The sequence below is a fragment of the Alteribacillus bidgolensis genome (assembly GCF_002886255.1).
In the GTDB taxonomy this organism is placed as follows: domain Bacteria; phylum Bacillota; class Bacilli; order Bacillales; family Marinococcaceae; genus Alteribacillus; species Alteribacillus bidgolensis.
Window position 1 is genome coordinate 286,038 of the sequence record NZ_KZ614149.1, and the last position, 57,671, is coordinate 343,708.

Consider the following 57,671-nt stretch of genomic DNA (forward strand, 5'->3'; position numbering starts at 1 on the left):
TTCCTGTTTCCTTATAAGCTCTGTAACCAAGAACAATAAAAAAAGATGTTACACCAAAGCTTATTACAATGGCCGTTAAAATCAATGCTTGAGGTAGCGGGTCCGTATAAGTAGAAGCTTTTAGGCCAAGAAGAGGAGGCGCCCCTGTTTTTAGACCGGCCATTGTTAAAAGGAGAACATGCGCTCCATGACTGATAATGGCTGTTCCGATAATAATGCGAATCATGTTTTTCGATAATACCATATATGTACCGGCCATAAACAAAATGCCGGCTAGAATTGACATTAAGATTTCCATTATTGATCCTCTCCTATTGTTTGAATAATAGTGAGGGTTACGCCAACTACTACAAGGTAGACACCAATATCGAATAATAAAGCGGTAGCAAGTTCAAGCTCCCCCAACACTGGGAAAGTAAAATAGTCAAACGTTTGGGACAAAAAAGGAACACCGAATAGAAACGATCCTAAACCTGTCCCAATAGCTACAAGAAGGCCAGCAGCTGTAACGACTTTGAAGTCAAATGGAAGTATTCTTTTTACCATCTCCAAATCGTAAGCAAGCATTAATAAAACGATGGCCGATGCAGTCATCAACCCGCCTATAAAGCCGCCGCCTGGTTCATGGTGTCCGTTAAAAAATATAAACACTGAAAAAGCGAGGATAATAAATAACACTACTTTTGTTGTTGTTTGTAAGATAACGTCGTTAGATTTCACAACTCATTCCTCCCCGCTAATCGTAATTTAATCATCGTATAAATACCGATAGCTGCTATTCCAAGTACTAAAATTTCAAGCAGCGTATCAAAACCTCGAAAATCCACAAGAATGACATTAACCATATTCTTCCCGCCTGCTTCATCATAACTGGCTTCCGGAAAAAAGCCGGAAATCGATTCAAACAACCGGCTGCTATTGGCCGTTATACCGATTAGTGTGACTGTTACACCCACAGCTATTGAGATGATAAGGTTTCCTAGACGAAAACGAACTTTTTCCAATTCTTTTGAAATATGAGGCAGATGATAAAAACAAAGCAAGAACAATGCTACTGACACTGTTTCAATGATCAGCTGAGTTAAAGCAAGGTCCGGCGCACGGAAAATAACGAAAAACAGTGCAATTGTATACCCTAAAACCCCTAAACCGATAATTGCTTTTAAACGGGATTTCGTAAACATAACAACAAAAGCTGTACTTACAAGCACGATGGCTAATATAACTTCATATACGCTGATTGGAGCTAAATCTGCTTGTATTGAAAATGCGTTTTTGTTAAACAAAACGAAAACGAGCGCAGCAGCAAAAAATGAAAAAATATAGAGTAAGTAGTCTCGTATAAAACCGGTCATATAAGAGCCTGTTAAACGACTGGACATTCTTTCCACACCAACAACCGTTTGGTCGTAAACATGATTTAATGTAAGTGAATCGGGAAAAACTTGGTACATTGCTACCCATTTTCTTAAGCTTAAATAAAGAAGTGTACCAATGCCGATTACTCCCATAGTCATAAACAATTCAATGGTCCAGCCGTGCCAGAAATATATGTCTACATAGAATTGCTCTCCTTCTCCTAATAAGGACGGAAGGATAGACGCCATAGCAGGTTCTATAACGGAATAGGATAAAATATTTGGGAAGAAGCCGAAAACAATCACCAATGAAATTAACACAATAGGGGATAACAACATCCCAAAAGGTGCTTCATGCGGCTTTGTATCAAGCTTTTCTGGCTGCATCTTGCCAGTAAATGTTTTGAAAACAAGCATCATACTATAAATAAATGTGAATATGCTTGCTATCCAGGCAACAACTGGAAATACAATGCCTATATTATCAATGTTGAATAAATGAAAAGACGTAATATCCACCATAGCTGTGAAAAACATTTCTTTACTTAAAAATCCATTAAACGGAGGGAGTCCGGCCATGGAAAAGCTGCCGATTACTGCAATAGTAAATGTAATCGGCATGACTGTCATAAGCCCGCCTAAACGTCGTATGTCTCTTGTCCCGGTTTCATGATCCACAATACCAACCATCATAAAAAGACTGCCTTTAAACGTGGCGTGGTTAATTAAATGAAAAAGAGCTGCAGTAGTTGCTCCGACATATAAATTATCTTCCATACTGTCGAAATGAATAGCGGCTGCACCTACCCCTAACATAGACAGAATCATTCCTAGCTGACTAACAGTAGAAAAAGCGAGAATTCCTTTTAAATCCGTTTGCCTAACAGCAGAAAATGAGCCCCAAAACAGGGTCGTTAACCCAAAACCTGCTACCAGCCACAGCCATTCTCCACTAATTGCAAAAACAGGACTTAGACGTGCAACTAAATAAATTCCTGCTTTTACCATCGTAGCAGAGTGCAAATAAGCACTAACAGGTGTAGGTGCTTCCATTGCATCGGGAAGCCATATATGAAATGGAAACTGGGCCGATTTAGTGAATGCCCCTAACAATATTACAAGCATTGCTGGAATAAATAAGTTATGAGAGGTGATATCGTTAGCAGAAGCGATGATTTCCTGAATGCTGAACGTACCCGTCATGCTGTACAACATAACAAATCCAACAAGCATAGCAAAACCGCCCATTACGGTTATGAGCATAGATTTTAAGGCGCCATAGCGCGATTTTTCTCTTTCATACCAATAAGAGATAAGTAAAAAGGACGATAAGCTTGTAATTTCCCAAAAGGTGTAAAGAACAATCAAATTGTCTGATAATACAACTCCTAACATCGCCCCCATAAACATTAATAAAAAAGTGTAAAAGTTGTACAATGCTTCTTTTTCTTTAGAAAGGTAATAGATGGAATATAAAACAACGAGCATTCCAATTCCCGTAATTAAAAGAGCAAATAATAGTCCCAGGCCGTCTACGTGTGCAGTAAAATGGATACCTAGTGATGGAACCCAATCCGCAACGGCAGTAACTGTTTGTTTGTTTGCTGTAATCGGTAAATATTGCAGAAAATAAAGAAATAACAGTGTAGGTACTGCTAACACAAACCAACCAGTATGTATATAAGAGAATTTTTTATAAAGAAATGGAACGAATACAGCCGCAATGAATGGGGCAATAATTGCAAAATGTAAAGCAGTTAACATATAGAACCTCCTTGTCGTATTCTCGCACAAATTCTTTTCACATTATAACTCATATTAAAATGGTGTGCATCTTTAAAAACCTGATTTTTCAGGCAATACAATGATCTTATATATAGGAAGAAAAACGAATTTAGAAAATTTGTTGAATAAATAATTTGTCGAAAGCCAACACTAAGCAACAAAAACGAAAAAGGAAGAGAAAGGTTATGACAATAAGAAATACATTCATTTTTTTATTTATTTTTATTTTGTTTATAGCAGGGGGGGCTCTTGCTAATGATTATGTTGAACAAAAACGGCTTGAAAAATTCTATTCAAGACCTGATCTTCTGCCATTATCTAATGATGAAGAAATCGAAAGAGACGTGTTTGAACCGAGAGAATACGTAAAAATAAAAAGCCTTTCCGGTTAAAAGTCGGAAAGGCTTGTTTTCATAATACAGGAAAACAAGTAATACTAAAGGTTTGTATCTATAATGATTGGAAACGTCAGTTAACCTAACGGGATGAATGATCTATCGCGAAATAGATATTTGGTGCTTTATTTGTTCTAATAATGAACGTCTTTTCATTTCTTCCTCTATTAGATAAATAAAATCTTTATTTAAATCTAAACCAATGGCTTTTTCATAAGCTTCAATTAACAACTCATCCGATAGTTGCCTCATAAAAAGACTGAGCACCTCCTTAACCAATTTACTATTTTCCGGACAAAACGTTAACTTTCCATTTCGTTTCCAAATCTCTCATTTCATTAAACAAACATTTCCAATTGAATGTAAATTCAGTTTATCATTTCAAAGTAGAGAGAACAACCGTTCGTTTGTCCACAGTCAATGGTGGATAAACTGTTTATAAGGTTCGAGCTTAGATCTATATAGGTAGTCGCTTAGGGGTTTTGAATGTTGAGAAAGTTATCCACAGGTTTTGGGGCGGAAGAAAATGTCGAAAAGTTTTAGTTATATTCCATTCACTTGTATAAAAAAGAAAATCTTCCATCGTTTGAAAAAATATGATTTTAACGATATACTTTCAGTTTAGCAGTATCTGTACGGAATAAAGATATAAAGGGTGTCCATTGTGCTGAAGTATTTTATGCCAAATGAATATATACCTTCTGTTTTTGACTTAAACCTTGAAGATCTCCACGAACGGAAAATAAAAGGAATTATTACTGATTTAGATAATACTTTAGTGGAATGGGATCGTCCAGAAGCGACTCCCGAACTGCTCGACTGGATGTACTTTGTAAAGCAGCAGGGATTTCAAGTTACTATCGTATCTAATAATAATAAAGCAAGAGTGAGTACTTTTTCAGAACCAACTGGTATTAAATTTATCCATTCCGCTAAAAAACCTATGGGCAGGGCATTTAGAAAAGCCTGTAAACAAATGGGATTAAAAAAGAGTGAAGTGGTCGTCATAGGAGATCAAGTGATGACGGACGTGTTTGGAGGCAATCGGGCAGGATTTTATACTATTCTCGTTGTACCTGTAGCTGAATCAGACGGTGCTTTTACTAAAATAAATCGAAAAGTGGAAAGAAGAGTGCTTAAAAGATTAAAAGAAAAAGGGCTTATACAATGGGAGGAATCAAATTGAATGAAGAAGATACGCTAATATGTGCAGGCTGTGGAGCGGATATTCAAACAGCAGACCCAGCAAAAACCGGATACGTACCATCATCTGCACTTAAACGAAACACTATTATATGTCAACGTTGTTTTCGGTTAAAGCATTATAATGAAGTACAAGATATTCCTCTTGAAAGCAAGGACTTTACAAACAAGTTGCATGAGCTTGGGAAAAGAGATGCCCTTATTGTTAAAATAGTGGATGTATTTGATTTTGAAGGCAGTTGGATTCCAGGTTTTCAACGTTATATTGGAAAAAATGATGTATTGCTGCTCGTTAATAAAACGGATTTACTTCCAAAATCGGTAAATAAAAACAAATTAAAAGATTGGATCAAGAGAACGGCGAAAGAACATGGTCTAAGAGCAAAAGAGGTTCTATTTATTAGTGCAGAAAAAAACAGTGGTATAAAAGAAGCAGCTTCGCTGATGGATGACCTGCGTGAGGGCAAAGATGTTTATATTACAGGCTGTACAAATGTTGGAAAATCAACCTTTATAAATAGCTTGATTCAAGAATTCGGAGGAGATGATGAACAATTAATCACCACTTCCTATTTTCCAGGAACTACTTTAGATATGATCGATTTACCTCTAGATGATGGAAGCAGACTATATGATACACCAGGAATCATAAACAATAAACAAATGGCTCATTATGTTACGAATAAAGAATTGAAGCAATTAATGCCTGCAAAAGAAATAAAACCGAGGATTTATCAATTAAATGAAAAACAGACTTTATTAATTGCAGGTTTAGCAAGAATAGATTTTTCACAAGGTAGCCCAAATTCATTTGTAGCTTATTTTGCTAATGATCTGCTTATTCATCGGACAAAACAGGAAAAAGCGGGTCAGATTTATAGAGAGCATGCCGGTGAGTTTTTAAATCCTCCTGGAAAAGAATCATTAAAGGATATGCCGGCGTTTGTAAAACATTCATTTACTGTAAAAAAAGGGAAAACAGATATAGTTATATCTGGATTAGGCTGGATTACTGTCATAGAACCTAAAGCAGAAATAGAAGTATATGCTCCTAAAGGAGTTGGAGTATCGTTAAGAGAGGCGGTTATTTAATGGGGAATAACGTATTAAAAGCAGAAAAACTTTTTGGATTGTTAGGACATCCTGTTGGACATTCTATGTCTCCGGCAATGCATAACGATCAATTTGAAAAACAGGGGCTTCCTTATTTTTATCATGCATTCGATGTTGACCCCAGAGATCTCAAGGAAGCGGTAGAGGGTATGAGAGCTCTTGGTATCTCAGGTTTTAATGTAACAGTGCCCCATAAAGTAGAAATAATGTCATATTTAGATGAAATTGATGAAGAAGCCCAAATCATAGGAGCAGTTAATACCGTTGTCAATAAGAAAGGCAGATGGATTGGGTATAATACTGATGGTAAAGGCTACGTTCAGTCCCTTCTTACCAAAACAGGCAAAGGATTACATGATTATAATATACTCGTTATTGGTGCAGGAGGAGCTAGCCGTGCCGTTGTAACTTCTCTTTACAAATATGGAGTACAGAGTTTAGCTATAACTAATAGGACCATTTCAAAAGCAGAAAATATACGCAAAAATCTAGGCCATGAAATCGAAATTCTAGAAAAAGAAAAAGCAGAAATTAAAACGGGAGAGTATGATCTAATTATAAACACAACTTCAATGGGAATGTCTCCACATGTAAACACCATCCCTTGGAAAACAGATGTATTAAAGCAAGGATGTTTATGCAGTGACTTAATATACAATCCATTAAAAACAACTTGGTTAAAAGAAGCGGAAGGCCAAGGTGCTGATACGTTGAACGGAGTTGGCATGTTTGTTGGTCAAGGAGCTGTTGCTTTTGAATTATGGACTGGTATTTGGCCTGATATAGAACGTATGTCTGAGGTTGTACTTGAACAGCTTAGGAGGAAATAAAATGTTAACTGGAAAACAGAAACGTTATTTACGAAGCAAAGCACACTCATTGAAACCGGTTTTTCAAGTAGGGAAAGCAGGAGTAAATGAAAATTTAATTAAACAAACAGAGGACGTATTAGAGGCTAGAGAGTTAATAAAAATAAATATCCTTCAAAATTGCGCAGAAGATAAAGATTCTATAGCCAATGAACTTTCTGGTGGTGCTGACGCCGAAGTGGTGCAAATTATTGGGAATACGATAGTTTTATATAAAGAATCTGTGGAAAATAAAAAAATAGAATTACCATAATAGAAGGAGTAGTAAAATGAAGACTAAAATAGGCCTCTTAGGCGGCACATTTGACCCTCCTCATACTGCTCATCTCATTATTGCTCAAGAAGCTCTTACCGCATTGCGGCTGGATGAAGTGTGGTTTATTCCAGTTCACACCCCGCCGCATAAAACAAGAGAAAAAATGGCTGATCCTTATGAAAGGTTTGAAATGACGAATAAAGCAATTAAAGGCAATAAATGCTTTCAAGTTTCGGCCATTGAATTAGAAAGAAAAGGACCTTCATATACAGTCGAAACGGTAAAAACTTTAAAAGAAATGACAGAAGATACGGAGTTTTATTTTATTATCGGCGGTGATATGGCAGAACAACTAGAAAATTGGAAGAGTATCGATGAACTAAAGAGGATGGTCACCTTTGTCGTTGCACAACGCCCTGGTTATGAGACTCCGCAAAATAAAAATGCTAGTATAATGCATATAAAAGTACCTCAAATGGAACTTTCTTCAACGTTAATTAGAGAAAGACGTTATCAAGGTAAAAGCATTCGTTATTACGTACCAGAGGAAGTATGGGAATATATTGAGGAGAGAAATCTCTATGGATAAAAATAAAGCATTAGATAAAGTAAAACCACATTTAACTGAACATCGTTATATTCATACATTAGGTGTAACAGAAAAAGCAGTAGAGCTTGCTGATAAAACAGGTATTGATAGAAAGCAAGCGGAGTTGGCTGCGATATTCCACGACTATGCAAAATTTCGTTCTAAAGAGGAAATGAGAGGTATCATACGCAAACAAGAATGGGATAAGAATTTTATTAACTATGGAGACGAATTATTGCATGCTCCAGCAGGTGCTTTCTTAGTAAATAAAGAAATTGGAATCGAGGATGAAGAGATATTATCCGCTATTTTTTGGCATACTACAGGGAAAGCAAAGATGAATACACTCGAAAAAATTCTTTTTTTGGCAGATTATATAGAACCGAATCGAATTTTTCCTGGAGTGGATGAAGTAAGAAAAACTGCTGAAAAAAACATTGATCATGCTATTGTTATGGCTCTTCGCAATACTATTGTATTTCTTATGAAAAAAAATCAGCGTGTATTTCCTCAAACTCTTTATGCTTATAATGACATGATTGAAAAAATAAAAAATCAATCCAATATAGGAGGATGATGAAAATAATGCAAGGAGAAGCTTTATTAGAGCTTGCAGCAAGAGCTGCAGATGAAAAAAAAGCGGAGCACATAGCAGCTCTTGACATGAGGGGTATTTCTCTTATTGCTGATTATTTCTTGATAGCTCATGGGAATTCTTATAAACAGGTACAGGCCATTGCCCGGGAAATAAAAAAGAAAGCTCAAGAAGAGGAGCAGGAGGTAAAACGGCTAGAAGGCTTTGATGAAGCGAAATGGATTTTAATAGACTTAGGAGATGTTATTGTCCATATTTTTCATAAGGATGAACGGCATTACTATAATCTTGAAAAATTATGGGGCGATGCCTCTCATGTCGAACTTGACACAGTTTTGTCTTAATATATGAAAGCTTACAGCAGTTTTGCAAGTGTTTATGATCGTTTAATGGAAGAAACGCCTTATGAAAAATGGGATGATTGGCTGCAGAAAGTATTTGATCAAGAAGCATCAACTTCACCAGCAATATTGGATGTAGGCTGCGGTACCGGCACAATATTGAGCAAATTGTTAAAAAAAGGCTATATAGCATCCGGCACCGACCTTTCTGAAGAAATGCTCGCGGCAGCAAAATATAAATTAAATAGTGAAGGGTTTCATCCAGTGCTGTTTTGTCAAGATATGAGAAATTTAAATATACCAGAGAGCTTTGATGTCATTTTAGTGCTTTGTGATTCGTTAAATTACCTCACAAAAGAAACGGACGTGCAATCAGCTTTTCAATCTTTTTATCGTCATTTAAATAATAATGGCCTGCTTATTTTTGATGTTCACTCTTTACACTATATAGAAAAGGTACTCCACGGCGTATCGTTTGCAGATACAGCTGAAGACGTATCTTTTATATGGAATGCTTTTCCTACTGAAAACATTGGGGAAGTGGAGCATGAACTTACTTTTTTTATCGAGCGGAATGATTCGTTATACGAACGGTATGATGAATATCATAGGCAGCGAACATTTTCTATTAATAAATATGAGTATTTATTAAAAACAGCCCAATTTGAAATAAAAGGAATACATTCAGATTTTTCGTTTGATTTGCCTCAAGAAAATAGCGACAGAGTTTTTTTTATAGCAAAAAAGGTTTTACAATAACGAGATAAAAGAGTAGAATAAATAAAAAAGACGGTAATTCCGTCTTTTTTAACTAAGGTTTATTTAAAATTTTTAAGTGTTTTCTGCATCTCTTGTTTATCTTCTCTAAATTTTTGATGCGTTCGTTGAAATACTTCTTCGAACATTCCTTCACTGTGTTTATCCAAAACTTTTAAGCCTTCCCCTGTAATTCCGCCTGGAACGTTTACTTTTTCTCTTAGGCTTCTGAGATCGTAGTGGCCTTGCTGCAGCAAATATCCATAAGATATCATCATCTTTTCTGCAAGTTTTTCTGCGTCGTCTAATGTAATCTCCGTTTCAGCAACAGCCGAATAAATAAATCGTTCGATTAAAAAGCTGATAAATGCAGGCCCGCAGCTTACAATATCACTTGAAACACGTAAAATGTCATCAGAAATTGAAATTGGCTGAGAAAACGTACTTAACCAATCTTGAAAAGAATTTTTCTCTGCTGTTGTCCAGTTTTCTCCAAAAGTTAACAATAACGGTCCTTTACCCGTTTTATTTACTATGCTTGGTACAGTTCTTACAACTCTTCTAGCCGGAAGATACTCAAGGTCTTCAAGCAGAACGGGGCTGGTAATAGTAGCTAAGATGTGATCATACGTTAAATGTTTTTTTAATTCACTAAGGATGTCTTTGTATTGAGCTGGTCTTACACATACGAAAACAACATCTGTGTGTTGTAATAATTCTGGTAAATTATTTGCTATATTTAGATCAGGAAAGCTTCTTTCAAAATGAAGACTTTTTTCTAACGAGCGGTTAAAAATGAACATATTTTTTTCCGGTATGCCTCCACGCTCTATCATTACCTCTGTCAGCATCCCGCCCATATTTCCGATCCCAACTATTCCTATGTTTTTCAAATTTGACTCCCTCCCTGGGTTCTCCGTTCATAAAATGATCTCCCCATTCACTTTATGCAAAAATCCAATAAATGATGTCAAATAAACAAATCATGAAAGGAGAAAGAATCATGTGTTGGAAAAATCCAGCAGTTATTTTTACAGGTTTTATTGTTTTATCATCCTTAATGTTTATCATTTATATCTCTGTGCCAAAACAAGAAACAGGGATAAAGAACAGCAGTGCAGAGAATGAGGATTTTTTTCAAGAATTTGCAGAAGACGTGGAGACTGATTCTAAAGAAGCCATTCAAAAAAGCACTTTAGATGAAATAATTGTTCTCGTTGATGTAAAAGGGCAGGTTCAACACCCAGGAGTTTATGAATTGAAAGAAAATAGCCGAGTGATTGATGCTATTGATGCTGCCGGAGGATTAACGGAACAAGGCGATTCGACTAATGTTAATTTTGCAGAACGTATATATGACGAAATGGTTATTTACGTACCGGTCCAAGGAGAAACAAGCACAACAAACATACAGTCTGCGGAAAAAAGTGATAAGGTTCGAATAAACTATGCTGATGCCAGTGAATTAGAGTTCCTGACAGGAATTGGCCCGACCAAAGCAGAAGCTATTATTTCTTACCGGGAAGAATATGGAGAGTTTAAGGAGATAGAAGATTTAACGAATGTATCGGGAATAGGAGAAAAGTCAGTGGAACAATTAATGGAAGAAGCAACAATTGAATAGATGAAATTAGCAAATAAAATAGTTTTAAATATATGAATTTTTTGATAATGTAAAGGAGAAAGTGTAAATCAAGGAGGAGAGAAAGATGTCAGAAAAACAATGGAAATTAGAAACATTAGCCGTTCACGGCGGCCAAGAGATAGATCCTGCAACACAAGCCAGAGCTGTCCCGATTTATCAAACAACTTCTTATGGATTTAAAGATACAGACCACGCTGCGAATTTGTTTTCTTTATCAGAATTTGGAAATATTTATACAAGAATTATGAACCCTACTCAAGACGTATTTGAAAAACGAATGGCTGATCTAGATGGAGGTGTTGGTGCTTTAGCAACTGCTAGCGGAAGTTCTGCTATTCATCTTGCCATATTAAACATATGTGAAACAGGAGATGAGATTATAGCTTCAAGTGGTTTATATGGAGGCACCTATAATTTGTTTGTACATACGTTTCCTAAATTAGGAATAAAGGTTCACTTAGTAGATGGGAGAAAACCAGAGGCTTTTAAGGACAAAATAAATAAAAAAACAAAACTTATATTTGGAGAAATGATAGGAAACCCAAATGGCGATGTTTTCGATATTGAAGAAATCGCAAACGTAGCACATACAAATGATCTTCCACTTATGGTCGACGCTACCTTGGTTACACCTGCATTGTGCCGGCCAATTGAATATGGTGCAGATATTGTTGTACACTCAGCTACAAAGTTTATCGGCGGTCATGGTACTTCCATTGGTGGAGTAATTGTAGATGCCGGTAAATTTAATTGGAATAATGGGAAGTTCCCATCGCTTACAGAACCTGATCCAAGTTACCATGGAGTTGTTTATACCGAAGCTGTCGGTGAACTTGCTTATATTATTAAAGCGAGAGTTCAGTTATTAAGAGATCTGGGACCAGCGATCGCTCCAATGAATTCGTTTTTGTTACTTCAAGGATTAGAGACTCTGCATCTGCGTATGGAAAGGCATTGTGAAAATGCTGTAAAGGTAGCTGAGTATTTAGAAAGTCATCCACTTGTAGATTGGGTAAATTATCCGGGACTTCCATCACACCGAACATATAACAAAGCACAAAAGTATCTTCCTCATGGAAAAGGAGCTATATTGACTTTTGGGATCAAAGGCGGTACCAAGGAAGGAAAAGCCTTTATTAATGCATGCCGTTTACATTCTCATGTAGCAAACGTTGGAGACGCGAAGTCTTTAGTGATACATCCTGCAAGCACAACTCATCAGCAGTTGACAGAAGAGGCTCAAGCGTCGGCAGGAGTATATCCTGAATTAATCCGGCTTTCTGTTGGTATTGAACATGCAGAAGATATAATAGCTGACATTGAGCAGGCTCTTCAAAACAGTCAAAAATAATGAGAAACCATAATTTGAACAAATGACGGGATGAACATGTTTCGTCTTCTCCCGTCCTCTTACTTGTAATGAATTTGGTCGGAAGTGATGCCTTGGTAAAAAATAAAATAATGCTTTTAGCAGGTCCAATCGCTGCAGCAAGCCTCTCATTAACCGAATTTTCAGCAGGGGCTCTTGTGTTTGCGGTATTCGTATTGATATTATACGTAAGACTGTTAAACATGAAAGTGATAACAATGTTAGGGATGTTAAGTATATTTATTTTTCTAAGAACGGAAAGCGTTGTTCTTTCAAATGTCTCTACGCTGATAGGTGACGAAATAGTTGTAAATGGAATGGTAACAGATGGGCCGTATCGCAATGGAAATCGAGCTCAACTTCATTTAAAAGTAAATAAAAAAGAGAATCTTCTTGTCCGTGTTGCTCTTCATCAGCATTCAGACATTCGTTTGCTTCGTACAATCTCTCCTGGTATAAACTGCTCAGCAAAAGGAAAACTTGTCTCTCCCATCCCCTCTGTTAATTTTCAAGCTTTTGACTATTCTCAGTATCTAAAAACGAAGCGAATTCACTGGTTATTTGAAACAACTCTATCCGATATAACCTGTGGAAAACCTGTTTTTAATCCTATTTATTTAATGAAAAAGTGGCGTCATTCAGGGCTTCAATGGATAAATGATTATTTTCCTTCGGATTTAAGAGGAATTGCAGGCGCCTTAATTTTTGGGGATCGTCACATGTTAGACCCCAACATAGAACAAGCATATCAGAAACTTGGCCTCATTCATTTGCTTGCAGTTTCAGGTTTGCATGTCGGACTGATTTCAGGTGTTTTGTATTATGGATTTCTTCGGATGGGCGTATCTAAACAAATGACAGAATCCCTTTTACTTTTATTTCTCCCTGTTTATATCATTGCAGCTGGTGCTTCTCCTTCCGTAATAAGAGCAGCTTCTATGGTAATGCTCTTTATTTTATTAAAAAAAGTCAACCAGCGGGGTAAAGCCATCGATCTGCTTGTTTATTTAGTAATCGGTTATATTTTTTTGAATCCATACTATTTATTACATATTGGATTTCAATTATCTTTTATAGTAAGTGGAGCACTGCTTTTATCAGCGTCTATTATTAAAAAAACAAATACGTTCTTTATGAGTTTGATTGTAACTTTTGTGGCACAAACGGCTGCATTACCAGTAATATTATTTCATTTTCATGAATTTTCTTTATTGAGTTTTGTGCTAAACTTCTTTTTTGTTCCCTTTATTTCGTTTATTGTTTTACCTTCTAATTTCCTTATTTTTGCAAGCTCTATTTTTCTCCCGTCTTATACCACTTATATATCCATTCCTTTAGAATTTACAGTCCATTTGGCTCACCAATTTTTACTAGCAGTCAGCTCTTGGAATGGATTACAGATTATTTTTGGAAAACCTTCAATCTTTATATTGAGCTGTCTTTCTCTTTCTTTATTCTGGATGTTTTATGAGCTAGATACATTAGGGTTTCATAAGAAAGTGTTATGGCCGGCTTTGATAGTAATTATCGTATTATGTATGCAATGCTTTTACCCTTACGTTTATAAAAATGGATATGTGACCATTCTGGATGTTGGACAAGGTGATAGTATTTTAATTGAACTGCCTTACAGAAAAGGGGTGTACTTAATTGATGCAGGCGGTACGCTTCAATTTCCTAAAAAAGATTGGGAAAAAAGTGATAAACCATATGATCCTGGAGAAAGTATAGTTGTCCCCTATTTAAAATCGAAAGGTATAAGTACTCTCGATAAGATGATTATAACCCATAGCCACATCGATCATTATGGCGGAGCGTTTGCAGCATCTGAAGAATTAAAAGTACGACAAATTTTGTATGGAAAAGGCAGTGATTTTAACCAAGAGGAATTAGATTTTTTAACATTTGTGCAACATAAGCGTATCCCTATAAAATTTGTAAAAAATGGAAACTATTGGAAAGAGGGAAAGGCTCAGTTTCAAGTGCTGCTGCCCGAAGGAAATGAAGAGACAGGAAATGAACGGTCCATCGTAATAAGGGCTGTTATTGGTGGAGTTACTTGGTTATTTACAGGTGATTTAGAAAAGGAAGGAGAGCAGGCTTTGTTAAAAAAATACCCCAAACTTCAAGCGGATATACTAAAAATTGGACATCACGGCAGTAATACGTCGACAACCGAACCTTTTATTAACCAATTACAAAGTAAAATGGCATTTATTTCTGCTGGCAGGTGTAATCAATTTGGGCATCCTCATAAAGAAACGCTGGAAACATTAGAAGAATTTGGATTAAACGTGTTTCGTACGGATACACAAGGTGCTGTCCGAGTGACTTTACAAAACGACCGCCTTCTTGAGATAGAACAAGCACTCAGCCATCCATTAGAAGTATCGTGTGAATAAATTGAACAAAACCTTGTTTCTTGTAACAAGGTTTTGTTTTACTATAGGAAATGTTTAACTTTGTTAACGGATCAAAGTTATAAGAAAAACTATGACTTCCGCCATTTGGACTTGGCGGTAAGCCAAGTTTTTCTAATGTAATGCTGATTAAAATTTACTAGCAACATCCACTACTGTAGCAACGATGAAAATTAACGAAAAGAATACAAAGGATGCTATAAAGGCAACCACGGAGTCATTAAAATCATTCCGTTTACTTTGTACGTCCTTTTCAAACTGATTCACAATGAATCCCTCCTTGCTAGTGCACTCTTTTCCTAGTATAAGACAAGCTTCTGCAAAAATCCATAATGACTTAAAAAATCTTATATTACTTGATAAAAAGCAGCAGGAGGACATTGGCCTTGCTGTAAAGAGTTGTCACCTATAAGCATGGCTAACATAGGATATCCTAAAAGAGAAAAGATGAACATCGTTGATGAGAAGGGTTCCTAGGCCTTTTTATCAACGTTTATCATAAATGGAAAGTGCTGAAAAAAGCACTTTCCTTTTCTCCATGATTGTACCTCTTTAGAATCATCATTGCGAAATACAACCGTAATGGATACGATAGAGAAAGAAAACAATTAGTATGATAAATGGAGTGCGGATCATATGGATTATATGCAGCTTTCTAAAGATATAGAACAACAAGGAGTTAAACCAGTATACTTATTATATGGTAAGGAAGATTTTTTCATTAAAGATATTACGGAAAAAATTGTTTCTTCTATTTTAACCGAAGAGGAAAGAGATTTTAATTATTCGATTTATGATATGAAAGAAGTACCTGTAGAGGCAGCAGTAGAAGAAGGAGAAACATTGCCGTTTTTTGGAGAAAAAAGAGTGATTCTTTTAAGAAACTGTTATTTTTTAACGGGTGTTAAAGATAAAGAAAAAATAGAGCACCATTTACCCACTTTTGAAAAATACCTGGACAACCCTCCGAATGAAACAATTATGATCGTGTCGGTATCATATGAAAAATTGGATGAACGAAAAAAAATCGTGAAGAAACTTAAAAAGCAAGGAATGGTATTAGATGCTGCTCCGTACGATGAAGCTAAAATGTTTCAATGGATAGATACATATACTAGGGATAATCAACTTTATCTTACACGCGACGCCAAAGAATTATTGGTACAGTTAGCGGGAAAAGAGATGATGATGCTTGCTTCAGAGATGGATAAACTTTCCTTATATGTAACAGAATCAAATGAAATAACTGTCGATATTGTTGAAAAATTAGTCGCAAGAACGCTTGAGGATAATGTATTTGAATTAGTGGACCATGTCGTACAAGGCCGTTCAGAAAAAGCCCTTCGTATATATTTTGATTTATTGAAGCAAAACGAAGAACCGATCAAAATTTTAATGCTGCTTGCTAGACAGTTTCGCATGATTTTGCAAGTCAAACAATTAAAACAGCGAGGTTATTCACGACAAAAAATGGCATCTCAACTAAAGGTTCACCCCTTTGCTGTAAAAGTAGCTGAGGGGCAAATAAAAAATTTTGACGATATTGCGATTAAAAACATTTTAAAAGAGCTGGCTGAAGCAGATTATGAAATGAAAACGGGAAAAATGGATAAATCTCTTCGGGTAGAATTAGGTATAGTAAAAATAGCGGGCTTTCATAATAAATTATAAACAAAAAACGACTCTTTTGGAGTCGTTTTGTTTCTTATTGAGCAAGTTTATTTAATCGTTGCTGCATGTCGGATTTTGTACGCGCTGCTGCGTTTTTGTGAATCATCTTTTTATCAGCTGCTTTATCAACTTTTTTTGTAGCAAGTTGGAAAAGCTCTTTGGCACCTTCCAAATCTTTATTGTCGGCTTTTTTATTAAATTCCTTAACCGCCGAACGCATTGATGTTTTAAACGCTTGATGTTTCACGCGTCGGTTTTCGTTTGTAATTACACGTTTCTTAGCAGATTTAATGTTTGCCATATTTGTCACCTCCTTGTAGTGTTCCATTAATCTTATAGACCAATGTGAACTCAAGAGGATTCTAACAAAAAACACTTAGGGGCGCAAGATAAGAATAAATTGAGAAACCTTTCCCATACTAAGAATTAAACGACAAAGAGTGGTGCAAGAAAGCGGGTGCAATGATGGGAAAACAATTAGATTTGTCAGCTTTTTCTGTCCGTACAGATTTGGCTATTGAAGAAAAAGAATTATTAGAAGAAAAAGAACTGCAGGGGACTCCTAAAAAAACAGATAACGGTATTTGGATTCAAGAGAAAGAGGAAAATGAGGTTAAAATTACGCGAGTGAAAATAAAAGAAGCTGGAGCAAAACAAACTGGTAAAAAGCCAGGAGAATATTTAACTTTTGAAGCGCAAGGTATAAGAAAACAAGATACAGAACTTCAACAAAAAGTAGAAGAAATTTTCGCTCGGGAATTTTCTGCCTTTATGGATCAGTTAAATATTTCAAAAGATGCTTCTTGTCTCGTAACCGGGCTTGGAAATTGGAACGTTACGCCAGACGCTCTTGGACCGATGGTAGTAGATAAACTTGTCATTACTAGACATTTATTTAAAGAAGCACCTGAACACGTTGAAGATGGCTTTCGGCCGGTAAGTGCATTTGCACCTGGAGTGATGGGCATGACAGGTGTAGAAACGAGTGATATTATTTCGGCTGTTATAGACAAAACAAAACCAGATTTTATCATTGCAATAGATGCTTTGGCTTCACGATCAATAGAACGAGTAAACACAACAATCCAAATTTCTGATACAGGAATTCATCCGGGCTCAGGAGTAGGTAATAAAAGAAAAGAATTAAGTAATGAAACTCTCGGGATACCGGTTATTGCCATTGGTATACCAACAGTGGTAGATGCTGTCTCTATCACTAGTGATACTATTGATTTCATATTAAAACACTTAGGAAAAGAGATGAATACAGAAGATACTGCAGGAAGAGCATTAACCCCTGCGGGAATGACATTCGGGGAGAAAAGAGAATTAACGGATGAAGATTTACCCGAAGAAAAAGAGAGAAAAGCTATGCTTGGTATGATCGGAGGATTAGAGGATATAGAAAAACGCCAGTTAATTCAAGAAGTACTTGCTCCATTAGGACATAATTTGATGGTAACACCTAAGGAAGTCGATGTATTTATGCGTGATATGGCAAATGTTATATCAGAAGGGCTTAATGCTGCTCTTCATGGGAGTATTTCACAAAATAGTACAGGTACGTATACAAAATAGAAAGCTGCTTTATTTCGCGCATGTTGGTTCGGCAGATAGAATTCAATAAAATGATGTCATTGCTTAAAAAACTCGCCAATCGGCGAGTTTTTTAATTGTAATACAACAGTTTTCGCCAGAAATACTTGTCAAAAAAAACCGAGTGTTTTGTTCCTTCTTATTTGCACCTTACAGGTTCTAATCTAGCAGGTGGAACTCATAGATTAGAGCAAGGAGGAAGGAATGATGACCCCTAATTTTAAGAAAAAAAATGTAAGCTTAAATAGGACAAGTTTTAAACAAATTATCATTGCATGTTTAACCGGATACTTATTTATTATGTTTTTAGTAGCTGTTTTAACTTCTGTGGAACAAGACAAATATTTTTCTTCCCGTAATCTACATGCTTGGAGTTCTCATGTTCAAAACGAACTTTTAGCTGCTTTTTTTATCTATGAAAATCGTTATTTTTTAAATGCAGATGAAATAACAAATCCGGCAGTATCTAGTATGGTGTTTGAATTTGTTACACGGCTTGATATAAAAGACCCTAGAACTTTACTTGGACAAGAACTGCCGGGGTTTGCTTCGTTTGACGGTAAAATAATAGTCGCAGGGGATGGTACTGATTTTACAAATATGCCGGTCGAATCTGCTCCGCCTATGGAAGTGCTGATGGAAGAAAGAGAAGCAACTTCAAAAAGGCTCGAAATTGCTGAAGAAACAGAAGATAGTCCAAATCAGGAAGCAGCAGGGGAAAATCCTATTGCTCATATTATTCATTCACACAGCAGAGAGTCATATTTACCTGAATTAGAAGAAGGAACAGAAGTAGCTTTTCATCCGGAGGTTAATATTACACTCGTAGGCGAACGCCTTGGAAAAGAACTTGAAAAACGAGGAATCAGTACACAAGTGAATAAAACGGATATTGAACAGAAACTTCATGAGAATGGATGGGATTTTCCACAATCATATGATGTTTCAAGAGAAGTTTTACAAGAAGCTATTTCTCAAAACGAGGAGTTAGAGCTTTTCTTTGATCTTCATCGTGACTCTCAAACACGTGATGTCACAACAGTAACAATTAATGGTGAAACGTTAGCAAGGACAATGTTTGTTATAGGCGAAAATAACCCTGATTATGAGAAAAATTTGGAAATGGCTACGGATCTTCATAATAAATTAGAAGAAAATTATCCAGGTTTAAGCAGAGGGGTTATAACAAAAGGCGGGAGCGGATCCAATGGCCGTTATAATCAGGATCTTTCCGAAAACTCCGTTCTAGTAGAGATGGGCGGAATGGAGAATAATTTAGAAGAGACATATCGAACAACAGAAATATTGGCTGAAGTAATAAGTGAGCAGTATTTTGAAGCAGAATCCGTGGAGGGAGAGGAGTAAAGTGCGGTTCGTAACGATTATGTTAGGTGCAGGTTTACTCTTTATGTCCGGAATCATTACCGGTTATCATTATGCACAAAGTCATTGGCTGGATGCAAAAGGGGTTTCAGATTTAGTTGAAGAAGAACAGCAAGTAATGGGTGTAGAGAAAGAAGGGCAAGAAAATAGTGACGACCTTGCTTCTGATCTATTAAAGAAGCAAGCGGGCATCAAAGAAAAAGGAGCCGAAAATATATTTTCCAATATTGGACAGTCTCTTGACGTTTTCAATCCATCTTCCAATGGTAACTAAAGCCAGTCTTTTGGTATTATGGTAAATATTGAAGAACCCTTGCTCCATTGATATAATAGTCGTTAGTGCTTTAGTGCGGAAATCGCTGTAGTATTCTCTACAGCGATTTATTCATAGTTTTTTACCGCTCAGCCAATAAGGTATCTTTTCCTCATCCATCCAAGGGATGAGCTTTAAAAGTACTTGCGTTTTTCTTAACCTGTAAAAGATAAACTACGTTTTCGTTATTAAGGTTGCCAAAAAGCCATGTTTTTCTAATAGGAGTGAGTATGAATGAACAATCGAGAAAGAAAAGAACGGCAAAGCAGGATTAGGAACTTTTCCATTATTGCCCATATCGACCATGGCAAATCCACCCTGGCTGACCGGTTATTGGAATCTACTAGTGCATTAACGCAAAGAGAAATGAAAGATCAAATGCTTGATGCCATGGATTTAGAAAGAGAAAGAGGTATTACTATAAAATTAAATTCCGTTCAGCTGAAGCATAAACATACGGATGGAGAAGAATATATTTTTCATTTAATTGATACACCTGGACATGTAGATTTTTCATATGAAGTTTCAAGAAGTTTGGCTGCTTGTGAAGGAGCTCTTTTAATTGTAGATGCTGCCCAAGGTATTGAAGCGCAGACGCTGGCAAATGTATATTTAGCTCTAGACAATGATCTTGAAATTATTCCGGTAATAAATAAAATTGATCTTCCAAGTGCTGAACCAGAACGAGTAAAACAAGAAATTGAAGATGTAATTGGGTTAGATGCTTCAGATGCTGTACATGCTTCTGCAAAAAGCGGCATTGGAACAGAAGAAATTTTAAGTCAAATTGTCGAAAACATCCCTGCCCCCGCTGGAGATCCTGAAGCGCCGCTGCAAGCACTCATTTTTGATTCGCTTTATGATACATACCGAGGGGTTATTGCTTATATTAGGGTAAAAGAAGGGACGATTAAAGCCGGTCAAAAAATAAAAATGATGGCAACAGATAAAGTATTTGAGGTTTCAGAAGTAGGGGTATTTACACCTAAGCCTGTTGCTTGTAATGAATTGACCGTAGGGGATGTTGGTTTTTTAACTGCATCGATAAAAAATGTAAGTGATTCACGTGTAGGGGATACCATCACGAGCGCCGATAAACCTGCAGATAATCCCCTGCCTGGCTACAAAAAAATGAATCCGATGGTTTTCTGTGGAATGTATCCCGTTGATGCCAATGACTATAACTCATTGAGAGACGCGTTAGAAAGATTAGAATTAAATGACAGCTCTCTTCAATACGAAGCAGAAACATCCCAAGCTCTGGGTTTTGGCTTTCGCTGCGGGTTTTTAGGGCTCCTTCATATGGAAATATTGCAAGAAAGAATTGAACGAGAATATGGTATTGAATTAATCACGACAGCTCCAAGTGTTATATACAATGTGTATTTGACGGATGGGGAAATACTTGAAATCGATAATCCATCAAACATGCCTGACCCGCAAAAAACAGAATCAGTAGAAGAACCGTTCGTGAAAGCCACCGTGATGGTGCCAAACGACTTCGTAGGAGCTGTAATGGAGCTTTGTCAAAAAAAGCGCGGTGAGTTTGTAGACATGCAGTATATGGATGAAAATCGCGTTAATATCATTTACAATCTTCCTTTAACAGAAATTGTATATGACTTTTTTGATCAGCTGAAATCAAACACAAAAGGCTATGCTTCATTTGATTATGAATTCATAGGCTACAAAGAATCTAATTTGGTCAAAATGGATATTTTATTAAACGGGGAAACAGTAGATGCCTTATCTGTCATTGTCCACAGAGACTCAGCTTATGAACGTGGAAAATCGATAGTTGAAAAACTTAAAGAATTAATTCCACGTCAGCAATTTGAAGTTCCTGTTCAAGCGAGCATCGGACAAAAAATTATTGCGCGTTCTAACATTAAAGCTATCCGTAAAAATGTATTATCCAAGTGTTATGGCGGGGATATTACAAGAAAAAGAAAGCTCCTCGAGAAGCAAAAAGAAGGAAAAAAGCGCATGAAAAGTGTAGGGAAAGTTGACATTCCCCAAGAAGCATTTATGTCTGTTCTTCGAATGGATAATGACGACTAATATGTCCAGTCTTCAAAGAAGAGGTTGTCTCATGCAGCGAGATTACTGTTAAACTGGCAAATATTTTTAGGGCTCCAGTTGTTCTCGCTTAGGAGAGAACCTCTCTTTTCATGAACGGCTGAGACTAGTATATAATTCATTTATGCGATTAATTTGATGTTTTTTACACTTTAGGAATGTGTAACTTGGTTAAAGGATCAAAGGATAAGCAAAACTACGACTTCCGCCATAAGGACTCGGCGGCAAGCCGAGTTTTTCTATAAAGAAGGTGATGAAATGGCACCATCAGCAATTTATGTTCATATTCCGTTTTGCAAGCAAATATGTTTTTATTGCGACTTCAACAAATTTTACTTAGAAAACCAGCCCGTTAACGATTATGTGGACGCATTAGGTAAAGAAATCAGAGATGCTTTCTCTATTAACCAGGCACAATCTATTAGCTCAGTGTATATAGGGGGAGGAACTCCAACGGCTTTAAATAATGATGAATTAGAGAAAGTAATTCTCGATATAAAAAGCAATGCACCATTACTCGACAATGAATTGGAATTTACTGTAGAAGTCAACCCGGGCGAAGCAGGATTAGATAAATTGAAGTTAATGAAGAGCCTTGGAGTTAATAGGTTAAGTATTGGAGTGCAAAGCTTTGATAACTCTTTGTTAAAAAAAATAGGCAGGAGCCATTCTGTCAAAGAAGCTTTGAAAACGATAGAGCTTGCACGTAAAGCAGGATTTGAGAACATTTCTATTGATTTAATGTTTGGATTGCCTGGCCAAACCATACAAATGTGGCAGGAAACGATTACAACAATGTTAGAGCTGAATATACCTCATGTTTCTGCTTATTCGCTAAAAATTGAAGAAAAAACAATGTTTTATAATTGGTATCGTCAAGGAAAACTTCAGGCGATCCCTGAGGATAAAGAAGCCCAAATGTATGAAGAATTGGTTTCAAGGCTGCATGCTTATGGGTATGAAACATATGAAATCAGCAACTTTGCTCAAAAGGGATTTGAAAGCAGGCATAACCAAGTGTACTGGGAAAACAAAGAGTATTTTGGATTTGGAGCAGGTGCCCACGGGTATGTTAATGGGCATCGTTACGCTAACATAGGCCCATTGACACATTACATTAAGGCCCTTCAACAAGGCGAATCTGTTGTTAAAGAAACACATGAAGTTACAACACAAGAAATGATGGAAGAAGAAATGTTTATGGGGCTTCGTATGAAAAAAGGTGTTAAGGAAGAAATTTTTAAAAAGAAGTACGGCAGCTCATACTTAGATGTTTTCCAGGAAGCCATTCAAGATCTGCAGCATAAAGAGTTGTTAAAGGACACAGGCGGTTCTTTGCATTTAACAAAAAAAGGACGCTTGTTAGGTAATGAAGTATTTGAAAGGTTTCTGCTTGAGTAATGTTTAAAAGAAAATAATAGCTCAAAAATCTCAAGCTTGTGGATTGACAAACACCTAACCGTTTGATAACTTTACAATAGATTTAGCACTCGTTTGTTAAGAGTGCTAACAGAGGTGATGTTGGCATGCTTACAGACCGCCAATTGTTTATCTTACAGGCAATTATAGACAACTACATTCAATCAGCTGAGCCAATCGGTTCTAGGAGTATTTCTAAAAGTGACGGGATGAGTTATAGTCCTGCTACGATTAGAAATGAAATGGCAGATTTAGAAGAGCTTGGTTTTCTGGAAAAGCCACACAGCTCCTCTGGAAGGATACCTTCGGAAAAAGGATACCGCCATTATGTAGATCATTTGCTGCTTCCCCATCGTCTTTCAAAAAAAGAGATTCAAAATGTAAGGTCTCTTTTTGCTGAAAAGATTTTGGAAGCAGAACAAGTTGTTAAGCAATCTGCGACTATTTTGTCTGATTTAACAAGTTATGCATCTATTGTGTTAGGTCCTGAAGTATTTGAATCGAAGCTAAAACATGTACAGATTATTCCATTAAATGCTCAAGCTGCAGTAGCTATTCTTGTGACTGATACCGGTTATGTGGAAAACCATACAGTTACACTTCCTGAGTCATTAAATAGCAGTGACCTTGAAAAGATCGCTAATATTTTAAATGACCGTTTAGAAGGTGTACCGCTTTATAAGCTGCAAGAAAAAATATATAAAGAAGTGGCTGGACTTTTAAAGCAGCACATAAACAGTTTCCACGACGCTTTCCGTTTTACGGAAGAGACATTACAAAAAAGCAAACAAGAAAAAGTGTTCTACGGTGGAAAAACGAATTTACTATCTCAGCCGGAATTTAAAGATATAGAAAAAGTAAAAATGATTTTTGAAATACTTGAACAAGACCATGCAGTTCATGAACTATTAAAACCTGAACAAGATGGATTAGTTATTCGGATTGGGCAAGAAAATAATTACGAGGCTTTTGAAGATTGCAGTATTATTTCAGCCACCTATTCTTTTGACGGAAAACCGGTCGGCACAATTGGAATTGTTGGACCAACAAGAATGGAATACCCTAGAGTTATTGGGTTAATTCAACACTTATCCAAAGGACTGTCAGATGCTTTAACAAACTTGTATACCAGCGGCAACTAATGATAATATATATTTTTGGTTACAGGAGAGTTTATTCTCTCCTCTCTCTATGTAAATGATTTGAGGTTTTTATCCTGTTAGTTCGTCAGAAGAATTGGCGGAATCTAGGCTTTTTCGAACCTTAAAAGTTTTGCGCGCTGCTGCTGCCTACCGTCGACGCTAAGCACTCAGGCTAGGCATTATGGATTATTAAGCCTGGAGTACTTAGTAAAACTTAATCTGGCCGGAGCGAACGCGCTTTTCTTAATAATAAAGCAAATACGGGAGGTGAATGAAGTGAAAGAAGAGAGTCAGTCTATGGAACAAGAAGCAACTGCTGAGGAAACCACTTCAATGGAAGATATTCATGAAGATGAATCTCAACAAGAAAAAGAAACACTTTCCCAAGAGGAGAAGTCTTCTGACGAAATATATGAAACAGAAGAACAACAAGAAATAGAAAAATTAAAACAAGAGGCAGAAGAGTGGAAGAACAGTTCCTTGAGAGCCCAGGCCGACCTTGACAATGTAAGACGCAGGGCAAAAGAGGAAAAAGAAAAAGCAGCAAAATATAGAGCTCAAGATCTTATTGAATCGCTTCTTCCCGTGTTAGATAACTTTGAGCGTGCAATCAGTGCTTCCCCGGAAAGCGAAGAAGCATCTTCTTTGCTAGAAGGAGTGAATATGGTTTATTCACAATTCCTAGAAGCTGTTCAAAAAGAAGGGCTTGAAGTTATTGAAACAAAAGGGCAGACATTTGACCCTCATCAGCATCAAGCTGTAATGCAAGTTGAGGAAGATGGATTTGAATCAAATCAGATCGTTGAAGAATTGCAAAAGGGATATAAGCTAAAAGACAAAGTAATTAGACCAGCTATGGTTAAGGTTAACGTATAAACTACATAGTTGATTTTAATAGGAGGCTGACAAGACAATGAGCAGAGTTATTGGTATCGACCTTGGAACAACAAATTCTTGTGTAGCAGTGATGGAAGGCGGAGAAGCACAAGTCATTCCAAATCCGGAAGGAAACCGAACAACCCCTTCAGTAGTGGCTTTTAAAGATGGAGAACGTCAAGTAGGTGAAGTAGCTAAGCGTCAAGCGATTACTAATCCTAATACGATTCAATCCATCAAACGTTATATGGGCACAGATCATAAAGAAGAGGTAGAAGGAAAAGAATACACACCTCAAGAGATATCAGCAATTATTTTGCAGAAATTAAAAAGTGACGCGGAAAGCTATTTAGGCGAAACAGTAACAAAAGCTGTCATTACCGTACCTGCTTACTTTAATGACTCTCAGCGTCAAGCTACAAAAGACGCTGGAAAAATTGCAGGTCTCGAAGTTGAGCGTATTGTGAACGAACCGACAGCTGCATCCTTAGCTTATGGTTTTGAAAAAGAAGAGGATCAAACCATTTTAGTATATGATCTTGGTGGAGGAACATTTGACGTATCTATTCTCGAACTTGGAGATGGATTTTTTGAAGTGAAATCTACTTCAGGTGACAACAAGCTTGGCGGGGATGATTTTGACCAAGTGATTATTGACCACCTTGTATCTGAATTCAAAAAAGAAAATGGTATCGATCTTTCCCAAGATAAAATGGCGGTACAGCGCTTAAAAGACGCTGCAGAAAAAGCGAAAAAAGACCTTTCCGGTGTATCTCAAACTCAAATTTCATTACCGTTTATTACTGCGGACTCAAGCGGACCAAAACATCTAGAAGTTACGATGACACGTGCTAAGTTTGATGAACTATCTTCCCATTTAGTAGAGAAAACAATGAAACCTACACGCCAAGCTCTGCAAGATGCAGGTTTGAGTGCAGGTGAAGTGGACAAAGTCATCCTTGTTGGTGGTTCAACACGTATTCCAGCTGTACAGGAAGCAATTAAGAAATTGACAGGAAAAGATCCTCATAAAGGCGTTAATCCTGACGAAGTAGTAGCACTCGGGGCAGCTGTTCAAGCTGGTGTACTAGCTGGAGACGTAAAAGATGTCGTTCTATTAGATGTAACTCCACTATCATTAGGAATTGAAACAATGGGCGGTGTTTCTACAAAACTGATTGAACGAAATACAACCATACCGACTAGTAAATCACAAGTGTTCTCGACAGCAGCAGACAACCAGCCATCAGTTGATATTCATGTGCTCCAAGGGGAGCGTGAAATGGCAGCTGATAATAAAACATTAGGTCGTTTTCAGCTGACTGATATTCCGCCAGCTCCTCGTGGTGTTCCGCAAATTGAAGTAACTTTTGATATTGATGCAAACGGGATTGTAAATGTGCGTGCCAAAGATCTAGGTACAAATAAAGAACAATCCATTACAATCACTTCATCTTCCGGCCTTTCCGAGGATGAAATTGAACAAATGGTTAAAGATGCAGAAGAAAACGCAGAAGAAGATAAAAAACGTAAAGAAGCAGTAGAAGTTAGAAACGAAGCAGATCAATTAGTATTCACTACAGAAAAAACGCTTGAAGATCTTGGTGATAATGTAGATCAATCTGAAAAAGATAAAGCTAAAGAGGCTAAAAATAAAGTGAAAGAAGCACTTGAAGGCGACGACATTGAAGCAATTAGAACAGCAAAAGATGAACTTCAAGAAATCGTTCAGCAGCTGTCTACGAAATTGTATGAGCAAGCCGCTCAGCAGGCGCAGCAAGCACAAGGTGCTGAAAATGAAAATACAGAAAATAATTCAGCTGACGATGTAGTGGATGCAGATTACGAAGAAGTGGAAGATGACGAGAAAAAAGATTAATAAATATTACTTCTGGGGAGAACCTTCTTCAATATAAAACGACCGTCTCTTCCCCCTGCCGTAGGGAATTGAATGAAATAAAGGTAATAGAATAGATTGATCGGTATTAGGGGCTGTCCCAATGGAAGGTAAAGCTGTGCTAACATTCCGGGCCAGCCCCCTTTTTTTGCATGTTAAGAATGAATGCATAAAATATGCTGATCTACAGGATAAGCAACTTTCGGCAATCCATCTACAGGATATACTAATGCCGCCGTTGCCACAGGACTTGGCGTTTTACACTATCAGATAATATTAATGGCAACTACATCTCTGTTATCGCCTTTCAGGCTCACCAATCGGCGGTTTTCTTTATCCTTTAGGAAAGTTCAAATTTTCTAAAGGATCAAAGTATATTGCCATTTGGACTTGGCGGTAAGCCAGTTTTTCTAAGGTGGTTTTGTTTACAAGCGGCAAAGCCGAGCTTTTCTAATGGAGTTGAATAACTTTTAAAGATAATGATATGATTATGGTTATGGACTAGGGAACGGGAGTGAAGAAACATGAGTAAACGTGACTATTATGAAGTGCTTGGTCTGGACGAAAATGCTTCGGTTGATGAAATAAAAAAAGCATACAGGAAACTTGCTCGAAAATATCATCCTGATGTAAATAAAGAAGAAAATGCAGAAGAAAAATTTAAAGAAGTAAAAGAAGCATATGATACGCTTAGTGACCCTCAAAAGAAAGCTAATTATGACAGATTTGGCCATGCTGATCCAAATCAAGGATTTGGAGGTGCTGGAGGTGCTGGAGACTTTGGTGGCTTTGGTGATATTTTTGATATGTTTTTTGGAGGCGGCCGAAGAGATCCAAATGCACCACGGCAAGGATCTGATTTACAATATACCATGACATTAACTTTTAAAGAAGCTGCCTTTGGGAAAGATACAGAAATTGAAATTCCTAGAGAAGAAACGTGCAGCACATGCAGCGGAAGCGGTGCTAAGCCTGGTACTCAACCTGAGACATGTACTAAATGTGGCGGTGCAGGACAATTGAATATTGAACAAAATACACCGTTTGGCCGCGTAGTGAACAGACGAGTTTGCGACCGCTGCCAAGGAACAGGAAAAATGGTTAAAGAAAAATGTACTACCTGTGGCGGGAATGGAAAAATTCGTAAAAATAAAAAAATCAGCATAAAAGTTCCGGCTGGTGTAGACCATGGTCAGCAGATAAGAGTTGCTGGCCAAGGGGAACCTGGAGCAAACGGTGGACCTCACGGTGATCTATACGTCGTATTTAATGTGCAGCCTCATGAATTTTTTGATCGAGATGGAGACGATGTATATTGTGAGATGCCGCTGACGTTTGCACAAGCAGCTTTAGGTGATGAGATTGAAGTGCCGACCCTCCGCAGTAAAGTAAAATTGAAAATCCCGGCAGGCACTCAAACTGGTACAAGTTTCCGTCTTCGCGGAAAGGGAATTCCTAATGTACATGGTCGAGGACATGGAGACCAGCATGTTAAAGTTCGAGTGATAACACCTAAAAAACTTAATGAAAAACAAAAAGAGCTTATCCGTGAATTTTCTGAGCAGAGCGGTGATGAACAGGTAGATGAACAGAGCCATAACTTTTTTGAAAAAGTGAAACGAGCGTTCAGGGGAGAATAACTTTTAATATTACAGAACGGCGCATTGTTCTAGCTTTAGCGCCCAGTCTCCGAATGTATTAAGTATGAAGACGTGCTTTTAAAACAGAAATTTCATGAACAGCTATTCAAACTTTTATGAAAAAACCCCCTTTAAGAACTTAATAATTAGTAAAGAAGCAGTTTTTAAAGGGGACTTTGTTCGGCTGACTGGAACACTCGCGCTTTTCTTAATGGAGCAGGTGGGAATAGTGAAGTGGATTGAATTTGGTGTTCATACGACACAAGAGGCAGTTGAGCCTATATCTAACATTTTACATGAGTCAGGGGCAAGCGGAGTTGTTATAGAAGACTCGAATGACCTTGAAAAAGAATGGGACGGAACAGAGGATGAAATTTATGAACTTTCCGCGGAGGATTATCCAGAAGAAGGAGTGTTAGTAAAGGCATACTTTCCAGTTAATAGTTTTGCCAAAGAAACAGCCGAAGAAGTGAAGCAGTCTATTAACGATTTACTTCTTCATAATATTGACCTTGGAAAAAATCAAGTTACCTTATCAGAAGTACATGAAGAAGATTGGGCAGAAGCATGGAAAAAGTATTATAAGCCAGTAAAGGTAACTCAGTCTTTAACGATAGCTCCGAGTTGGGAAAATTATCAGCCTGTTTCCACCGATGAACACGTCATCGAATTGGACCCAGGTATGGCGTTTGGTACGGGGACACACCCATCAACTGTTCTTTGTTTACAAGCACTAGAGCGTATAATAAAGGATGGGGAATCTGTTATTGATGTAGGTACAGGTTCAGGAATACTTTCTATAGCTGCTGCTAAGTTTGGGGCAAAAGAAGTCCAGGCTCTCGATTTAGATGAAACGGCAGTTGAAAGTGCCCGCCTTAATGCTTCCTTTAATAATACAGAACATATTATTGAAGTGAAACAGAATAATCTGCTGGACCACAGGGAAGAGTACGCAGATATCATTGTTGCAAATATACTGGCCGATATTATTCTTCGAATGATTGAAGAGTCATATCGCTTACTGCGTGCCGGTGGATATTTTATTACATCTGGAATTATTTTTAGTAAAAAAGAAGAAGTAAAAGCAGCATTGATGGAACATGGTTTTGTAATAAAGGAAACAATAGAAATGGAAGATTGGGTTGCTTTTGTAGCACAAAAAAATTAATAGCAGCTGGAGTGGCTTCCTATGCAAAGGTATTTTGTTAAACCTGAAAATATGACAGTTTCTCATGTGGTTGTGACAGGAGAAGATGTTAAGCATATTTCAAAAGTAATGAGAATGGCACCAGGGGACAAAATAGTTTGCCTAGATAATCAAGGCAGGCAAGTTGTATCCAAAATTAATGATATCAATCAAGATTTTGTGAAAGCCGATATTATCCAAGAAATACATGAGAACAATGAGCTGCCCCTCCATGTAACAATAGCTCAAGGATTAATTAAAGGAGATAAACTAGATCTAGTTATTCAAAAAGGTACTGAGTTTGGGGCTTCTGCTTTCTATCTCTTTTCTGCAGATCGATCTGTGGTAAAATGGGATGGGAAAAAAATTAATAAAAAGCTAGAACGGCTTCAAAAAATAGCAAAAGAAGCTGCAGAACAATCAGGAAGAAGGATTATTCCTTCGATTACATTTTTTTCTTCCTGGAAAGAAATGTTAAAAGAGAAGCAGAATCATGATGCCAATGTGTTTTTGTATGAAGAAAACGCGAAGAAAAAGCTTCATAGTGACCTTTCAGAAGTGCTGAACTTATCACCTGCTTCACTATTGGCAATAATTGGCCCTGAAGGAGGAGTGAGTGAGGAAGAGGCATCAGCATATAGAAAAGAATGTTTTCGAAATATTAGTTTGGGGCCGAGAGTTTTACGAAGTGAATCCGCTTCGTTGTACTTATTGGCTGCTTTATCCTATCAATATGAATTACTGAGGTGAATGTTATGGCAACTGTCGCCTTCCATACTCTTGGCTGTAAAGTCAATCATTATGAAACGGAAGCAATATGGCAGCTTTTTAAGAATGAAGGGTATGAAAAGACTGAATTTGAAAAACGGGCAGATGTTTACGTAATTAATACATGTACTGTCACAAACACAGGAGATAAAAAAAGCCGGCAAGTCATTCGCAGAGCTGTTAGAAAAAACCCGGATGCTGTTGTTTGTGTAACTGGCTGTTATGCGCAAACTTCTCCATCAGAAATTATGGATATACCTGGAGTAGACATTGTTGTCGGTACACAAGACCGTTCGAAAATGATTGGATATATTGAACAATTTCAAAAAGAACGAGAACCTATAAACGGCGTTAAAAACATTATGAAAACCAGAGTATATGAAGAATTAGATGTTCCTCATTTCACAGATAGAACAAGAGCTTCTTTGAAAATTCAAGAAGGCTGCAACAACTTTTGCACATTTTGCATTATCCCATGGGCAAGAGGGCTGCTCCGTTCAAGAAAACCTGAAGATGTTCTTTCACAAGCCAAGCAACTGGTAAATGCTGGTTACAAAGAAATCGTTTTAACTGGTATTCATACGGGCGGTTATGGTGAAGATATGAAAAATTACAGCCTGTCTGATTTGCTAAAAGAGCTAGAAGAATTAGGTGGCCTAAAGCGCATTCGTATTTCTTCTATTGAAGCTAGTCAAATTACAGATGAAGTAATAGAAGTTATTGGACAGTCTAAAAAAATTGTCAATCATCTGCACATTCCGCTCCAATCAGGTTCCAATTCTGTATTAAAGCGTATGAGAAGAAAATATACAACGGAATTTTTTGCTGAAAGATTAGAGAAGTTGAAAAAAGCACTTCCAGGACTTGCTGTAACTTCTGATGTTATTGTCGGTTTTCCTGGAGAAAGTGATGAAGAATTTAAGGAAACTTACCAATTTATTGCAGAAAATAAGTTTTCAGAGTTACATGTATTTCCTTATTCTAAAAGAACAGGGACACCAGCAGCACGTATGGACAATCAAGTAGAAGATGATGAGAAAAATCGAAGAGTACACTACTTAATAGAGCTTTCTAATCAATTAGCTAAACAATATGCTTCCTCGTACGAAGGCAGTGTCCTTGAAGTGATACCCGAAGAACAAGACAAAGAATCGGGACTTTTAACTGGCTACACTTCTAACTATATGAAAGTAAGATTCACTGGAAATGAAGACATGATTGGAAAAATTGTTAAAGTGAAAATAAAAAAGCCTGGATATCCTTATAATAATGGTGAATTTGTGCGAGTAGCAGATGACCATGAAGAAATGATATTAGCATAAATATCACGTACAGAAAGGATTAAATAGCTAATGAAGTCTTTAGCCCGTTTAATTGATCATACGTTGTTAAAACCTGAATCTACTGCAGACCAAGTCATAACACTTGCAAAAGAAGCAAAAGAGTACGATTTTGCTTCTGTTTGTATTAATCCATCTATGGTCCCTGCAGCTTTTCAAATTTTAAAGGACACAAAGGTAAAGGTATGTACGGTCATCGGTTTTCCTTTGGGAGCAACCATGCCGGAAGTAAAAGCGTTTGAAACAAAAAGTGCGATTGCTAATGGAGCTTCAGAAATAGATATGGTACTTAACATTGGTGCGTTAAAAAGTGGAGATGAGAGTTTTGTTAAAGCTGATATAGAAGCAGTTGTAGAAGCTGCAAGGGAAAAAGCAATCGTAAAAGTGATTATCGAAACCATATTGCTGACAAAGGAAGAAAAAGAAACTGCATGTCGTTTAGCAGTAGAAGCAGGAGCAGATTTTGTAAAAACTTCTACTGGTTTTGCAGGTGGCGGTGCTACGATAGAAGACGTTAAGTTAATGAAAAAAACCGTTGGTGAACAAGCAAAAGTAAAAGCAAGCGGCGGCGTTCGTGATAAAGAGACTGCACTGGCGATGGTAGAAGCAGGCGCAGATCGAATTGGAACTAGCTCTGGAGCTGCTATTGTATCTGGAGAAGAAGGATCAGCCGGCTATTAATTATTATTTGCTCTAGTTAGGTAATTATTACTAATAATACTACTGTTATTAGTAATATAGAGCAAAGGTTTATTGCTTTTTTTGTTGTTTTGTTTTATAATTTGATAAAATGGTCAATATATTTCTGTTAAATAATAGCTTAGCTATTGTTGAAGAGAATTGTCATGAGCCATTTTGGTGTACAGGCATTTCTCATATTTTGATAGACTATTGGCTGTATTGGTTGTTCGGAGGGAGGGAATCATATGGCTGAGACCCGGGTTCGCAAGAACGAGAATATTGATGCCGCTCTTCGCCGTTTTAAGCGCTCGCTTTCTAAAGAAGGAACTATGGCAGAAGTTCGTAAAAGAAAGCATTATGAAAAGCCGAGTGTGAAACGTAAGAAGAAATCAGAAGCGGCAAGAAAACGAAAGTTCTAAGAGAGGATGCTTAACACTGGAACTCATGGATCGTTTAAATGAAGATATGAAAAGTGCTCTAAAGGCTAAAGAAAAGAAACGGCTTTCTGTTATTCGCGGAGTTAAATCTTCCCTTCAAAATGAATCCATTAAAGTTGGAAGAACTTTGAATGAAGAAGAAGCGATCAATGTGCTGAATCGTGAACAAAAACAACGGAAAGATTCCCTCCATGAGTTTAAGAAAGCAGGCAGAGAGGACTTGGCAAAAGAAACTGAGGAAGAATTGATTATTCTCTCTAAGTATTTGCCAGAGCAGCTCACAGAGAAAGAAATTGAAGATATTGTAAAGCGAGTAATACAAGACACTGGGGCATCTTCAAAAAGCGATATGGGAAAAGTGATGTCTGTTGTCATGCCTAAAGTAAAAGGTAAAGCAGATGGATCACAAGTGAATCAACTTGTACAAAAGCATTTATCTTAATGAAGGAGCATCTCCTGAGCGGGGGTGCTCTTTTTACATTCGCTGAATGCTGCATCATGGAAGAGAATAACTTAAAAGTGGTATAATATATATAATCTCAATCTTTTTTGAAACCATTTGTTAACCAGCCCGTAAATTGTAGTAGATCTTTTATTTAGCTGCCTTTCATAATTATTTTTGCTTTCATACATATAGGATTAATTGAGTAGGAAACGAGGGAAGTGAATGTTTAACCATAATAAAATAATAGTCTTCCTGTTGTTTTTCATTGTTTTCTTTTCAAGTTCTGAGCCTGGTTATTCTCAAACTTCTTCGAATGATATAGTGTATGTCCTCCCAGTAGAACAAACAGTGGAACGAGGCTTAGAAGCTTTTCTTGAACGTTCAGTGAATGAAGCAGAAGAAGCAGGAGCCGATCACATTATTTTTGAAATTGATACTCCTGGGGGAGCTGTTGATGCAGCTGGAAATATTGCAGCAATCATCAGAAATGCGCCTGTTCCTACAACCGCTTTTGTAACAGATGAGGCTATGTCGGCTGGAGCTTTTATCGCTTTAAATGCTGACGAGATAGCTATGGCTCCTAGCACAGAAATGGGGGCAGCTCAGGTTATAGATGGGTCTGGTAACGCAGCCAGTGATAAAGCTCAATCAGCCTGGATTAAAAATATGAAAGGTGCTGCCGAGTTAAATGGGAGAGATCCAGAATACGCCATTGCTATGGCAGACCCCTCTGTTGATCTTGAGGAATATCGTGCCGGAGAAGGAAGTCTCTTGTCTTTAACTGCATCAGAAGCAGAAGAAGTAGGTTACGCAGAACATATAGTAGAGGACAGAGAAGAGTTGCTTTCGGCTTTAGATTTAGAAGGTGCAGAGGTTCAAGAAGCAGATGTTTCTATTGCAGAACATATTGCGCGTTTTGTTACAAACCCAATCATCATTCCAATTTTATTAAGTGTAGGAAGCTTGGGTTTAATTCTTGAATTGTACTCTCCAGGGTTTGGAATTCCAGGAATCATGGGGGCCAGTTCTTTGTTTTTATTTTTCTTCGGTCATGCTATTGCCGGATTTGCTGGAATGGAATCTATTGTACTCTTTATTGCGGGATTAGTACTGATGATAATAGAGCTTTTTGTTCCAGGGTTTGGGATATTTGGGTTTTTAGGTATAGGAGCGATGATTGGCAGCATGATATTAGCTTCTTTTTCTACCTTGAATATCGTATTATCAATTTTAATTGCTGCCGTCGTATCTATAGCTGCAGCTGCTATTCTTTTTAGTGTATTCGGAAAAAGAGGACCAATGAAACGGTTGGTTCTTGAAGAATCAGTCAATACAAACGAAGGGTATATTTCCAACGTCAGCCGCAACGAGCTAGTGGGAAAAACAGGGAAATCATTAACTCCTCTACGTCCTTCTGGTTCTATTATAGTGGGGGAGGAGAGGCTTGACGTTGTAACGGAAGGAGGATATATTGAACAAGGTGAGAATGTGAAAATCGTAGCAGTACAAGGGTCAAGAATTATTGTTAGAAATCTTTAGTCATAATAGAGGAGGAATAGAATTGGACATGTCATTTGACTTAACTTTAATTATTGTATTGGCATTGGTACTAATTGCCCTTGCCGTATTATTTACATTTGTTCCGGTTATGTTGTGGATCTCCGCACTTGCCGCCGGAGTGAAGATTGGTATTTTTCAATTGGTGGGAATGAGGCTTAGAAGAGTTATTCCAGCAAGGGTTGTAAACCCGTTGATAAAGGCTGAGAAAGCCGGCTTGGATATAGAGTTAAACAAACTTGAAGGTCATTACCTTGCAGGTGGTAATGTAGACCGGGTAGTTAATGCACTTATAGCCGCTCAAAGAGCTAACATCGAGCTTACATTCGAGCGTTGTGCAGCGATTGATTTAGCAGGACGAGACGTGCTGGAAGCAGTACAGATGAGCGTAAATCCAAAAGTTATTGAAACACCTTTTATAGCAGGTGTTGCAATGGACGGAATTGAAGTTAAAGCAAAAGCCCGGATCACCGTTCGTGCTAATATTGACCGCCTTGTTGGGGGTGCTGGAGAAGATACAGTTATTGCAAGGGTTGGGGAAGGTATCGTTTCAACGATAGGTTCTTCTACCGATCACAAAGCTGTGTTAGAAAATCCGGATATGATTTCACAAACTGTCCTTAAAAAAGGACTTGATTCAGGTACAGCCTTTGAAATTTTATCTATAGATATTGCTGATATCGACATTGGCAAAAACATCGGTGCAGGGCTTCAAACAGATCAAGCTGAAGCAGATAAGAAAATTGCCCAGGCTAAAGCGGAAGAACGCCGTGCGATGGCTGTGGCTCATGAGCAAGAAATGCGCGCGAAAGTAGAAGAAATGCGTGCGAAAGTAGTAGAAGCCGAAGCTGAAGTTCCAATGGCGATGGCTAAGGCTCTTAAATCAGGGAACCTTGGTGTCATGGATTATATGAATATCCAAAACGTTAGTGCTGACACAGATATGAGAGAATCCATCGGTAAAGAAACAAAAAGTAATGAAGACGGGTATGATAACCCTGGACCAACTAAAAACACATAATAACAGCTTGTACATTTAGGGGGTGCACCCTTGGAAGCCATTTTTGAATTATTAATGAATAATTTTCTTTTCATTGCTCTTTTAATTGGCGGGCTTATTTCTGTTTTCAATCGAAACAAGCAGCAAGAAGAAGCAAATAAGAAAACAAAGCAGGAAGACACCAACAGAAAAGAAATAGATTGGAAAACCATTTTTCAACAGGAAAGTGATCCAAATGACGTTCCCGGACAAAGACGTCCAACAAAACCAGTACCGGAGGCAGAAGCAGAATTAGTCAAACCAGAAAACCAAGAAATAAGCAAAAAACATGAACAATATAAGGAGAGAATAGAAGAACTTAGAAAAAAAAGAGAGACAGCGGAAGAAAAAATGAAAAATATAGAAGCTTCTCCGGTGTTTGAAGAGGGGATTGGCGATGTGCCAATAGCCCAACAATCAGGTAATATTTCTCGTTCTCGGTTCGCTACTATTTCACGGAAAGAAGCAATCAACGGGATCATTTGGTCTGAAATTTTAAGTGAGCCGAAAGCCCGCCGGCCTCATGTGAATAATTTTCACCGAAAATATTATAAAAAAAGCTGAGTCGTCTTGACTCAGCTTTTTTATTTCAAAGTATAAGATTTATAAATAGTATAAAGAAGGCATTCAACATACTGGGGTGCGAATACTGCCGATGACCTTTTGTTAGGCAGTTTCTTTTACATACAACCCGAATTTTTAATATTGATGACAACTGTACAACTATTTAACGGGAACACAGCTTTTTGTATAAATATTTAGCAGAAGCCAAGTTCTTCTAAATGGTGATACATAAAATGCCTCTGTCATATGAATAGAATTAGAGGGGGGCATGTGGATGTTCGAGCGCTGGAAACAATCCGCTAAACAATGGGTAACCGGTAAAATGAACCTGCCAGAAGATGTACTCTTGGACGTGCCTCGTCTGACGATGATAGGACAGCTTCATTTGCATGTAGAAAATCACCGTGGAGTTCTACACTTTTCTAAAGAACTTGTGCGGTTGAAACTTTCATATGGTGAGCTATCCATAAAAGGGAAAGATTTTGTAATAAAAACCATTCTTCCAAACGAATTATTATTAGAAGGAACGATTGATGAAGTTCGTTATTTAAATGGAAGAGAAACGGGAGGAGCGCATGAATAGGCGACATGGACCTTCTGATATATACGTCAAATTAACTGGTAATTATACTGAAGCTGTAGTGAATCAGTGTTTAAGAGAAGGAGTTATTATTAAAAACATTACACGTGCTGAGGGAGAAAGCATGGAATGTTTTATTCCATCATCTGAGCTTTCGTATTTAGAAAGAATTGCAGAAGAGAGTGACTGCGAGGTTGAGGTATTAAAAGTTTCTTTAATTGAAAAATACACCACTCTTATGAAAAAGAGAGCAGGTTTCATAGCCGGAATGCTAATGTTTATAATATTGCTAATATTGTTATCACAAATGATTTGGAAAATTGAAATTGAAGGAGCGCAGCCTGTTTTAGAACATAACATACAGAAAAACCTTCAAGAAATGGGAATAACGACGGGAACATTTGCGTTTTTTTTACCTTCTCCTGAAGAAATTCAAAAAGAGATTCTTGAAAAAACAGAAGGTACGACATGGATTGGAGTGGAGAAAAGAGGGACAACCTACCATTTTGAAGTGGTGGAACAATCACTTCCAGAAAAAGAAACACCTCCAGCACCCCGACATGTTATTGCTAAAAAAACCGCGGTTATAAATACAATTTATGCTGAAAAAGGACAGGTCTTAGTAAAGAGAAATGAGCTTGTTCATGAAGGGCAAATTCTAATATCTGGTTTTATTGGTAAAGATAAACACGCTAGAACTGTAGCAGCTGAAGGAGAGGTATTAGGTGAAACATGGTACAAAGTATCGGTTGAAATTCCTATGAAACCTCAAGCAGATACACTTACAGGTAAATCGGAAAAAAAATACTTCTTAAAAATGTTTGGATATGAACTTCCAGTTTGGGGGTTTTCTGCTGAATCAGCGTTTGAAGTTTATAAAAAAAGCGAGAGAAAATACGATTTAGAATTGTGGGGAAAAGAATTCCCAATTAATTGGAATGTAACGACCTTTCAAGAAAGTAATATAGTTAATCAATCTTCTTCTAGTAAGGAAACACTTCGACAAGCAAAGTATGCAGCTGAAAACAAAATAAAAAGCCGGCTAGGTGGAGAAGCTGTTATTAAAGAGGGGAAAATTTTGCACGAGGAGTCTCAGAATGGTAAAGTAAAATTAGTTATGCACTACCAAGTTTTAGAAGATATTACATCGGAAGCACCGATCATCCAAGGAGAATGAGAAGATTGACAGAAAAGCAAGTTATTTCACTCCAAGTAAAAGATACAAACGAAATACAAATGTTGTTTGGACCTAATGATATACATTTAAAGCGTATGGAAGAAAAATTGGATGTCTCCATTATTACTAGAGGCGAATCATTGATCGTTTCAGGTTCGGATGATACTGCAAATTTAATAAAAGAAGTACTAGGTGCTCTTGTTCGAATGTTAAGAAACGGAATGAAGCTCTCTGAACGAGACATTATTTATGCGATCCAATTAGCGCAGGAAGATAAGCTTGATCAACTTGAAGATTTGTACCAAGAAACAATTGCAGTTAATACTAAAGGGAAAGCAATTGTGGTAAAAACGCTTGGACAAAAAGAATATATTGATACGATTCGGAATAAAGATCTCATCTTTGGAATTGGACCAGCCGGGACAGGTAAAACGTATTTAGCTGTAATTATGGCAGTTAATGCTTTAAAGGATGGAAAAGTAAAAAGAATTGTTCTTACTCGTCCTGCCGTGGAAGCAGGAGAAAGTCTCGGCTTTTTGCCAGGTGATCTAAAAGAAAAGGTTGACCCTTATTTAAGACCTTTATATGATGCCCTTCATGACATTTTCGGAGTGGAACATACGGCCAGATTGATGGAGCGGGGAACTATTGAAATCGCGCCGCTGGCTTATATGCGAGGCCGCACACTTGAAGATGCCTTCGTTATTTTAGATGAAGCACAAAATACAACAAAGGAACAGATAAAAATGTTTTTAACCCGTCTTGGATTTGGATCAAAAATGGTAGTGAATGGCGATCTTACGCAAATTGATTTACCAAAAGGCCAGCAGTCTGGATTAAAAACAGCTGTTCAAATTTTAAAATCTATTCAAACCATTGGATTGGTGTACCTTCAGCCAACGGATGTAGTTAGACACACGCTTGTACAGCAAATACTAGATGCATATGACGAAGCGGAACCTTCTCGATTTTCCAGCAAGCAGTCTAACCAGAGCAAAACGAACGGAAGCACGGGTTAGGAGGACAATAATGAATGTCATAATAGACCTAATTGATGAAACTGGATCTTTGACTGATAATGATATGAACTTACTGCAAAATATCCTACAAAAAGGCTGTGAACGAGAACAAGTGCCCGCAGATTCAGAACTGTCTGTTACTATCTTAGATAATAAAACAATTCAAACCATGAATCATCAATACCGCGGGATCGATAAACCTACAGATGTTATATCGTTTGCATTAAATGATGAAGAAGAAATGCCTGATGACCCAGAAGTTCCTAATTTACTTGGAGATATACTGATTAGTCTTGAGCAAGCTAAAGATCAAGCAGAAGCTTATGGACATAGTTTAGAAAGGGAGCTTGGATTTTTGGCCATTCACGGATTATTACATTTGCTAGGCTATACACACGATACTGCAGAAGCAGAGAAAGAAATGTTTAGCCGTCAAGAATCCATTTTGAGTGATTATGGTCTTGAAAGATAGGGGTAAAAAAGGATGGGGACGTTTTTTCCGTTCTTTTAAGTATGCTTCTCGCGGACTAATATATGTATTGTTAAAAGAACAGAATATGCAATTACACACCGCTTTTGCCGTATTCGTGGTAGTAATTGCTTTTCTTTTGCGCATTCCTTTGCTTCATTTGGTCATATTAGTCGTTGTAATTGCCGGGGTACTTGCTTTAGAAATTGTTAATACGGCTATTGAAAGAACCGTCGATCTCGTGACCAATGAATATCATCCTTTAGCAGAACGTGCTAAGGATATTTCTGCTGCTGCAGTTTTTGTATTTAGCATCGCTGCTGTTGTCATTGGTATATTAATATTTTATGGACCTGTTTTGTCGTTGTTCACTAAGTAATGAAAAGGAGAATGAAATAATGATTACGGAAAAAGACTTGCTTAAGGAAGCAATCGAAGCTAGAAACCAAGCTTATGTTCCTTATTCTAACTTTCCCGTTGGAGCTGCAGCAGTTAACGGAGACAATGAAATATTCAGCGGATGCAATATTGAAAATGCTTCCTACGGTTTAACAAACTGTGCTGAACGTACGGCAGTCTTTAAAGCCGTAAGTCAAGGTAATCAAGACCTGAAAACGATAGCTGTCGTAGCAGATACAGATGGACCTGTATCTCCATGCGGTGCATGCAGACAAGTGTTGTCTGAATTTTTCCCGTCTACAGGCAAGGTGATCTTGGGGAACTTAAAAGGCGATATTCAAGTAACTACTGTAGCAGAGCTTTTACCTGGAGCATTTCAAGCGGAGGATTTTCATGATGGACAAAATGTTTAAATCAGGTTTTGCAGCGTTAATAGGCAGACCAAATGCAGGGAAATCAACATTATTAAATCATATTATTGGTGAAAAAATAGCAATAATGAGCGATAAACCGCAAACAACGAGAAATAAAATTCAAGGGGTGTATACAACTTCTGACTCTCAGATTGTTTTTATTGACACCCCAGGTATTCATAAACCGAAACATAAATTAGGGGACTTCATGGTACAAACAGCTGTACAATCTTTACAAGAAGTTGATATCATATTATTTCTTGTTGATGCTGCACAAAAGTACGGTGCGGGTGAAGAATTTATTATTAATAAGCTGAAACAGACGTCCACACCTGTTTTTTTAGTTATAAATAAAGTGGATCAAATTCATCCTGACAATCTGCTTGAGAAAATTGAGCAATATCGTAAGCTTGCTGATTTTGCAGAGATTATACCTATCTCAGCTCTTAAAGGAAATAATGTAGAAACTCTGCTTAAGCAGATTACAGAATACATGGAAGAAGGGCCGCAATATTATCCGGAAGACCAGATCACGGATCATCCTGAGCGTTTTGTCATTAGTGAGCTTGTCCGTGAAAAAGTTCTTCATTTAACAACAGAAGAAATACCGCACTCTATTGCTATTTCGATTGAACAAATAAAAGAAAGAGAAAATGGAGCGGTATATATATCGGCTGTTATTGTGGTCGAGCGTTCTTCGCAAAAAGGAATTATCATTGGCAAACAAGGGAGGATGCTAAAAGAAATTGGGCAGCGTTCTCGCCATGATATTGAAACACTTTTAGGTTCAAAAGTATTTCTTGATCTATGGATTAAGGTTCAAAAAGACTGGAGGAACAATCAATATCAGCTTAATGAACATGGATATAAAGAAGACGAGTATTAATTTTACGATCCAATATTTGGATGTTTTTTAGCAGGTCATTCTGCTTGGGTCCGCTCGTACATTAAACTTTTACATTATCGTATCCATACAGGGAAAAATTACAGGTCATGCTTTTTGGTTATTAAGCCATTCTATGTAATAACAGCAATTATGCTGGAAGAAGAAAGGGTGGCTTACAATGTTTGAAGACCGTGATTTTTCCTGGAAATACTTTTTTATGACAGGAAACATTAACGCTTATCTTTTAACAAAAGAATTAGAACAGGCTAATAACTACTCCGAAGAAAATGAAGATCAGCTATCTTTCATGAAGGAGGAGATGGAGTAAAATGGGTGCCTGTTAAGGAATGAAAGCCATGCTCGAAAAAGCAGAAGGAATTGTTCTGCGAACTACAGCTTATGGAGAAACGAACATTATATTAAGGTTATATACACGGGAAGTTGGAAAAATTTCCGTTATGGCCCGCGGAGCTAAAAAACCAAAAAATAGGTTTTCTGCTGTATCGCAGCCATTTGTTTATGGAATGTTTTTGTATTACAAGGGGACAGGTATGAGCACCCTGAATCAAGGAGACAGCATAGATTCTTTTCGAATCGTCCGAGGTGATATTTTTAAAACGGCTTATGCTTCTTATATGTCTGAACTGCTTGATAAGCTGACAGATGAAAAAGAAAGGAATCCTTATTTATTTGAATTATTTTTACAGTTATTGCAGAAGATGAATGAAGAAAATGATCCAGAAATTTTGACAAGAATTTTTGAAACAAAAATGACTGCTCAAGCTGGTATAAAACCGGAACTTGATAAATGTGTACGGTGTAATAGGACAGAAGGGACGTTTAGTTTTTCTGTTAAAGAAGCGGGGTTTTTATGCCAGGCTTGTAAAGCAGCAGATGATTACCGGCTCGACATTCAGCCCAAAACGGTACAGCTGTTAAGAACATTTTTTTACATGGATGTAGAGCGGCTTGGGGAAATATCGTTAAAAAAGCAAACAAAAGATGAGCTAAAACAAGTATTACACACTTATTATGACGAATATTCCGGCTTAATTTTAAAATCCAAACGCTTTTTAGAACAAATGGAGAATTGGAAGTTATAAGAAGGTTTTAGAAGAAAACTTGACAGTACGATTTGAATTAAGTATGATGCTAATACATTCATTATAGTGCGCGTAGATGGAAAGTAGTAGTTGCCCTATGTTTATTTAGCGAACGCAGGATGGTGGGAGCTGCGGTAAATATGGCAATGAAGGCGTTCCGGAGCAATTAAGAATTAAAAGCGGCTTGGTATCTGATACGAAGCAAATAGGGTGGAACCGCGGGCTTGTCCCGTCCCTATACCAGATAAACGTATCTGGTATAGGGACGGGATTTTTTGTACTAGAGGAAAGTTTAACTTTGTTAAAGGAACAAAGTATAAGTAAAACTACGACTTCCGTCATTTGGACTTGGCGGCGGGCCGAGTTTTTCTAATTAGTCAGTACAAAACAAATGTAGGTTTTCACCTGTTATGAACGTACTGCTTTTTTAAATAATGAGGAGGGATTTGATTGAACGTACAAGATATGATATTGACCTTGCAAAACTTTTGGTCCAGACAAAACTGTTTAATTATGCAAGCTTATGATGTAGAAAAAGGGGCAGGAACAATGAACCCGATGACGTTTTTACGAAGTATCGGTCCGGAGCCTTGGAATGTAGCGTACGTCGAACCTTCTAGGCGCCCTGCTGATGGAAGGTATGGAGAAAATCCAAATCGTCTTTATCAACACCATCAATTTCAGGTTATTATGAAACCATCTCCTTCTAATATTCAAGAGCTTTATTTAGAAAGTTTAAAAGAATTAGGTATTAACCCGGCCGAACATGATATACGTTTTGTAGAAGATAACTGGGAAGCTCCAACGTTAAGTGCTTGGGGACTTGGCTGGGAAGTATGGCTTGATGGGATGGAAATAACTCAATTCACCTATTTTCAACAAGTAGGCGGGATTGACGCTAATCCTGTAGCAGTTGAAATTACATATGGAATTGAACGGCTGGCTTCTTATATTCAAGATAAAGAAAATGTTTTTGATCTAATCTGGGTAGATGACTTTACTTATGGAGATGTTTTTCGCCAGCCGGAATATGAACATTCTAAATATACCTTTGAAGTAGCTGGTCATAACATGCTTTTTAATGAGTTTAATACGTACGAAAAGGAAGCGGAGAGAGCCATTGCTGAAAATCTTGTGTTTCCGGCATATGATTATGTTCTAAAATGTTCTCATGTATTTAATTTGCTAGATGCTGGGGGAGCAATATCTGTAACAGAAAGAACAGGGTATATAGGACGAGTTAGAAATCTGGCTAGAAAGTGTGCATCTGCTTATTATGAGGAAAGAGAACATCTTGGCTTTCCAATGCTCAGCAAAAAGGAGGGCGAAACCAATGAGCAATAATAACTTTTTATTAGAAATAGGTCTCGAAGAAATGCCGGCTCGTTTCGTAACGGATGCCATGAATCAATTACAAAATAAACTAGAAGAATGGATGAAAGAAAACCGAATTTCTTTTCAATCTATTGAAGCGTTTTCTACACCGCGGCGTTTGGCTGTGCGCATAAATGAATTGGCGGAAAAGCAGGATGATATCTCAGAGGAAGCGAAAGGACCTTCAAAAAAAATTGCATTAGACGATAATGGGGAATGGACAAAGGCTGCGATTGGCTTTGCAAAAGGACAAGACGTAGATCTAAACGCTCTATTTTTTAAAGAGTTAAAAGGGACAGAATACGTTTTTGCTAATAAAGATATAAAAGGGAAGTACACGTCTGAGCTTTTATTAGAACTTGAAGCTATAATTACAAACATAAGTTTCCCTAAAAATATGCGCTGGGGTTCTTATTCTTTAAAATACGTACGTCCTATACATTGGATTGTTGCATTATTTGGCGACAAAGTCATTCCTTTTCATATTACGGATGTAAAAAGCGGAAGGAAAACATTTGGACACAGATTTTTAGGAACCGAAGTAGAAATCTTTGATACCAATTATTATGAAGAAGAATTACTTAATCAATATGTCATTGTAAATCCCAATAAGAGAAAAGAAGCAATTCGCCAGCAAATAGATGAAATTGCGGAAAACGAGCATTGGTCTATTCCTGTTGATAATGGCTTATTAGAAGAAGTGAATAATCTGGTAGAATATCCAACTGCGTTTTACGGTTCATTTGACGAGGAATTTCTTAACATTCCTGATGAAGTATTGATAACATCGATGCGTGAACATCAGCGCTATTTTCCAGTAGAAGATAAATCAGGGAAGTTACTTCCTTACTTTATTGCTGTGAGAAACGGCAACAGTGAATACTTAGATAATGTTAAAAAAGGCAATGAAAAAGTATTAAGGGCCCGTTTATCAGACGCGAAGTTTTTTTATGAAGAAGATCAGAAATTGCACCCAGAGGAAGCAGCTGCTAAATTAGATCATATTGTCTTTCAAGAAGATCTAGGGACGATTGGGGATAAGATCAGACGTCTTAAGAAAATAGCTCCTGCTTTCGGAGAAATACTTGGAGTAGAAAAAAACAAACGTATGGATATTGAACGTGCTGCTGCTCTTTCAAAGTTCGACCTTGTAACGTTAATGATAGATGAGTTTTCAGAACTTCAAGGTATTATGGGAGAGAAATATGCATTAATGGCAGGCGAAAATGAAAATGTAGCTGCTGCTATTAAGGAGCATTACCAGCCAAGATATGCAGGTGATGAGGCTCCAAGTACTATTACAGGGGCCGTTCTAGGTTTAGCTGAAAAGCTGGATACGATCACCGCCTGTTTTGGTATTGGAATGATCCCAACCGGTTCTCAAGATCCATACGGATTAAGACGTCAAGCAGCAGGTGCTGCGCAAATTTTACTAGAACATGATTTCTCTGTACGTTTGGAAGATTTAGTTAATAAAACGATTGAAAGTCTTGAAAACTCCGGCATATTGAAGCGACCTGGTGCAGAGGTAAAACAGGACATTTTATCCTTTTTCGGTTTACGGTTGAAAAATATTTTGTCAGAGCGTTGTATTCGTTATGATATCGCAGATGCTGTACTTGAACAGGCAGGAGAACCAGTCAGTCTAGTTGTAAAAAAAGCAGCATTTTTACAGGCAAAACTACAAGATGAAAACTTCAAAGATACCGTGGAAGCGCTAAGCAGGATAACCAATATTTCTAAAAAAGAAAATAACAACGACAACAGCGTTAAGGTAAATTTACTAGAAGAAAATCAAGAAAAAGAATTATATGAAGCATATTTAAAGCTAAAACAAGAACTCCCGAATCAACTTGCAGCTGCAAAGGTAGAAGAAGCGTTTACTTTACTTGAAGAGATAAAACCAGTAATTCACCATTATTTTGATCATGTTATGGTAATGAGTGAAGATGAGGAAATAAAAGAAAATCGCCTTACACAAATGTCCAATTTGTCTTCTGAAATTCATCGTTTCGCAAACTTTCAGCACATTGTATTTTCCTCCTGATAAGTGTTATCGATAGTCATGCATTAGGACAGTAAGATATAATGGGGATTAGAAAAACTCGGCTTGCCGCCGAGCCCTATGGCGGAAGACGTAGTTTTACTTATACTTTGATCCTTTAATAAAGCTAAACTTTCCTAAAGTATTAGAAAAACTTGGCTTGCCGCCGAGTCCTATGGCGGAAGACGTAGTTTTACTTATACTTTGATCCTTTAATAAAGTTAAACTTTCCTAAAGTATAAAAAAGAGAGCTCTCCTGAGTTTTAGGAGACATATAGTGAATGCTCATCGAGGACGTTTATCGTAAGGAGAGAGTCTTAAGGCGGTGATGACAATCGAACTTACAGGGAGACAAGAAGAAATATTAGGTATTGTAAAAGATAGTGGGCCTATCACTGGGGAGCAAATTGCTGAGAGACTTTCTCTTACAAGAGCCACTCTCCGACCAGATTTGGCTATCTTGACGATGGCTGGATTTTTAGACGCCAGACCACGGGTGGGTTATTTTTATACAGGTAAAACAGGCTCACAGCTTTTAACGGAAAAAGTAAAAAAACTTACTGTTCAGGATTACCAATCTATACCTGTTGTTGTAAATGAATCGAGTTCTGTCTATGATGCTATTTGCACAATGTTTTTAGAAGATGTTGGAACATTGTTTGTCGTTAATAAAACAGCTTCTCTTATCGGGGTTTTATCAAGAAAAGATTTACTTCGTGCAAGCATTGGGAAACAAGACTTAGAGACGATGCCTGTTAGTATCATTATGACTAGAATGCCTAATATAACAGTGTGTGAAAAAGATGATCTCGTTATAGAAGTTGCAAACAAATTAATTGAAAAGCAAATTGATGCCTTACCTGTAATAAAGAAAGATGCGGATAATAATCTCGAAGTGATTGGAAGAGTTACAAAAACAAACATGACGAAAGTGCTTGTAGATTTATCACATGATCAGCTTCTATAAAAGCAAATGACCTGGAGGAGGAAGGGGATGGCGAACATGAACAGCCAACGTCCAATCGTTTATGTGGTATCGGATTCGGTTGGAGAAACCGCAGAATTAGTAGTGAAAGCTGCTGCTAGTCAATTTGGTGAGAAAGGAATGGAAATTCGCCGAATTCCTTACGTAGAAGATGAAAGTACCATTGATGAAGTTATAGACCTGGCCAAAGAGGTCAAAGCTATGATTGCTTATACTCTTGTAATACCCGAGAAAAATAAGTATCTTTTAGAGAAAGCAAAAGCAGCTGGAGTAGAAACGGTTGATATTATAGGTCCAATGCTTAATAAAATGGTGAGCGTTACAGGCCAGGAACCAAAATACGAACCAGGCCTGGTTTATCGATTGGATGAAGATTATTTTAGAAAAGTAGAGGCAATTGAATTTGCTGTCAAGTACGATGATGGAAGAGATACACGCGGGATTATTAGAGCAGATATAGTGCTCGTAGGAGTCTCAAGAACTTCAAAAACTCCATTATCTCAATACTTGGCACACAAACGTTTAAAAGTAGCAAATGTACCGCTTGTTCCAGAAGTAGAACCACCGGAAGAATTATTTAAAATATCACCTAAAAAATGTATAGGCCTGCGCATTAGTCCAGAAAAATTAAATGATATTAGAACGGAGCGGTTAAGAGCTCTCGGCTTAAAAGCAGAAGCGAATTATGCAAAATTAGACCGTATTAAAGAGGAACTAGAATACTCGGAAAAAGTCATGGAAAAAATCGGATGTACTGTTATTGACGTATCAAGTAAGGCTGTTGAAGAAACGGCAAATTTAATATCAAATATGTTTCAAAAAGGTTAGAGCTGCTCGATAAAAGAGCAGCTTTTTTCTACGATCCATTATCAACTACGTCACTATCTCCACCTAATTCATCATCAGAATCAAACAAAAAAATTAAGTTATATTAATGGTTTTTTATGAAAAAATAGTTTATAATGAAATATTGTGTGAAAAAATTGATTGATGAATGAATTCTGTAAAAACAAAATATCGAAGCGGAAGGATTTTGTTTAATGTTGTCGAATTAAGAGAAAGGAACGATCAGTTATAGTTATTTTCACGGATGCAGATGCATGCCCTGTCAAAGAGGAAATAGATACTTTAGCCAAAACATATCAGATGGAATCGTATTTTGTTTTCACTTTTGCACATGTTACTACAACAAATTATTATTCCCAAAGTGTCACTTTAGATGCGGAACCAGAAGCAGTAGACATTTATATATTAAATCATATTTATTCAAACGATGTCGTCATTACTCAAGACAATGGTCTAGCTGCTGTTGTACTCCAAAAAGGAGCAAATGCTATTTCACCGAGAGGACACCTTTATAATAATGGAGAAATTGATTATCTATTGATGAACAGATATGAGGGAATTCAAATGAAAAGGGGAAAAACCAAACCAAAAAGCACGCCTTCCTTTAAAAATGAAGACAGAAAAAGATTTGTTTGTGGACTTGAAAAGTTATTAACAAAAACTAGAGATTAAAGGTTTTGTCTACTAAAGAAAATAGGGGGATCAGCACATGGCACAGTATATACCAGATGAAACGGTTGCTGAAATCCGCCAATCCCTTGACATTGTAGAAATTATCAGCGAATACATTCAATTAAAAAAACAAGGAAAGCACTATATGGGACTGTGTCCCTTTCATGGGGAGAAAACACCCTCCTTTTCCGTTTCCCCCGATCGTCAGCTTTATCACTGCTTTGGCTGCGGGGCGGGTGGAAATGCGATTACTTTTGTCATGGAAATGGAGAAAGTTGGTTTTGTAGAAGCTTTAGGGAAACTTGGCTCTAAAGCTGGAATATCCGTGCCTGAAACCGGTTATTCTAAAGCAGGACAAGCTGGCTATTCTTCACATCATAAGAAAATAGAAGCTCATGAACTTTCAGCTAGATTTTATCATCATTTGCTAATGAATACCGAACAAGGCAAAGAAGCATATGATTATTTGCTTCATCGCGGATTTTCGCCTGAGATGATGGAACGTTTTCAATTAGGTTATTCTCCGGACCATTCAAATGTTTTAAAGGGTTTGCTAGAAAAAAGAAAATTTAATCTTCAAGAAATGGAAGAGGCGGGATTGCTTCTTCGACAAGAGTCTAATTGGGATTTAAAAGATAGGTTTCGAAATAGAATAATGTTTCCGATCCAAGATATACAAGGACATACTGTTGGTTTTGGGGGAAGAGTGCTTGGAGAAGGTGAACCAAAGTATTTAAACAGCCCTGAAACATCGATATTTAAAAAAAATGAAACACTTTATGGTATACATTTGGCAAGGCAGGAAATCCGAAAATCAAATACAGCAGTGTTATTTGAGGGGTATGCTGATGTAATAGCCGCCAGTAATGCAGGTATTACAAATGCAATTGCTGTATTAGGGACTTCCATGACAGAAAGACAAGCAAAAATTATACGCAGAAACACCGAACGTATTATTATTTGCTTTGATGGTGATAATGCGGGACAAGATGCTGCCAGAAGATCCGCTGAAATTCTTGAACAAGAAGGACTAATTGTGCAGGTGGCTCTTTTACCTGATAAGGAAGACCCGGATGACTATATCAAAGCTAACGGCGCAAAACGATTTAAATCCGAAGTAATAGAGGCAGCTGTTCCATTGATGGCATTTAAAATGCAGCTGTTAAAACGGAAGAAAAACCTCCAGGATGAAGGAGAAAAACTGCAGTATATAGAAGAAGTATTAAAAGAAGTGACGTATCTTTCAAAAGCAGTCGAACGGGATTTTTATTTAAGGCAGTTGGCTGACGAGTTTTCTTTATCGCTGGATGCTTTAAAACAAGAACAGTTTCACATTTATAAAGAATCGAAACGTTATTACAATGATAAAAGAAATGCTACTGCGTATGGCAGCCGGACCAAGCGATGGGGCCTGGATTCATATAAAAACCAGCAGCTTTTACCTGCTTTTCAAAATGCGGAAAGAATGCTGCTTGCCCATATGATGAAGGATAAATCAGTGTGTATGGAAGTTCAAGAAACAATAGGCGGGGACTTTAATGTTGAAGAACACATTGCAATTGCTGCCTATCTTTATGCTTATTATGCAGAGGGGAACAAGCCTGACCCGGGAAATTTTATTAATCAACTGCAAGATCCTGATTTAATTAAAAAAGCTTCTGAAATCGCAATGCTTGACATGAATAAGCACTTATCAGAAAATGAGTTGGTTGATTATATTCGTCAGATTAAGAATTACCCAAAATGGGTAGAAATAGAAGAAATAGAGCAAAAAATGAAAGAAGCTGAAAAGAAACAAGATATACAGTCAGCTGTTCAATTAGCCACAGAATTAGTTGACATGAAAAAAGCTTTAAAAAAATAAACTCGTTAAAGTAAGTCTAAAAATGATTTTACAGCAGACTTCGAGGGCGAAAGGATGACGTGCCCTTTTCCTTTAGAAGGTCAGAGAGTTCAAACTTTGTTTAGAATAGATTGTTATGTACAGATAAGATGTGGTGTGAAGAATGGAAGGAGGGGATCGAATGGCTGAGAAACCGATACGCCCATTGGCGGAAGGTGAAATGTCTATCGATCAAGTCAAAGAACAATTACTCGAGTCCGGAAAAAAACGCGGGGTTTTATCTTACGCGGAAATAACAGAAAAACTTGCTCCATACGATCAAGATTCAGACCAAATGGACGAGTTTTTTGAATACTTGGGAGAACAAGGTATTGATTTATTAAATGAAGGCGAAGAAGTTCCAAGTATGGAACAGGTTGAAAAAGAAGAAGAAGAGTTAGATCTTAATGATTTAAGTGTTCCGCCTGGAATTAAAATTAATGATCCCGTTCGCATGTATTTGAAAGAAATTGGCAGAGTTCCACTTTTATCTGCAGAAGAAGAAATTACCTACGCAAAGCAGATTGAAGAAGGAGATGAAGAAGCGAAACGCCGTTTGGCTGAAGCAAACCTTCGACTAGTTGTTTCCATTGCCAAAAGATATGTAGGCAGAGGAATGCTGTTTTTGGATTTAATACAAGAAGGAAATATGGGCCTTATTAAAGCAGTGGAGAAGTTTGATTATAATAAAGGTTATAAGTTCAGCACCTACGCTACTTGGTGGATTCGGCAAGCAATTACAAGAGCCATTGCTGACCAGGCTCGTACCATTCGTATACCAGTCCACATGGTAGAAACAATTAATAAATTGATTCGAGTACAAAGGCAGCTTCTGCAAGACTTAGGGCGTGAACCAACACCAGAAGAAGTATCAAAAGAAATGGATTTAACTCCTGATAAGGTAAGAGAGATTCTAAAGATAGCTCAAGAACCAGTCTCATTAGAAACACCTATAGGAGAAGAAGATGACTCCCACCTCGGTGACTTCATTGAAGACCAGGAAGCTTTAGCCCCTTCTGATGCTGCTGCTTATGAATTATTAAAGGAACAACTTGAAGACGTTCTTGATACACTTACAGATAGAGAAGAAAATGTGCTTCGACTTCGTTTTGGTCTAGATGATGGAAGAACTCGTACACTTGAGGAAGTTGGTAAAGTGTTCGGTGTTACAAGAGAACGAATTCGTCAAATTGAAGCAAAAGCCTTGCGTAAATTGCGTCACCCAAGCCGCAGTAAACGCTTAAAAGATTTTCTTGATTAAAAACATGAAGGAAGAAGGGATTGTCTCCAGAATAATAAATGGGGGCAATCCTTTTTAAACTTGTTTCTTTTTTGTTAATACGCACCTTTTTGGGAGTTTTATAATGACGGAAGAAAGAAAGAAAATAATTATTAAAGAAATAAAGTACTGGAAAAAAAATCATTTACTGCCAGAACATTATTGTAATTTTCTTCTAATGCTGTACTCAGAAGGTGAAGGACTAGAAAAAGAAACAACAAAACAATCTCCCCGTTTTTTATTGTTGATAAGTGCTTTGATATTAGGATTTAGTGCATTAGGATTAACATTTATTGTCATTTATTTTACGTCTTTATCGCTGCAAGTGCAAATGCTAATAAACATATTATCTTTTATATTTGTAGGAATTTTAGCCTTCTACATAAATAAAAAGGATGTTGTTTTGTTTCACATTATGATTTCCATAGGGGCTTTAATCATTTTTTTAGTAAGTACTTCGGCTGTGATGAAATTAGAAGAAAATTATTTATTCTTAACTGTTACCATTTTTATTAATTGTTTCATATGGTTATCAGCCGGCTTATATTGGAAGTTGTCTTATTTGAAATGGTCAGGCGCAATAGGTCTTATATTAGCAGCTACATATTATTTTGCCCACTGAATAACTTGTATAATTGAACAGGAAGTGACAAAAACTACAAAAGTCAGCTTTTTATCTTTTCTAATTAATTATAATAAAGTAAAATATAATAGGAATGCGGATTCATATCGCCACATTATAGGATACATAGGAAGAAGGGGGAAAGAGCGTGAAAAATAAACCGCTGATTCCATTCTTTTTAACAGCAGTTGCTGGTTTATTATTGATGCTTGGGTTATCCCTTGTCGGAGTAAACCAGCAAGCGGGTGACGAGAATGGAGAGGGAGAAGAACAAGATCCGGTAGAATACGGAGAAGAATTAGTTAATGAAAACTGTATTTCCTGTCACGGAGATAACCTTGAAGGACAGGGCGATTACCCTGCAATTAATAATGCAGGTGAGAACTATTCCGCAGAAGAAATAGCAGATATTGCGCAAAATGGTACTGGAGATATGCCAGGCGGTATTGCTAATGCGGAAGAAGGAGAAGCGATTGCAGAGTACTTAATGTCGCTTTCTGAAGAATAATGGAAGCAGGGGAGGGAGCGCTTTGTGCTTCCTCTTCTTTTTTTAGGCAGGAACAAACGAAGTGTACACAAAAAGAAGTTCCTTTTCTTTAGCCGACCTTCTTTTTCCAGGGAGCTTATTTTTTATTCATTCAATAAATCTTTATTAAGGAACAATAATCAGAGAGGAAAAAGAACATGAATGCAGAACACTTATCAAGACGATTATCTGTCATAGCCCAAGAAATTCCGTATCAGGCACGTATGGCAGATATAGGGACAGACCACGGGTATCTTCCTGTTTATTTAGTAAAACACGGAAAAGTAGAATGGGCATTAGCTTCAGACGTAAATGAAGCGCCGCTTAATTCCGCTGTAGAGAAAATAAAAAGAGAAGGCCTGGGAAAATATATTCAAACACGAGTCGGCCCAGGTTTAGCTGTTATTAAGAAAGAAGATAATATTGATACAGCGGTTATAGCTGGAATGGGAGGGTCGCTTATTTCCAGCATTTTAGAGGATGGAAAAAATTCATTAAAAAATATAAAGCGATTAGTACTACAGCCAAATGTAGGAGCTGCCCAAATACGAAAATGGATGATAAGAAATAATTGGCAAATTATCAATGAACATATTATAGAAGAAGATGAACATATTTATGAAATTTTAATCGCTGAACCTGGAGATCCTTATCTTCCTTATCAGCTTCTTGGGATAAGTGAAGAAGCAGGGCAATTATTTGGACCATATTTAATAAAAAAGCAGCCATCTGCTTTTATAAAAAAATGGAAACGGGAAAAAGAAAGCTGGCAGTATGTTTTACAAGAAATAGAAAAAGCCTCTGAAAGAGGAGCTGTACTTCCAAAAAAGAAAGAATTAATGAAAAAATTAAGCCTATTAGAGGAGGTTTTAAAAAATGAAACCAGCTAATGGACAAACGATTATTCAATTATTTGAAGAGTGGTCCCCAAAATCTTTAGCTGTAGAGGGAGACAAAGTTGGTTTAATGGTTGGAACCTTAAATAAGCCAGTACACAAAGTAATGATAGCTTTGGATGTACTTGAAGATGTCGTTGATGAAGCGATTGATAAAAAAGTAGATATGATTATAGCCCATCATCCATTGATTTTTAAACCTTTAAAACAAATTGATACTTCAAAAGGACAGGGTCCAATTATTGAAAAATGCATTAAACATGATATTACTGTATATGCTGCTCATACGAACTTGGACATTACAAATGAAGGCGTAAACGATATGATGGCAGAAGCATTAGGACTTCAAGAAACCAAAGTGCTAGTACCTACTCAAGAGGTGCCGTTGAAAAAGCTGGTTGCTTTCATTCCCGAAAGCCACGTTGAAGAAGTTCGACAGGCTTTAGGTGATGCAGGTGCAGGTTTTATAGGAGGATACAGCCATTGTACGTTTTCGTCTGAAGGGACAGGTACTTTTATTCCTGGAGAGGATACAAATCCATACTTAGGGGAAAGAGGGAAAATGGAGTTTGCCGCAGAAAAAAGAATGGAAACAGTAGTTCCTGAAACAATTCTCAAAAGGGTGCTTCGTGCTTTAGAAAAGGCTCACCCTTATGAGGAACCAGCATACGATATTTATCCACTTGATTTAGAAGGAGAAATTCTTGGTCTAGGGCGAATCGGAAAGTTAAAGACCCCTGTTTCTCTTGAGGACTTTGTAAACAAAGTGAAAAAGGCTTACGATGTGGAACATGTTCGGGCAGTTGGATCTCTTTCAGATACGGTGAAAACAGTAGCCGTGTTAGGCGGAGATGGCAACAAATATTGGTCTTATGCTAAGCGTCAAGGTGCTGATGTCTATATAACAGGCGATCTTTACTACCATGTTGCTCATGACGCCCAAATGGAAGGGTTAAATCTAATAGATCCAGGTCATAACGTTGAGAAAATAATGAAAGATGGAGTAAGGAATAAATTGGAAGGATTGCTCGGTACTAAAAAATATAGTACAGATATTATTGCTTCAAACGTGTCCACTGAACCGTTTACGTTTATATAAAAAAAGATTTGGCCTCTTTTAAGAGGTCAAATCTTTTTTTATTAGATAAAATGCCCTTTTTCAGGGCGCTTGCGCTTTTCTAAATAAACAACTTATTTTTTTGCTTTTACTTTAGGAAGAATTTTAGAGTTTTCTACTTTTTTCTCTATTTTCCAAGTGGAAGGATCGTTTTCATCGTATTGCTGTAAAAACTGAATAACTTCTTTTGTTATTGGAGTAGGTGTAGAAGCACCAGCAGTCACTGCAATTTTTTCAATTCCCTGCACCCATTCCAAATTTAGTTCAGATATATCTGCAATTCGATAAGCTGGGGTATCAGCGATTTTTTCTGATACCTGTGCCAGCCTATTAGAGTTGTTGCTTTTTGGATCTCCAACAACAAGCATTAAATCAGCCTCTTTTGCTTGTTCCGCTACTGCTTCTTGTCTTACTTGTGTTGCCATACAAATTTCATTATGAATTTCTGCGTTAGGATATCGGTTTAGTGCTTCATTCATAATATCAGAAACGTCCCATTGACTCATGGTAGTTTGATTGGTAATGATGATTTTTTCTGCGTCGATATTTAGATTCTTTACGTCTTCGATGGATTCAACGAGATGAACAATATCGGGAGCTACCCCCATGGCACCTTCAGGTTCAGGATGTCCTTTTTTTCCAATATAGATGACATTATATCCATCTGCTTTTTTATCACGAATAAGATCGTGAGTTCGAGTAACATCGGGACAGGTAGCATCAACTGTTGTTAGCCCTTTATCTTTAGCGAGCTTTCTAACTTCAGGAGAAACACCATGTGCTGTAAATATAACAGTGCCTTTATCAACTTCTTTTAATATTTCTAGACGGTTTGGCCCGTCCAAGGAAATAATACCTTCATCTTCAAATGCTTCTGTGACATGTTTATTATGAACGATCATTCCCAAAATATAAATAGGGCGAGGCAAATCCAGGTTGCTTGCGGCCTGCTTTGCCAGCACCATCGCATCAACGACACCGTAACAATAGCCCCGTGGGGAAATCTTAATAACTTCCATAACAGCCTCCTCTGAAACTGATTGCTTACATCGATTGCATTGTTGAAATGCTAGGGTAATTATACTATTTGTATTAGTAATTGTAAAAAGGTGTCCACATAAAAGATATTGATTCTATACTATATATAAAGTTTTGGAGGAGGAGCTTCTGAAAAATATGCTGTATCTTCAGCAGTTTCTTCGGAGAAAGGTTTTTCTGAATCATTTAAGTCATCCATTGATTCATTCATCGTACTTGTGCTATTGGAGTCTTCAGAAGTTTGGTTCGTGGACGAAAGCATACTCCAGAGTGCAGGTAGTTGTTTGACCAATGGATAGTATTGACGGACCATAGGAGTCACTGTCTGGGCCACATTAATCATCTTTTGAACGGAAGGTATTAATGTTGAAAAACCTCCAGGCTGAGCTGCAGCAGGAAACATAGATGAAGATGCTGGGCCAGAGTTAAAAACGCCCGGTAAAAACCTGCTCATTATCTGAACGGGACCGGTTTGTGGCGGCATAGGCGGCCCTCCCATATAAGGCGGGTGGGGTGGAAACAATTTAATCATCCTCTCATTTGTAAATATAGTTTTGGGGTGGTAGAACGTAAAAATCGAATGTTTAGCATCAATCAATGTGATTCTCCCATATGGCATATCGTATCTAAATGATAAACAAAGTTGTTCAGTGGAGTTTTTGAGCTGTGTTTTGACCAGGTTTATGATAAAATATGATAGCATCTGCCTAGATGTGCAAATTAAACAATGTGATATAGTTTGAGGATAGAACCTTTTGAAATAGAAGGCGGTGTAACGATGAGTGCATTTCAACGATTTGACTTGCCCCCATTTTTAATTAAATCTTTACAAGACCAAAACATTGAAAAACCAATGGAAATACAGGAACGTCTTATACCAGCAATCATAAATGGCCGTGATGTAATTGGACAATCACATACCGGATCAGGCAAAACGCTTGCTTTTTTGCTCCCTATCCTGACCAAAATACGTCCGGACCATAAATATATTCAAGCTGTAATTACTGCTCCTACACGAGAGCTTGCTGGCCAGATCTACAATGAGCTGCAAAAGCTTTTGAAAAATGTCTCTGATTCAAATATTAAAGCAATACGGCTAACAGGCGGAACGGATCGTCAACGTACAATGGAGAAACTTCAAAAAACACCTCATATTATAGTTGCTACACCAGGACGATTAAATGATATGACGAAGAACCAGGCGATTGATGTTCATCGAACGGAAATGTTTGTAGTAGATGAAGCAGATCAAATGCTGGATATGGGATTTATTGAAGAAATAGATCCAGCAGCGTCTCTTATGCCGGATAACTTGCAAATGATGGTATTTTCAGCTACGATACCAGAACAATTACAGCCATTTTTGAGAAAATATATGAAAAATCCAAGGCATGTCCATGTGAAGCCAGAACAAACAGCTCCTGCAAAAATGAAGCATCAGTTTATTCTTTTAAAACATAGAGATAGAACTGAATTAACAGTACATTTAGCCAAAAACCTGCGTCCATACCTTGCTATTATATTTACAACGACAAAGGAAGACGCTGATCATGTATTAGAAGCCATGATAACTGCCGGTTTAAATGCAGATGTACTGCATGGCGGCCTGCCGCCTCG

General features: G+C 37.4%; 61 protein-coding genes (2 of these 61 cut by a window edge). 52 read left to right on the forward strand and 9 right to left on the reverse strand.

Annotation, left to right across the window (positions count from 1 at the left end; all coding sequences use genetic code 11):
• The 3 genes in view from CEF16_RS01550 to CEF16_RS01560 are tightly spaced (each overlapping or abutting the next) and all read right to left on the reverse strand, a layout consistent with a single transcriptional unit that may run on beyond the window.
• On the reverse strand, positions 1 to 298 hold the 5' portion of the coding sequence (locus CEF16_RS01550; RefSeq protein WP_091587121.1) for a Na(+)/H(+) antiporter subunit C. Its footprint begins 44 nt before the window's first position; the window shows 298 of its 342 coding nt (coding positions 1-298); its start codon is at positions 296 to 298; its stop codon lies off the left edge, out of view.
• On the reverse strand, positions 298 to 720 hold the full coding sequence (locus CEF16_RS01555) for a Na(+)/H(+) antiporter subunit B (RefSeq protein ID WP_091587122.1): 423 nt from the start codon (positions 718 to 720) through the stop codon (positions 298 to 300). Before CEF16_RS01555 ends, CEF16_RS01550 begins: the two co-directional genes overlap by 1 nt.
• Entirely contained in the window at positions 717 to 3,122 is a 2,406-nt protein-coding gene (locus CEF16_RS01560) for a Na+/H+ antiporter subunit A (RefSeq protein WP_091587123.1), read from the reverse strand. Before CEF16_RS01560 ends, CEF16_RS01555 begins: the two co-directional genes overlap by 4 nt.
• A 206-nt stretch (positions 3,123 to 3,328) precedes the next feature.
• Between CEF16_RS01560 and CEF16_RS01565 the strand changes: the two genes are divergently transcribed.
• Positions 3,329 to 3,535, forward strand: a complete 207-nt coding sequence (locus tag CEF16_RS01565) for a hypothetical protein (RefSeq protein ID WP_091587124.1) — start codon at positions 3,329 to 3,331, stop codon at positions 3,533 to 3,535.
• Between the two features lie 102 nt (positions 3,536 to 3,637).
• Here the strand turns inward: CEF16_RS01565 and sda are convergent, their stop codons facing one another.
• Positions 3,638 to 3,790 carry a sporulation histidine kinase inhibitor Sda gene (gene sda, locus CEF16_RS01570; RefSeq protein WP_091587125.1) on the reverse strand — a complete coding sequence of 51 codons (153 nt, stop codon included), beginning with the start codon at positions 3,788 to 3,790 and terminating at the stop codon, positions 3,638 to 3,640.
• Between the two features lie 415 nt (positions 3,791 to 4,205).
• Between sda and CEF16_RS01575 the strand changes: the two genes are divergently transcribed.
• Genes CEF16_RS01575 through CEF16_RS01610 form a run of 8 tightly spaced genes read left to right on the forward strand, consistent with a single transcriptional unit; the run spans position 4,206 to position 9,263 of the window.
• Entirely contained in the window at positions 4,206 to 4,724 is a 519-nt protein-coding gene (locus CEF16_RS01575; protein ID WP_281259203.1) for a YqeG family HAD IIIA-type phosphatase, read from the forward strand.
• Positions 4,706 to 5,833: a ribosome biogenesis GTPase YqeH gene (gene yqeH / locus CEF16_RS01580; RefSeq protein WP_091587126.1), complete on the forward strand. Its 1,128-nt coding sequence runs from the start codon at positions 4,706 to 4,708 to the stop codon at positions 5,831 to 5,833. The genes CEF16_RS01575 and yqeH overlap by 19 nt, the downstream gene beginning before the upstream one ends.
• Positions 5,833 to 6,684: a shikimate dehydrogenase gene (aroE, locus tag CEF16_RS01585; RefSeq protein WP_091587127.1), complete on the forward strand. Its 852-nt coding sequence runs from the start codon at positions 5,833 to 5,835 to the stop codon at positions 6,682 to 6,684. The genes yqeH and aroE overlap by 1 nt, the downstream gene beginning before the upstream one ends.
• A gap of 1 nt (position 6,685) precedes the next feature.
• Entirely contained in the window at positions 6,686 to 6,976 is a 291-nt protein-coding gene (gene yhbY, locus CEF16_RS01590) for a ribosome assembly RNA-binding protein YhbY (protein ID WP_091587128.1), read from the forward strand.
• 16 nt (positions 6,977 to 6,992) lie between these two features.
• Positions 6,993 to 7,568, forward strand: coding sequence for a nicotinate-nucleotide adenylyltransferase (locus CEF16_RS01595; RefSeq protein WP_091587129.1), 576 nt, complete (start codon positions 6,993 to 6,995; stop codon positions 7,566 to 7,568).
• Positions 7,561 to 8,145 carry a bis(5'-nucleosyl)-tetraphosphatase (symmetrical) YqeK gene (yqeK, locus tag CEF16_RS01600; RefSeq protein ID WP_091587130.1) on the forward strand — a complete coding sequence of 195 codons (585 nt, stop codon included), beginning with the start codon at positions 7,561 to 7,563 and terminating at the stop codon, positions 8,143 to 8,145. The genes CEF16_RS01595 and yqeK overlap by 8 nt, the downstream gene beginning before the upstream one ends.
• 8 nt (positions 8,146 to 8,153) lie before the next feature.
• Positions 8,154 to 8,507: a ribosome silencing factor gene (gene rsfS / locus CEF16_RS01605; RefSeq protein WP_091587218.1), complete on the forward strand. Its 354-nt coding sequence runs from the start codon at positions 8,154 to 8,156 to the stop codon at positions 8,505 to 8,507.
• Positions 8,508 to 8,510: 3 nt separating this feature from the next.
• On the forward strand, positions 8,511 to 9,263 hold the full coding sequence (locus CEF16_RS01610) for a class I SAM-dependent DNA methyltransferase (RefSeq protein WP_091587131.1): 753 nt from the start codon (positions 8,511 to 8,513) through the stop codon (positions 9,261 to 9,263).
• A gap of 59 nt (positions 9,264 to 9,322) precedes the next feature.
• Here the strand turns inward: CEF16_RS01610 and comER are convergent, their stop codons facing one another.
• Positions 9,323 to 10,153: a late competence protein ComER gene (comER, locus tag CEF16_RS01615; RefSeq protein ID WP_091587132.1), complete on the reverse strand. Its 831-nt coding sequence runs from the start codon at positions 10,151 to 10,153 to the stop codon at positions 9,323 to 9,325.
• Between the two features lie 110 nt (positions 10,154 to 10,263).
• On the opposite strand from comER, the gene CEF16_RS01620 reads away from it, so the two are divergent.
• From CEF16_RS01620 to CEF16_RS01630, 3 genes are all read left to right on the forward strand, one after another.
• On the forward strand, positions 10,264 to 10,884 hold the full coding sequence (locus CEF16_RS01620) for a helix-hairpin-helix domain-containing protein (RefSeq protein ID WP_170031483.1): 621 nt from the start codon (positions 10,264 to 10,266) through the stop codon (positions 10,882 to 10,884).
• A gap of 85 nt (positions 10,885 to 10,969) precedes the next feature.
• Positions 10,970 to 12,256: a homocysteine synthase gene (locus tag CEF16_RS01625; RefSeq protein ID WP_091587134.1), complete on the forward strand. Its 1,287-nt coding sequence runs from the start codon at positions 10,970 to 10,972 to the stop codon at positions 12,254 to 12,256.
• Positions 12,257 to 12,348: 92 nt separating this feature from the next.
• Positions 12,349 to 14,676, forward strand: coding sequence for a DNA internalization-related competence protein ComEC/Rec2 (locus tag CEF16_RS01630; protein ID WP_170031486.1), 2,328 nt, complete (start codon positions 12,349 to 12,351; stop codon positions 14,674 to 14,676).
• Positions 14,677 to 14,823: 147 nt separating this feature from the next.
• On the opposite strand, the gene CEF16_RS01635 is transcribed toward CEF16_RS01630, so the two are convergent.
• Positions 14,824 to 14,961: a YqzM family protein gene (locus CEF16_RS01635; RefSeq protein ID WP_091587136.1), complete on the reverse strand. Its 138-nt coding sequence runs from the start codon at positions 14,959 to 14,961 to the stop codon at positions 14,824 to 14,826.
• Positions 14,962 to 15,330: 369 nt separating this feature from the next.
• Between CEF16_RS01635 and holA the strand changes: the two genes are divergently transcribed.
• A complete protein-coding gene (gene holA, locus CEF16_RS01640; RefSeq protein ID WP_091587137.1) occupies positions 15,331 to 16,365 on the forward strand; it encodes a DNA polymerase III subunit delta in 1,035 nt (344 codons plus the stop codon).
• 34 nt (positions 16,366 to 16,399) lie between these two features.
• Here the strand turns inward: holA and rpsT are convergent, their stop codons facing one another.
• The gene (gene rpsT, locus CEF16_RS01645; RefSeq protein WP_091587138.1) at positions 16,400 to 16,666 is read right to left on the reverse strand and encodes a 30S ribosomal protein S20; all 267 of its coding nucleotides are present in this window, start codon (positions 16,664 to 16,666) and stop codon (positions 16,400 to 16,402) included.
• A gap of 164 nt (positions 16,667 to 16,830) precedes the next feature.
• Here rpsT and gpr point away from each other — a divergent pair, with 164 nt between their 5' ends.
• From gpr to CEF16_RS01835, 38 genes are all read left to right on the forward strand, one after another.
• Positions 16,831 to 17,943 carry a GPR endopeptidase gene (gene gpr, locus CEF16_RS01650; RefSeq protein WP_091587139.1) on the forward strand — a complete coding sequence of 371 codons (1,113 nt, stop codon included), beginning with the start codon at positions 16,831 to 16,833 and terminating at the stop codon, positions 17,941 to 17,943.
• 222 nt (positions 17,944 to 18,165) lie between these two features.
• Positions 18,166 to 19,326 carry a stage II sporulation protein P gene (gene spoIIP / locus CEF16_RS01655; RefSeq protein WP_245917735.1) on the forward strand — a complete coding sequence of 387 codons (1,161 nt, stop codon included), beginning with the start codon at positions 18,166 to 18,168 and terminating at the stop codon, positions 19,324 to 19,326.
• Between the two features lies 1 nt (position 19,327).
• Complete coding sequence (locus CEF16_RS01660) at positions 19,328 to 19,618, forward strand: hypothetical protein (protein ID WP_091587140.1); 291 nt, start codon at positions 19,328 to 19,330, stop codon at positions 19,616 to 19,618.
• A gap of 273 nt (positions 19,619 to 19,891) precedes the next feature.
• The gene (gene lepA, locus CEF16_RS01665) at positions 19,892 to 21,718 is read left to right on the forward strand and encodes a translation elongation factor 4 (protein WP_091587141.1); all 1,827 of its coding nucleotides are present in this window, start codon (positions 19,892 to 19,894) and stop codon (positions 21,716 to 21,718) included.
• A gap of 276 nt (positions 21,719 to 21,994) precedes the next feature.
• The gene (gene hemW / locus CEF16_RS01670; RefSeq protein WP_091587142.1) at positions 21,995 to 23,137 is read left to right on the forward strand and encodes a radical SAM family heme chaperone HemW; all 1,143 of its coding nucleotides are present in this window, start codon (positions 21,995 to 21,997) and stop codon (positions 23,135 to 23,137) included.
• Between the two features lie 125 nt (positions 23,138 to 23,262).
• On the forward strand, positions 23,263 to 24,297 hold the full coding sequence (hrcA, locus tag CEF16_RS01675; RefSeq protein WP_091587143.1) for a heat-inducible transcriptional repressor HrcA: 1,035 nt from the start codon (positions 23,263 to 23,265) through the stop codon (positions 24,295 to 24,297).
• 297 nt (positions 24,298 to 24,594) lie between these two features.
• Positions 24,595 to 25,173 carry a nucleotide exchange factor GrpE gene (gene grpE, locus CEF16_RS01680; RefSeq protein ID WP_091587220.1) on the forward strand — a complete coding sequence of 193 codons (579 nt, stop codon included), beginning with the start codon at positions 24,595 to 24,597 and terminating at the stop codon, positions 25,171 to 25,173.
• 37 nt (positions 25,174 to 25,210) lie between these two features.
• Positions 25,211 to 27,052, forward strand: a complete 1,842-nt coding sequence (gene dnaK, locus CEF16_RS01685; protein WP_091587144.1) for a molecular chaperone DnaK — start codon at positions 25,211 to 25,213, stop codon at positions 27,050 to 27,052.
• A gap of 542 nt (positions 27,053 to 27,594) precedes the next feature.
• Positions 27,595 to 28,710, forward strand: coding sequence for a molecular chaperone DnaJ (gene dnaJ / locus CEF16_RS01690; protein WP_091587145.1), 1,116 nt, complete (start codon positions 27,595 to 27,597; stop codon positions 28,708 to 28,710).
• A 229-nt stretch (positions 28,711 to 28,939) separates the two neighbouring features.
• Positions 28,940 to 29,878: a 50S ribosomal protein L11 methyltransferase gene (gene prmA, locus CEF16_RS01695; protein WP_091587221.1), complete on the forward strand. Its 939-nt coding sequence runs from the start codon at positions 28,940 to 28,942 to the stop codon at positions 29,876 to 29,878.
• Positions 29,879 to 29,899: 21 nt separating this feature from the next.
• Entirely contained in the window at positions 29,900 to 30,646 is a 747-nt protein-coding gene (locus CEF16_RS01700) for a 16S rRNA (uracil(1498)-N(3))-methyltransferase (protein WP_091587146.1), read from the forward strand.
• Positions 30,647 to 30,651: 5 nt separating this feature from the next.
• Positions 30,652 to 31,986 carry a tRNA (N(6)-L-threonylcarbamoyladenosine(37)-C(2))-methylthiotransferase MtaB gene (gene mtaB / locus CEF16_RS01705; RefSeq protein ID WP_091587147.1) on the forward strand — a complete coding sequence of 445 codons (1,335 nt, stop codon included), beginning with the start codon at positions 30,652 to 30,654 and terminating at the stop codon, positions 31,984 to 31,986.
• Between the two features lie 30 nt (positions 31,987 to 32,016).
• Positions 32,017 to 32,685, forward strand: a complete 669-nt coding sequence (gene deoC / locus CEF16_RS01710; protein WP_091587148.1) for a deoxyribose-phosphate aldolase — start codon at positions 32,017 to 32,019, stop codon at positions 32,683 to 32,685.
• A gap of 245 nt (positions 32,686 to 32,930) precedes the next feature.
• Positions 32,931 to 33,104, forward strand: coding sequence for a 30S ribosomal protein S21 (rpsU, locus tag CEF16_RS01715; protein WP_091587149.1), 174 nt, complete (start codon positions 32,931 to 32,933; stop codon positions 33,102 to 33,104).
• Between the two features lie 16 nt (positions 33,105 to 33,120).
• A complete protein-coding gene (locus tag CEF16_RS01720; RefSeq protein ID WP_091587150.1) occupies positions 33,121 to 33,564 on the forward strand; it encodes a GatB/YqeY domain-containing protein in 444 nt (147 codons plus the stop codon).
• Positions 33,565 to 33,789: 225 nt separating this feature from the next.
• On the forward strand, positions 33,790 to 35,106 hold the full coding sequence (locus CEF16_RS01725) for an NfeD family protein (protein WP_091587151.1): 1,317 nt from the start codon (positions 33,790 to 33,792) through the stop codon (positions 35,104 to 35,106).
• 28 nt (positions 35,107 to 35,134) lie between these two features.
• Positions 35,135 to 36,145: a flotillin-like protein FloA gene (gene floA, locus CEF16_RS01730; RefSeq protein WP_091587222.1), complete on the forward strand. Its 1,011-nt coding sequence runs from the start codon at positions 35,135 to 35,137 to the stop codon at positions 36,143 to 36,145.
• A gap of 30 nt (positions 36,146 to 36,175) precedes the next feature.
• On the forward strand, positions 36,176 to 36,727 hold the full coding sequence (locus tag CEF16_RS01735) for a hypothetical protein (protein ID WP_091587152.1): 552 nt from the start codon (positions 36,176 to 36,178) through the stop codon (positions 36,725 to 36,727).
• Between the two features lie 274 nt (positions 36,728 to 37,001).
• The gene (gene yqfC, locus CEF16_RS01740) at positions 37,002 to 37,310 is read left to right on the forward strand and encodes a sporulation protein YqfC (RefSeq protein WP_091587153.1); all 309 of its coding nucleotides are present in this window, start codon (positions 37,002 to 37,004) and stop codon (positions 37,308 to 37,310) included.
• Entirely contained in the window at positions 37,303 to 38,484 is a 1,182-nt protein-coding gene (yqfD, locus tag CEF16_RS01745; protein WP_170031492.1) for a sporulation protein YqfD, read from the forward strand. Before yqfC ends, yqfD begins: the two co-directional genes overlap by 8 nt.
• A gap of 5 nt (positions 38,485 to 38,489) precedes the next feature.
• Complete coding sequence (locus CEF16_RS01750; RefSeq protein WP_091587155.1) at positions 38,490 to 39,503, forward strand: PhoH family protein; 1,014 nt, start codon at positions 38,490 to 38,492, stop codon at positions 39,501 to 39,503.
• A 10-nt stretch (positions 39,504 to 39,513) separates the two neighbouring features.
• Positions 39,514 to 39,975 (forward strand): rRNA maturation RNase YbeY, encoded by a 462-nt coding sequence (gene ybeY / locus CEF16_RS01755; protein WP_091587156.1) that lies wholly within the window; start codon positions 39,514 to 39,516, stop codon positions 39,973 to 39,975.
• Positions 39,959 to 40,351, forward strand: a complete 393-nt coding sequence (locus CEF16_RS01760) for a diacylglycerol kinase family protein (protein WP_091587223.1) — start codon at positions 39,959 to 39,961, stop codon at positions 40,349 to 40,351. Before ybeY ends, CEF16_RS01760 begins: the two co-directional genes overlap by 17 nt.
• A 22-nt stretch (positions 40,352 to 40,373) precedes the next feature.
• Positions 40,374 to 40,784 carry a cytidine deaminase gene (locus tag CEF16_RS01765; protein WP_245917959.1) on the forward strand — a complete coding sequence of 137 codons (411 nt, stop codon included), beginning with the start codon at positions 40,374 to 40,376 and terminating at the stop codon, positions 40,782 to 40,784.
• Complete coding sequence (gene era / locus CEF16_RS01770; RefSeq protein ID WP_091587158.1) at positions 40,765 to 41,670, forward strand: GTPase Era; 906 nt, start codon at positions 40,765 to 40,767, stop codon at positions 41,668 to 41,670. Before CEF16_RS01765 ends, era begins: the two co-directional genes overlap by 20 nt.
• A 178-nt stretch (positions 41,671 to 41,848) precedes the next feature.
• Positions 41,849 to 41,998, forward strand: coding sequence for a YqzL family protein (locus CEF16_RS01775; protein ID WP_091587159.1), 150 nt, complete (start codon positions 41,849 to 41,851; stop codon positions 41,996 to 41,998).
• 28 nt (positions 41,999 to 42,026) lie between these two features.
• Positions 42,027 to 42,773 (forward strand): DNA repair protein RecO, encoded by a 747-nt coding sequence (gene recO / locus CEF16_RS01780; protein ID WP_091587224.1) that lies wholly within the window; start codon positions 42,027 to 42,029, stop codon positions 42,771 to 42,773.
• A 450-nt stretch (positions 42,774 to 43,223) separates the two neighbouring features.
• Entirely contained in the window at positions 43,224 to 44,117 is an 894-nt protein-coding gene (glyQ, locus tag CEF16_RS01785; RefSeq protein WP_091587160.1) for a glycine--tRNA ligase subunit alpha, read from the forward strand.
• Positions 44,107 to 46,194 carry a glycine--tRNA ligase subunit beta gene (glyS, locus tag CEF16_RS01790; RefSeq protein WP_091587161.1) on the forward strand — a complete coding sequence of 696 codons (2,088 nt, stop codon included), beginning with the start codon at positions 44,107 to 44,109 and terminating at the stop codon, positions 46,192 to 46,194. The genes glyQ and glyS overlap by 11 nt, the downstream gene beginning before the upstream one ends.
• A gap of 325 nt (positions 46,195 to 46,519) precedes the next feature.
• On the forward strand, positions 46,520 to 47,158 hold the full coding sequence (gene ccpN, locus CEF16_RS01795; RefSeq protein WP_091587162.1) for a transcriptional regulator CcpN: 639 nt from the start codon (positions 46,520 to 46,522) through the stop codon (positions 47,156 to 47,158).
• 36 nt (positions 47,159 to 47,194) lie between these two features.
• Entirely contained in the window at positions 47,195 to 48,004 is an 810-nt protein-coding gene (locus CEF16_RS01800) for a pyruvate, water dikinase regulatory protein (RefSeq protein ID WP_425428013.1), read from the forward strand.
• 291 nt (positions 48,005 to 48,295) lie between these two features.
• On the forward strand, positions 48,296 to 48,694 hold the full coding sequence (locus tag CEF16_RS01805) for a DUF188 domain-containing protein (RefSeq protein WP_281259204.1): 399 nt from the start codon (positions 48,296 to 48,298) through the stop codon (positions 48,692 to 48,694).
• A 37-nt stretch (positions 48,695 to 48,731) separates the two neighbouring features.
• Complete coding sequence (dnaG, locus tag CEF16_RS01810; RefSeq protein ID WP_091587165.1) at positions 48,732 to 50,558, forward strand: DNA primase; 1,827 nt, start codon at positions 48,732 to 48,734, stop codon at positions 50,556 to 50,558.
• 160 nt (positions 50,559 to 50,718) lie between these two features.
• Positions 50,719 to 51,837 carry an RNA polymerase sigma factor RpoD gene (gene rpoD / locus CEF16_RS01815; protein WP_091587166.1) on the forward strand — a complete coding sequence of 373 codons (1,119 nt, stop codon included), beginning with the start codon at positions 50,719 to 50,721 and terminating at the stop codon, positions 51,835 to 51,837.
• A gap of 103 nt (positions 51,838 to 51,940) precedes the next feature.
• A complete protein-coding gene (locus CEF16_RS01820; protein ID WP_091587167.1) occupies positions 51,941 to 52,477 on the forward strand; it encodes a hypothetical protein in 537 nt (178 codons plus the stop codon).
• 148 nt (positions 52,478 to 52,625) lie between these two features.
• Positions 52,626 to 52,985 carry a c-type cytochrome gene (locus CEF16_RS01825; protein ID WP_091587168.1) on the forward strand — a complete coding sequence of 120 codons (360 nt, stop codon included), beginning with the start codon at positions 52,626 to 52,628 and terminating at the stop codon, positions 52,983 to 52,985.
• Between the two features lie 176 nt (positions 52,986 to 53,161).
• Positions 53,162 to 53,893 (forward strand): tRNA (adenine(22)-N(1))-methyltransferase, encoded by a 732-nt coding sequence (locus tag CEF16_RS01830; protein ID WP_091587169.1) that lies wholly within the window; start codon positions 53,162 to 53,164, stop codon positions 53,891 to 53,893.
• On the forward strand, positions 53,880 to 54,998 hold the full coding sequence (locus CEF16_RS01835) for a Nif3-like dinuclear metal center hexameric protein (RefSeq protein WP_091587170.1): 1,119 nt from the start codon (positions 53,880 to 53,882) through the stop codon (positions 54,996 to 54,998). The genes CEF16_RS01830 and CEF16_RS01835 overlap by 14 nt, the downstream gene beginning before the upstream one ends.
• A 92-nt stretch (positions 54,999 to 55,090) precedes the next feature.
• Here CEF16_RS01835 and CEF16_RS01840 read toward each other — a convergent pair whose 3' ends face one another.
• Both CEF16_RS01840 and vrrA read right to left on the reverse strand, forming a co-directional pair.
• On the reverse strand, positions 55,091 to 56,035 hold the full coding sequence (locus CEF16_RS01840; RefSeq protein WP_091587171.1) for a 4-hydroxy-3-methylbut-2-enyl diphosphate reductase: 945 nt from the start codon (positions 56,033 to 56,035) through the stop codon (positions 55,091 to 55,093).
• A gap of 119 nt (positions 56,036 to 56,154) precedes the next feature.
• Positions 56,155 to 56,538, reverse strand: a complete 384-nt coding sequence (vrrA, locus tag CEF16_RS01845; RefSeq protein ID WP_211295840.1) for a VrrA/YqfQ family protein — start codon at positions 56,536 to 56,538, stop codon at positions 56,155 to 56,157.
• 294 nt (positions 56,539 to 56,832) lie between these two features.
• On the opposite strand from vrrA, the gene CEF16_RS01850 reads away from it, so the two are divergent.
• On the forward strand, positions 56,833 to 57,671 hold the 5' portion of the coding sequence (locus CEF16_RS01850; protein ID WP_091587173.1) for a DEAD/DEAH box helicase. 463 nt of this gene lie beyond the right edge of the window; only the first 839 of its 1,302 coding nucleotides appear in the window; it begins with the start codon at positions 56,833 to 56,835; its stop codon lies beyond the right edge, outside the window.

Bases quoted from the DNA above. Each gene is read 5' to 3' on its own strand.
- CEF16_RS01835 (WP_091587170.1), top strand. From the start codon at position 53,880: ATGAAACCAGCTAATGGACAAACGATTATTCAATTATTTGAAGAGTGG.
- CEF16_RS01725 (WP_091587151.1), top strand. From the start codon at position 33,790: ATGTTTAACCATAATAAAATAATAGTCTTCCTGTTGTTTTTCATTGTT.
- CEF16_RS01620 (WP_170031483.1), top strand. From the start codon at position 10,264: ATGTGTTGGAAAAATCCAGCAGTTATTTTTACAGGTTTTATTGTTTTA.
- CEF16_RS01700 (WP_091587146.1), top strand. From the start codon at position 29,900: ATGCAAAGGTATTTTGTTAAACCTGAAAATATGACAGTTTCTCATGTG.
- grpE (WP_091587220.1), top strand. From the start codon at position 24,595: ATGGAACAAGAAGCAACTGCTGAGGAAACCACTTCAATGGAAGATATT.
- deoC (WP_091587148.1), top strand. From the start codon at position 32,017: ATGAAGTCTTTAGCCCGTTTAATTGATCATACGTTGTTAAAACCTGAA.
- CEF16_RS01595 (WP_091587129.1), top strand. From the start codon at position 6,993: ATGAAGACTAAAATAGGCCTCTTAGGCGGCACATTTGACCCTCCTCAT.
- CEF16_RS01840 (WP_091587171.1), bottom strand. From the start codon at position 56,035: ATGGAAGTTATTAAGATTTCCCCACGGGGCTATTGTTACGGTGTCGTT.
- mtaB (WP_091587147.1), top strand. From the start codon at position 30,652: ATGGCAACTGTCGCCTTCCATACTCTTGGCTGTAAAGTCAATCATTAT.
- dnaK (WP_091587144.1), top strand. From the start codon at position 25,211: ATGAGCAGAGTTATTGGTATCGACCTTGGAACAACAAATTCTTGTGTA.
- era (WP_091587158.1), top strand. From the start codon at position 40,765: ATGATGGACAAAATGTTTAAATCAGGTTTTGCAGCGTTAATAGGCAGA.
- glyS (WP_091587161.1), top strand. From the start codon at position 44,107: ATGAGCAATAATAACTTTTTATTAGAAATAGGTCTCGAAGAAATGCCG.
- hemW (WP_091587142.1), top strand. From the start codon at position 21,995: ATGGCACCATCAGCAATTTATGTTCATATTCCGTTTTGCAAGCAAATA.
- yqfC (WP_091587153.1), top strand. From the start codon at position 37,002: ATGTTCGAGCGCTGGAAACAATCCGCTAAACAATGGGTAACCGGTAAA.
- floA (WP_091587222.1), top strand. From the start codon at position 35,135: ATGTCATTTGACTTAACTTTAATTATTGTATTGGCATTGGTACTAATT.
- hrcA (WP_091587143.1), top strand. From the start codon at position 23,263: ATGCTTACAGACCGCCAATTGTTTATCTTACAGGCAATTATAGACAAC.
- gpr (WP_091587139.1), top strand. From the start codon at position 16,831: ATGGGAAAACAATTAGATTTGTCAGCTTTTTCTGTCCGTACAGATTTG.
- yqfD (WP_170031492.1), top strand. From the start codon at position 37,303: ATGAATAGGCGACATGGACCTTCTGATATATACGTCAAATTAACTGGT.
- spoIIP (WP_245917735.1), top strand. From the start codon at position 18,166: ATGATGACCCCTAATTTTAAGAAAAAAAATGTAAGCTTAAATAGGACA.
- vrrA (WP_211295840.1), bottom strand. From the start codon at position 56,538: ATGCCGCCACAAACCGGTCCCGTTCAGATAATGAGCAGGTTTTTACCG.
- lepA (WP_091587141.1), top strand. From the start codon at position 19,892: ATGAACAATCGAGAAAGAAAAGAACGGCAAAGCAGGATTAGGAACTTT.
- dnaJ (WP_091587145.1), top strand. From the start codon at position 27,595: ATGAGTAAACGTGACTATTATGAAGTGCTTGGTCTGGACGAAAATGCT.
- rpoD (WP_091587166.1), top strand. From the start codon at position 50,719: ATGGCTGAGAAACCGATACGCCCATTGGCGGAAGGTGAAATGTCTATC.
- CEF16_RS01760 (WP_091587223.1), top strand. From the start codon at position 39,959: ATGGTCTTGAAAGATAGGGGTAAAAAAGGATGGGGACGTTTTTTCCGT.
- recO (WP_091587224.1), top strand. From the start codon at position 42,027: ATGCTCGAAAAAGCAGAAGGAATTGTTCTGCGAACTACAGCTTATGGA.
- ybeY (WP_091587156.1), top strand. From the start codon at position 39,514: ATGAATGTCATAATAGACCTAATTGATGAAACTGGATCTTTGACTGAT.
- CEF16_RS01625 (WP_091587134.1), top strand. From the start codon at position 10,970: ATGTCAGAAAAACAATGGAAATTAGAAACATTAGCCGTTCACGGCGGC.
- CEF16_RS01820 (WP_091587167.1), top strand. From the start codon at position 51,941: ATGACGGAAGAAAGAAAGAAAATAATTATTAAAGAAATAAAGTACTGG.
- holA (WP_091587137.1), top strand. From the start codon at position 15,331: ATGGATTATATGCAGCTTTCTAAAGATATAGAACAACAAGGAGTTAAA.
- sda (WP_091587125.1), bottom strand. From the start codon at position 3,790: ATGAGGCAACTATCGGATGAGTTGTTAATTGAAGCTTATGAAAAAGCC.
- ccpN (WP_091587162.1), top strand. From the start codon at position 46,520: ATGACAATCGAACTTACAGGGAGACAAGAAGAAATATTAGGTATTGTA.
- rsfS (WP_091587218.1), top strand. From the start codon at position 8,154: ATGCAAGGAGAAGCTTTATTAGAGCTTGCAGCAAGAGCTGCAGATGAA.
- CEF16_RS01610 (WP_091587131.1), top strand. From the start codon at position 8,511: ATGAAAGCTTACAGCAGTTTTGCAAGTGTTTATGATCGTTTAATGGAA.
- CEF16_RS01775 (WP_091587159.1), top strand. From the start codon at position 41,849: ATGTTTGAAGACCGTGATTTTTCCTGGAAATACTTTTTTATGACAGGA.
- yqeK (WP_091587130.1), top strand. From the start codon at position 7,561: ATGGATAAAAATAAAGCATTAGATAAAGTAAAACCACATTTAACTGAA.
- dnaG (WP_091587165.1), top strand. From the start codon at position 48,732: ATGGCACAGTATATACCAGATGAAACGGTTGCTGAAATCCGCCAATCC.
- CEF16_RS01800 (WP_425428013.1), top strand. From the start codon at position 47,195: ATGAACAGCCAACGTCCAATCGTTTATGTGGTATCGGATTCGGTTGGA.
- CEF16_RS01830 (WP_091587169.1), top strand. From the start codon at position 53,162: ATGAATGCAGAACACTTATCAAGACGATTATCTGTCATAGCCCAAGAA.
- rpsU (WP_091587149.1), top strand. From the start codon at position 32,931: ATGGCTGAGACCCGGGTTCGCAAGAACGAGAATATTGATGCCGCTCTT.
- aroE (WP_091587127.1), top strand. From the start codon at position 5,833: ATGGGGAATAACGTATTAAAAGCAGAAAAACTTTTTGGATTGTTAGGA.
- yqeH (WP_091587126.1), top strand. From the start codon at position 4,706: ATGGGAGGAATCAAATTGAATGAAGAAGATACGCTAATATGTGCAGGC.
- CEF16_RS01565 (WP_091587124.1), top strand. From the start codon at position 3,329: ATGACAATAAGAAATACATTCATTTTTTTATTTATTTTTATTTTGTTT.
- yhbY (WP_091587128.1), top strand. From the start codon at position 6,686: ATGTTAACTGGAAAACAGAAACGTTATTTACGAAGCAAAGCACACTCA.
- CEF16_RS01560 (WP_091587123.1), bottom strand. From the start codon at position 3,122: ATGTTAACTGCTTTACATTTTGCAATTATTGCCCCATTCATTGCGGCT.
- rpsT (WP_091587138.1), bottom strand. From the start codon at position 16,666: ATGGCAAACATTAAATCTGCTAAGAAACGTGTAATTACAAACGAAAAC.